Source organism: Bacillus sp. SRB_331, assembly GCF_003264175.1.
In the GTDB taxonomy this organism is placed as follows: domain Bacteria; phylum Bacillota; class Bacilli; order Bacillales; family Bacillaceae_G; genus Bacillus_A; species Bacillus_A mycoides.
Map to the genome: position 1 here is coordinate 1 of NZ_NADV01000040.1, position 57,671 is coordinate 57,671.

The window sequence follows — 57,671 nt, forward strand, 5'->3', positions numbered from 1 at the left end:
GTTTTTTTGTGTTTATTTTTATGTACTGAATGTTAAAATCCGTAAATTTAATAACCCTAAAGACGAAAAAATAATGAAATAGAGGCAGTTTAAAATAATGGTAATGATTTTTTGTGCTCCGGATTTTTCGAATGCTCTTAAAATAATCCCTAAGAATAGGAAAGATTATTTCTATCATAATAATGAGAGTAGAAAAAATGGGATGATATAAATAACCATTCAATAATTACAGCAATTACTGCGATAGAGAAAAATAAATAGGATAATAGCACAGTTATTTTTTTTCACGGTTATTCCTCCTTAGAAATTAAATCGTTATAATATAAGTTCTATTGATGTATAGAATACAAGAGAGTATATATATTGATTAAAACATACTGAAGTATTATATAAATAGTTATACGTAAAATAGATCTCTAGAAATATATATTCTAATTCCCTTTCCTTCTTGCATATAGTTGCAATTCTTCTTTTGAATATAACTAAAACACGAACGTTATCGATGACTAATAAAAAAACATTCGATTATTTATTGACATTGTTTATGAAATATTGTTAATATAGCCATAGAAACAATAATATATAAGACCTCATATAATCGCGGGGATATGGCCTGCAAGTCTCTACCTAACGACCGTTATTCGTTAGACTATGAGGGAAAGTCACTCGGTATTTTTCTATTCACAAGGGATACGTATGCCTGAGTAGAGCACTTTCTCTCATAGTAAAAGAGAAACTGTTCTATTTCAGGCTTTTTTTATTTGAATCGGGGGGATTCTAATATGAAATCACTAGTTGGAGTCATAATGGGAAGCACGTCAGACTGGGAAACAATGAAATATGCTTGTGACATTTTAGATGAATTAAATATACCGTATGAGAAAAAAGTTGTATCCGCTCATCGGACTCCGGATTATATGTTTGAATATGCAGAAACAGCTCGTGAACGTGGAGTAAAAGTTATTATTGCTGGAGCTGGTGGAGCAGCGCATTTACCAGGAATGGTTGCAGCGAAGACAAATCTTCCTGTAATTGGTGTTCCAGTTCAATCAAAGGCGTTAAACGGCCTAGATTCGTTATTATCCATCGTCCAAATGCCAGGAGGGGTTCCAGTTGCAACTGTTGCAATTGGTAAGGCTGGTTCAACGAATGCTGGATTACTTGCTGCACAAATACTTGGATCATTTCATGATGATATACATGATGCATTAGAGTTGAGACGAGAAGCTATTGAGAAAACTGTGCGTGAAGGTAGTGAGCTAGTATGACGAGAATCATTTTACCTGGAAAAACAATCGGCATTATTGGAGGCGGCCAGCTTGGAAGAATGATGGCGTTGGCAGCTAAGGAAATGGGTTATAAAATTGCTGTTTTAGATCCTACAAAGCATTCACCATGTGCACAAGTTGCTGATGTTGAAGTCGTTGCACCATATGACGATTTAAAAGCAATTCAGCATTTAGCAGAGATAAGCGACGTTGTCACATATGAATTTGAGAATATTGATTATAGATGTTTACAATGGCTTGAAAAACATGCTTACTTACCACAAGGTAGTCAGTTGTTAAATAAAACGCAAAATCGTTTTACAGAAAAGAATGCAATTGAAAAAGCTGGGTTACCAGTAGCATCGTATAGATTGGTTCAAAATCAAGATCAACTTACAGAAGCAATTAAAGAGTTATCTTTCCCTTCTGTCTTAAAAACAACGACAGGTGGATACGATGGTAAAGGGCAAGTGGTTTTAAAGAGTGAAGCTGATGTTGTGAGAGCAAAAGAACTTACTAATAAAGCAGAGTGCATTCTAGAAAAATGGGTGCCTTTTGAAAAAGAAGTATCAGTTATTGTAATTCGTAGTGTAAGTGGTGAAACGAAAGTATTTCCGGTAGCGGAAAATATTCATGTAAATAACATTTTGCATGAATCTATCGTTCCAGCCCGCATTACAGAAGAACTTTCTCAAAAAGCAATTGCTTACGCAAAGGTACTTGCGGATGAACTAGAACTTGTGGGAACACTAGCGGTAGAGATGTTTGCTACAGCTGACGGTGAGATTTACATTAATGAATTAGCACCAAGACCTCACAATTCAGGACACTATACACAGGATGCATGTGAAACGAGTCAATTTGGTCAACATATTCGAGCAATCTGTAATTTACCTCTTGGAGAAACAAATTTGTTAAAACCAGTTGTCATGGTTAACATTTTAGGCGAACATATAGAAGGGGTCCTAGGACAAGTGAATAGACTAACCGGGTGCTATTTACACTTGTATGGAAAAGAAGAAGCAAAAGCACAGCGAAAAATGGGGCATGTTAATATTTTAAATGATAATATTGAAGTCGCTCTAGAAAAAGCGAAGAGTTTGCATATTTGGGACCATCAAGAACAACTGTTGGAGGGAAAAAGATGATTAATCGTTATACACGCCCTGAAATGGGTGCGATTTGGACGGAAGAGAACAAATTTAAAGCGTGGTTAGAAGTTGAGATTTTAGCGTGTGAAGCATGGGCTGAGCTTGGCGATATTCCAAAAGAAGATGTGAAAAAAATTCGTGAACATGCATCATTTGATATTGATCGTATTTATGAAATTGAAAAAGAAACACGTCATGACGTAGTTGCTTTCACTCGTGCTGTATCAGAAACACCAACATTAGGCGAGGAACGTAAATGGGTTCATTACGGTTTAACATCTACAGACGTAGTAGATACAGCGTTATCTTATATCTTAAAACAAGCAAATGAAATCTTGTTAAAAGACTTAGAAAACTTTGTTAGTATTTTAGCTAATAAAGCGAAAGAGCATAAATACACGATCATGATGGGAAGGACACACGGTGTACATGCAGAGCCAACAACATTTGGTTTAAAACTTGGTCTTTGGTATGAAGAAATGAAACGTAACGTAGAGCGTTTCAAACAAGCTGCTGATACAGTTCGCGTTGGTAAATTATCTGGTGCGGTTGGTACATATGCAAATATTGATCCATTCGTAGAAAAGTATGTTTGTGAAAACTTAGGATTAGAAGCAGCACCAATTTCAACACAAACATTGCAACGTGATCGTCATGCACATTACATGTCAACACTTGCACTAATCGCAACATCTGTTGAAAAGATGGCAGTTGAGATTCGTGGTTTACAAAAGAGTGAAACACGTGAAGTTGAAGAGGCTTTCGCAAAAGGTCAAAAAGGTTCTTCTGCAATGCCGCATAAACGTAATCCAATTGGATCTGAAAATATGACTGGTTTAGCTCGTGTTATCCGCGGTTATATGATGACAGCTTACGAGAATGTTCCGTTATGGCATGAGCGTGATATCTCTCACTCTTCTGCAGAACGCGTAATTTTACCAGATGCTACAATCGCGTTAAATTACATGTTAAATCGCTTTGGTAATATCGTTAAAAACTTAACTGTATTCCCAGAGAATATGAAACGCAATATGACAAGAACATACGGCTTAATTTACTCTCAGCGCGTAATGCTTACACTAATTGACAAAGGTCTGGTACGTGAAGAAGCTTATGATATCGTACAGCCTAAAGCAATGGAAGCTTGGGAAACACAAGTACAATTTAAAGAGCTTGTAGAATCTGACGAGCGTATTACAAGTAAGTTAACGCAAGAAGAAATTAACGAATGTTTCAATTATGAACATCATATGCAACACGTTGATACAATCTTTGAACGCCTTGGATTAAACGAAGCGTAAAATTTCATATGGCACAGAATAGAGTCATTCTGTGCCATTCTTTATAAAAATATTATTCACATTTTTCAAACTACAGGGGGCTTGCGAAATGCAAAAGCTAGAATTGCTGTATGAAGGTAAGGCAAAAAGAATTTATCGTACAGAAGCAGCAGATATGGTTTGGGTAGAGTACAAAGATAGTGCGACTGCTTTCAATGGGGAGAAAAAAGCGACAATTACAGGAAAAGGTCGTTTGAACAATGAGATTACAACTTTATTGTTCAGAAAGTTACAAGAAGTTGGAATTAAAACACACTTTGTGGAGAAGTTATCTGATACAGAACAACTTGTCAAAAAGGTGAGTATTATTCCATTAGAAGTTGTCACAAGAAACGTAATTGCAGGTAGTCTTTCAAAAAGACTAGGAATGGAAGAAGGAACTGCTCTTACAACACCAATCGTAGAATTTTACTACAAAGATGATGATTTAGGAGATCCACTTGTAACGGAAGATCATATTCGTTTGTTAAATGTTGCAACACCAGAGCAAGTAAGCGTATTACGAGATGCAGCTCTACAAATCAATCAAGTGATGATTGAGCATTTCGCAAGCTGTCGTGTAAGATTAGTAGATTTTAAATTAGAGTTTGGCGTAACAGAAGAAGGGGAAATCATATTAGCAGATGAAATTTCACCAGATACTTGCCGTTTATGGGATGAAACGAGCAATGAAAAATTTGATAAAGATGTATTCCGTCGTGATCTTGGGAATTTAACAGAAGCATATGAAGAAATTTTAAAACGTTTAGGGGGAGCTTCACATGTATAAAGTTAAGGTATATGTAACGTTAAGAGAAAGTGTATTAGATCCACAAGGAACTGCGGTAAAGGGAGCGCTTCATAGTCTTTCATTTACAGAAGTACAAGACGTTCGAATCGGAAAATATATGGAATTAACAATTGATAAATCAGTATCTGATCTGGATAGCAAGGTAAAAGAAATGTGTGAAAAATTATTAGCAAACGTTGTAATGGAAGACTTCCGTTATGAAGTTGAGGAGGTTGTCGCACAGTGAAATTTGCAGTCATAGTATTCCCAGGTTCGAACTGTGATGTCGATATGTTCCATGCAATTAAAGATGAGCTTGGTGAAGAAGTAGATTACGTTTGGCACGATAGAGAGAATTTAGATGAATATGATGCAATTTTACTACCAGGTGGATTCTCTTACGGTGACTATTTACGTTGTGGTGCTATTTCTCGCTTTGCTAACGCAATGAAAGCAGTGCAAAAAGCTGCTGAGCAAGGAAAGCCAATTTTAGGAGTGTGTAATGGATTCCAGATTCTTGTTGAATCAGGATTACTACCAGGAGCATTAATGAGAAACGAAAACTTAAAGTTTATGTGCCGTACGGTTCAGTTACGTGTTGAAAATAATGAAACTATGTTTACATCACAATATGAAAAAAATGAAGTAATCAATATTCCAATTGCACATGGTGAGGGGAATTACTATTGTGATGAAGCAACTCTTAAACAATTAGAAGAGAATAATCAAATCGCATTCCGTTACGTAGAAAATCCGAATGGAAGCGTTTCAGATATTGCAGGTATTGTAAATGAAAAAGGAAATGTTCTTGGTATGATGCCACACCCAGAGCGTGCTGTAGATGAATTACTTGGCGGTGCTGAAGGGTTAAAAGTCTTTCAATCTATCTTAAAACAGTGGAGGGAAACATATGTCGTTAATGCTTGAGCCAAATCCAACACAAATTAAAGAAGAGCGTATATATGCGGAAATGGGGCTAACAGACGAAGAGTTTGCCATGGTTGAAAAGATTTTAGGCCGTTTGCCGAATTATACAGAAACGGGACTATTTTCTGTTATGTGGTCTGAACATTGTAGTTATAAAAATTCAAAGCCAGTTCTTCGTAAGTTTCCAACGACAGGTGAGCGTGTCTTACAAGGACCTGGAGAAGGCGCTGGAATTGTAGATATCGGTGATAATCAAGCGGTTGTATTTAAAATGGAAAGTCATAACCATCCTTCTGCAATTGAGCCATATCAAGGGGCAGCGACAGGTGTCGGTGGTATTATTCGCGATGTATTCTCTATGGGAGCACGTCCGGTAGCTCTATTAAACTCACTTCGCTTCGGTGAATTACAATCACCACGCGTGAAATATTTATTTGAAGAAGTAGTAGCAGGAATCGCAGGATACGGTAACTGCATTGGTATTCCTACTGTTGGCGGCGAAGTACAGTTTGATCCATGTTATGAAGGAAATCCACTTGTAAATGCAATGTGTGTAGGCCTAATTAATCATGAAGATATTAAAAAAGGGCAAGCACATGGTGCTGGTAATACAGTAATGTACGTAGGAGCATCAACTGGTCGTGATGGTATTCACGGTGCAACATTCGCATCTGAAGAGTTATCTGAAAGCTCAGAAGCGAAGCGTCCGGCAGTTCAAGTAGGGGATCCATTTATGGAGAAACTTCTTATTGAAGCATGTTTAGAACTTATTCAGTCTGATGCACTTGTTGGAATTCAAGATATGGGAGCTGCTGGTTTAACATCATCTTCTGCAGAAATGGCAAGTAAAGCAGGTATGGGTATTGAAATGTACTTAGATGATGTACCACAGCGTGAAACTGGAATGACTCCATATGAAATGATGTTATCTGAATCACAAGAGCGTATGTTAATCGTTGTGAAAAAAGGTAGAGAGCAAGAAATAGTAGATTTATTTGAAAAGTATGGTCTTGCAGCAGTTACGATGGGGAAAGTAACTGAAGATAAAATGCTTCGCCTATTCCATAAAGACGAAATGGTAGCTGAAGTACCGGCGGATGCTCTTGCAGAAGAAGCACCAATTTATCATAAACCGTCAAAAGAAGCAGCATACTTTGCTGAGTTCCAGCAGATGAAAATGGAAACACCAAAAGTAGAAGATTATAAAGAAACGTTATTATCTTTATTACAACAACCAACGATTGCAAGTAAAGAGTGGGTATATGATCAATATGATTATCAAGTGCGCACTAGCACAATCGTTACACCAGGTTCAGATGCAGCGGTTATACGCGTACGCGGCACAGAAAAAGGATTAGCAATGACGACAGATTGTAACTCTCGCTACATTTATTTAGATCCAGAAGTGGGCGGTAAAATTGCAGTAGCAGAGGCAGCACGTAATATCGTATGTTCTGGCGGGGAGCCACTTGCAATTACAGATTGCTTAAACTTCGGTAACCCAGAAAAACCAGAGATCTTCTGGCAAATTGAGAAATCAGTAGACGGTATGAGTGAAACTTGCCGCAAGTTACAAACGCCAGTTATCGGCGGGAATGTATCAATGTATAACGAGCGTAGTGGTGAAGCTGTATATCCAACACCAACTGTTGGGATGGTTGGACTTGTACACGATTTAAAACACGTAACAACACAAGAATTTAAACAAGCTGGCGATTTAGTTTATGTAATTGGAGAGACGAAAGCTGAGTTTGGTGGAAGTGAATTACAGAAAATGATCTACGGAAAAATTTTCGGTCAATCACCAAGCATCGATCTAGATGTAGAATTAAAACGCCAAAAGCAAGTACTAGCAGCAATTCAAGCTGGCCTTGTTCAATCTGCACATGATGTTGCAGAAGGTGGTTTAGCAGTTGCAATTACTGAAAGTGCAATTGGTGCTAACGGTTTAGGTGCTACTGTGAAATTAGACGGAGAAGCAACAGCAGTATTATTTGCAGAATCACAATCTCGCTTCGTTATAACTGTAAAACGCGAAAATAAAGAAGCATTTGAGAAAGCAGTTGAAGCAATTCAAGTTGGAGAAGTGACAAATACAAATGAAGTAACAATTCATAATGAAGAAAATGAAGTATTACTTACAGCAAATGTAGATGAAATGAGAAAGGCTTGGAAAGGGGCAATCCCATGCTTGCTGAAATAAAGGGGTTAAATGAAGAATGTGGCGTTTTTGGAATTTGGGGGCATGAAAATGCAGCACAAGTTTCGTACTACGGATTGCACAGTTTGCAGCACCGTGGGCAAGAGGGCGCAGGCATTGTTGTAAATAATGGGGAAAAAATCATCGGTCACAAGGGGTTAGGTTTAATATCAGAAGTGTTTTCAAGAGGTGAGCTAGAGGGATTAAACGGGAAATCAGCAATTGGACACGTACGATATGCAACAGCTGGTGGAAGTGAAGTTGCTAACGTTCAACCATTATTATTCCGTTTTTCCGATCATAGCATGGCGTTAGCTCATAACGGAAATTTAATTAATGCAAAAATGCTTCGTCGTGAATTAGAGGCAGAGGGAAGTATTTTTCAAACAAGTTCAGATACAGAAGTACTTTTACACCTCATTAAGCGTAGTACAAAAGATTCTTTAATTGATAGTGTAAAAGAGGCTCTAAATAAAGTGAAAGGTGCGTTTGCATATCTTTTACTAACTGGAAATGAAATGATCGTTGCGCTAGATCCAAATGGATTCCGTCCTCTTTCAATTGGAAAGATGGGGGATGCTTACGTTGTAGCATCGGAAACATGTGCTTTCGATGTAGTTGGTGCAACTTACATTCGTGATGTAGAACCTGGTGAATTGCTTATTATCAATGATGAAGGAATTCACGTAGATCGTTTTACAAATGAAGTAGACCATGCGATTTGCAGTATGGAATACATTTACTTTGCACGTCCAGATTCTAATATCGCTGGTATTAATGTTCATGCAGCACGTAAAAACATGGGGAAACGTTTAGCGGCGGAAGCTCCTATTGAAGCTGATGTTGTTACTGGTGTACCAGACTCTAGTATTTCAGCAGCAATTGGTTATGCGGAGGCGACAGGAATTCCGTATGAGTTAGGGTTAATTAAAAATCGTTACGTTGGACGTACGTTTATTCAACCTTCTCAAGAACTGCGTGAGCAAGGGGTTAAGATGAAGCTTTCAGCAGTAAGAGGCGTAGTTGAAGGAAAACGAGTTGTTATGATTGACGATTCTATCGTAAGAGGAACGACAAGTAAACGAATTGTTCGTATGCTTCGCGAGGCTGGAGCGACAGAAGTCCATGTAAGAATTGCTTCACCACCTCTTAAGTATCCATGCTTCTATGGCATTGATATTCAAACGAGAAAAGAATTAATCGCAGCAAATAATTCAATAGAAGAAATCCGTCAAATCATCGGAGCAGATTCACTAACATTTTTAAGTGAAGATGGATTAGTAGATGCAATTGGACGCCCATATGAAGGGAAATACGGTGGTCTATGTATGGCTTACTTCAATGGAGACTATCCAACAGCTCTTTATGATTATGAGCAAGAGCTTTTAGAAAGTATGAAATAAGAAGAAAAAAGCTTCTACTTCTTTTGATGTAGAAGCTAGCTTCTTTCTTAAAACGGCCGCCCTGGATGGGGAGAAATTAAAAGACGAGGTGTAAATAACGATGGCGAATGCATATAAGCAAGCAGGAGTAGATATTGAAGCTGGATATGAAGCGGTATCTCGCATGAAAAAACACGTACAAACAACAATGAGAAAAGAAGTGCTAGGCGGTTTAGGCGGTTTTGGAGGTATGTTTGATCTATCAAAATTTGCATTAGAAGAACCTGTATTAGTATCTGGAACAGATGGCGTGGGAACGAAATTGATGCTCGCTTTTATGGCAGATAAACATGACACAATTGGTATTGATGCAGTAGCAATGTGTGTAAATGATATTGTTGTCCAAGGAGCAGAGCCGCTTTTCTTCCTTGATTATATTGCTTGTGGTAAAGCTGAACCTAGTAAAATTGAAAACATCGTCAAAGGTATATCAGAGGGCTGTCGCCAAGCTGGTTGTGCATTAATTGGTGGAGAAACAGCTGAAATGCCAGGAATGTATTCTACGGAAGAATACGATCTAGCTGGTTTTACAGTTGGAATTGTTGATAAAAAGAAAATTGTAACAGGTGAAAAAATTGAAGCTGGTCACGTATTAATTGGCTTAGCATCTAGCGGTATTCATAGTAACGGTTATTCTTTAGTAAGAAAAGTGCTACTAGAAGATGGAGAACTATCTTTAAATCGTATTTACGGACGCTTAGAACTACCTCTTGGTGAAGAATTATTAAAACCAACGAAAATTTATGTCAAACCTATTTTAGAACTATTGAAGAAACATGAAGTATACGGTATGGCACATATTACAGGTGGTGGATTCATTGAAAATATTCCACGTATGTTGCCAGAAGGAATCGGTGCGGAAATTGAATTAGGATCTTGGCAAGTTCAACCGATTTTTAGTTTACTTCAAGAAGTTGGAAAACTAGAAGAGAAAGAAATGTTCAATATTTTTAACATGGGTATTGGTATGGTAGTAGCAGTAAAGGAAGAAGAGGCAAAAGATATTGTTCGTCTTCTTGAGGAACAAGGCGAGAAAGCTCATATTATTGGACACACTGTACAAGGGTCTGGTGTTACCTTTATTGAGGGAACAGAAGTATGAGTAGATTAGCAGTTTTTGCTTCTGGGAGCGGCTCTAACTTTCAATCTCTCATTAATGCGGTAGAAGACAAAATATTGGATGCAGATATTAGTTTATTAGTATGTGATAAACCAGAGGCACGCGCTATTGGACGGGCACATTATCACCATATTCCGTGTTTTTCCTTTTCAGCGAAAGCATATGAGTCAAAAGAAGCGTTTGAAAAAGAGATATTAAAAAAGCTAGAAGAGTATGAAATTGATTATGTTATTTTAGCTGGATATATGCGTTTAATTGGAACGACTTTACTAGAAGCGTACGGCGGGAAAATTATTAATATTCATCCATCACTACTACCGAGTTTTCCAGGGAAAGATGCTGTTGGTCAAGCGTTAGAAGCGGGTGTGAAAGTAACCGGAGTAACGATTCACTATGTAGATGCAGGTATGGATACAGGTCCAATTATTGCGCAAGAAGCAGTAGTTGTTTCTGAAGGGGATACGAGAGAAAGCTTACAAAAGAAAATTCAACAAGTTGAACATAAATTATACGTAAATACAGTGAATCAAATTGTTCAGTCTGTGAAAAAACCAACTGTTAACTAACATACAACCAGGGGTGAAGGATAAATGAAAAAGCGTGCATTAGTAAGTGTTTCAGATAAAACAGGAGTAGTAGAATTTGTTAAAGGTTTACTTGAACAAGGGATTGAAGTTATTTCAACAGGTGGTACGAAAAAATTATTAGAAGAAAACGGCTTGCAAGTAATTGGTATTTCTGAAGTAACTGGTTTCCCAGAAATTATGGACGGTCGTGTAAAAACATTACATCCAAATATTCATGGTGGTCTATTAGCAGTTCGTGATAATGAAATGCATGTAGCGCAAATGAATGAATTAGGTATTCAACCAATTGACTTTGTTGTTGTTAACTTATACCCATTTAAAGAAACAATCGCTAAGCCTGATGTAACATTTGCTGATGCAATTGAAAATATTGATATCGGTGGCCCAACAATGATTCGCTCTGCTGCGAAAAATCATAAATTTGTATCGGTAATTGTAGATCCAGTAGATTATGATGTTGTATTAGCAGAACTGAAAGAGAACGGTGAAGTAACAGAGGAAACGAAACGTAAATTAGCAGCGAAAGTATTCCGTCATACAGCGGCATATGATGCGTTAATTTCTAACTACTTAACAAAGCAAATGGGCGAAGAAAGCCCAGAAACGTTAACGGTGACATTTGAGAAAAAACAAGATTTACGCTATGGCGAAAATCCACATCAAAAAGCAACGTTCTATAAAGCGCCATTCGCAGCAACTTCTTCTGTTGCATATGCAGAACAATTACACGGTAAAGAATTATCTTACAACAATATCAATGATACGGATGCAGCGCTTAGCATCGTGAAAGAATTTACAGAACCGGCAGTAGTAGCGGTAAAACATATGAATCCATGTGGCGTTGGCGTAGGAACTGATATTCATGAAGCATACACACGTGCTTATGAAGCGGATCCAGTATCAATCTTCGGCGGTATTATTGCAGCAAATCGTGAAATTGATAAAGCTACAGCTGAAAAGTTACATGAAATTTTCTTAGAAATTGTTATCGCTCCTTCGTTCTCACAAGAAGCTTTAGAAGTGTTGCAAAGTAAGAAAAACTTGCGCATACTAACTGTAAATATTGAAAAAGCGACAAGTGCAAGTAAAAAGCTAACTTCTGTACAAGGTGGACTTCTTGTTCAAGAAGAAGATACGTTATCATTAGATGAGGACACAATTTCAATTCCAACGAAACGTGAACCATCAGAGCAAGAATGGAAAGATTTAAAACTAGCTTGGAAAGTTGTAAAACATGTGAAATCAAATGCAATTGTTTTAGCGAATGATAACATGACAGTTGGTGTAGGCGCGGGACAGATGAACCGTGTAGGTTCTGCAAAAATCGCAATCACACAAGCTGGCGAAAAAGCACAAGGTAGCGCACTTGCATCTGATGCTTTCTTCCCAATGCCAGATACAGTAGAAGAAGCAGCAAAAGCTGGAATTACAGCAATCATCCAACCAGGCGGATCGATTCGTGATGAAGATTCTATTAAAATGGCAGATGCGTATGGGATTACTATGGTGTTCACTGGCGTACGTCATTTCAAACACTAATAGAGGATGTTAAAAAAGTCCGGTCAAGATAACTGTCGCATGTCGTCGTTGCAATGCCAGTGCGGTACTCATGTAGGAAAGCTACACTCCGTGTCCTCCTGGCAAATGCGCCTCGACCTGCTCGGTTCTCTTGATCCTCCTTTTTAACCTTTTATTGATATGAAAACAAACTAGGAGCATAGCTTCTAGTTTGTACTTATTTAATTATTGGGGGATGAAATATGAATGTTTTAGTAATTGGCCGTGGTGGACGTGAGCATGCTTTAGCTTGGAAATTTGCACAATCTGAAAAGGTAGAAAAAGTATATGTAGCGCCAGGTAATGAAGGTATGCGAGATGTTGCAACACCAGTTGATATTGATGAGAATGATTTCGATGCATTAGTCTTATTTGCAAAAGAGAAGAATGTTGAATTAACTTTCGTTGGACCAGAGATTCCACTTATGAACGGAATCGTGGATCGTTTTAAGGAAGAGGGCCTTCGTGTATTTGGTCCTAATAAAGCGGCTGCTGTTATTGAAGGTAGTAAAGCTTTTACAAAAGAGCTTATGGAAAAGTATGATATTCCAACTGCGGCATATGAAACTTTTACAGACTATGAAGAAGCAGTAAAGTATATTCAAAAAGTTGGTGCACCGATTGTAATTAAGGCAGATGGTTTAGCTGCTGGTAAAGGTGTAACAGTAGCAATGACGCTTGAAGATGCATTACAAGCTGTGAAAGAAATGCTGAAAGATGTGAAATTCGGTGAAGCAAGCAAGAAGGTCGTTATTGAGGAGTTTCTAGATGGACAAGAATTTTCATTAATGGCATTCGTAAATGGAACAACCGTACATCCGATGGTAATTGCTCAAGATCATAAACGCGCTTTTGATGGGGATAAAGGTCCAAATACAGGTGGAATGGGTGCATATTCTCCAGTACCACAAATTCCAGAATCAGCAGTTCAAGAAGCGATTCAAACAGTATTACACCCAACTGCCAAGGCGATGATTGCAGAAAACCGTTCGTTTACAGGTATTTTATACGCAGGTCTTATTTTAACGAATGATGGTCCAAAGGTAATTGAATTTAATGCACGCTTTGGTGATCCTGAAACAGAAGTTGTATTACCTCGCTTAGAAAATGATTTAGTTGATGTATGCAACTCTGTGTTAGATGAAAGTGAACTAACTTTACAATGGTCAGAAGATGCTGTTATCGGTGTTGTACTTGCTTCTAAAGGATATCCAGAAGCGTATAAAAAAGGTGAAATTATTAACGGATTAGATGCACTGCAAGATGTGATTGTTTTCCATGCGGGGACAGTAATGAAACACGGTGATTTTGTAACAAACGGTGGCCGTGTATTATTTGTTGCTTGCAAGGCGAATAGTTTACAAGAAGCGAAAGATAAAGTATATAAAGAAATCGGTAAAATTGAGAGTGATGGTCTATTTTACCGAAGTGATATAGGATATCGTGCAATTGGGCATGAGATGATGAAAAGCTAATGTATAAAAAATCCCGCTGATTTCTCAGCGGGATTTTTATGCATCTTTATCTTTTTTTAATTTCCCTTTTTGCTTTGCCATTTCTCGAAGTAAATACTCGATGTGTGCATTGACGCTACGAAACTCATCATTCGCCCATTTTTCGATGACTGCGTGTAATTCAGGATCAATACGTAATGGAAAGCTTTTCTTTTTGGCCATAATCACTTACAACCTTTAGTATAGGCTTCCTGTATTAATAACTGGTTGCGCACCTTTATCTGAAACGATGGCAACTAATAAATTGTTCACCATATTTGCTTTACGCTCGTCATCGAGTTCCAGTACGCCTTCTTCATCTAACATATGGATTGAATCTTTCGCCATCTTCACAGCACCTTCAACAATCTCTTTTCTAGCAGCTAATACTGCTTTTGCTTGTTGACGCTGGAGCATTGCATGGGCAATTTCTGTTGCGTAAGCTAAATGTGTTAAACGAGTTTCTAATACTTCTACGCCAGCGATTTCAAGTCGTGCTTCTAACTCACGCTTTAATTCTTCAGAGATCTCTTCAGTATTTCCTCGTAACGTGATGCAAGTTTCATCTTGGAAATTATCATAAGGATATTTTGTAGCAACGTGGCGGATTGCTGTTTCACTTTGAATTTCTACGAATCGATCGTAATGCTCAACACCAAACATTGCTTTTGCGGAATCAACAACTTTATATACGATAACGGCTGCAATTTCAATTGGATTGCCCTCAACATCGTTTACTTTTAATTTCTTACTGTTAAAGTTTTCAACACGTAAAGATACAGTTTGACGAAAAGCGAATGGAATTGTTAAAAATAAACCATTTTGACGAATTGTTCCTAAATAACTACCGAAGAACGTAATAACTTTCGCTTGATTCGGTTGAACGATACCGATACCTGTAGCTAAAACAGATGCTAATATGAGAGCTAAAATAGCTATTACAAACATTTCTTGTACAAGGCAAAATACACCGATAGCGGCTAAAACTAAAATTCCAATAACGCCGAGAAATCCATTAACATAAAATACTTGTTTTTCTTTCATATGATCGCCTCCTTGATATAAAAATGATATCACTTTTATATCATTACATGCAAGAGGGTTACACCTAATTTTCTGAATTTTATTGTTTGATATCTTTTATGTACGTTTTAAGGGTAAAAACAAGAATGTACGTTCTGTTTCGTGGTAAAATAAAGAAGACTTAGCTGCCCACTGCAGCAGCTAAGTCCCTTTGAGAGCATCTTGCATCGTGACAAATGATTCAAAGCGGTTTTGCCAGGATTAATTCTTCAATCGCTGACTCAATCTCTTTGTCAGAAGTGTCATAACTTCCATCTGACTTTGGTTTGTCATCGTTGGAAGTTTGATTCACTTCTTCTTTAGCATGTCCTTTTTCAGTAAAATTCATGCTAGGCATTTTAAATGCGCCCATATTCATGTATTTTCCAAATTTGCATACTTCAGCAATAGGGCAGAAACGAACAATCCCCTCTGCAATTTTCATTGCACCAATCCATAGTAAAACTTTAGACCAAGTGCACCACGGTTTGCGTACGAGTTTAGCTGTACTACAACCGAAGAGGATAAGTCCAAGTGTAATTCGAATTAGAGCATTTATTGTACCGATGTTTTGCTTCATTTGAAAAACACTCCTTTTGGATGAACTTCGAAATAGCAAATACTATTTCTCTTATTAGTATCCCGTATGATTTTGTTGATATGTAATCCAACATTTGACGTTAAAAAAGATGTTGGATTGGGCGTGTGTGTAAGTAGCTTTTTTTGTTATAATGAAAGAATGCATAAAAGGAAGTTTCAAACTAAATCCTCTTGTCTGGAAAATATGTGGAAGAGGAATTTTAAAAAATCCTGATAAAAATTAACTGCTCTTTTGAGTAGGAATATAGATATGATTAGAAAAAGAAAGGGTGTTTTCATGTACGATATTTCCAAATGGAAACATGTATTTAAGCTTGATCCAAATAAGGAGTTAAGCGATGAACATTTAGAGATGATTTGTGAATCAGGAACAGACGCGGTAATTGTCGGCGGAAGTGATGGAGTTACAATTGATAACGTATTACACATGCTAGTTAGCATTCGTAGATATGCAGTTCCTTGTGTGTTAGAGGTTTCTGATGTGGAAGCAATTACACCAGGATTTGATTTTTATTACATCCCAAGCGTTTTAAATAGCCGAAAAGTAGAATGGGTAACTGGTGTTCATCACGAGGCATTGAAAGAATTTGGGGATATTATGGACTGGGACGAAATTTTCATGGAAGGGTATTGTGTTTTAAATCCTGAAGCGAAAGTAGCCCAGCTTACAGATGCAAAATGTGATTTAACAGAAGATGACGTTATTGCATATGCGCGTTTAGCAGACAAGCTATTACATTTACCGATATTCTATTTAGAATATAGCGGGACGTATGGAGACATTGAGCTTGTTAAAAATGTAAAAGCAGAATTGAAACAAGCTAAGCTATATTATGGCGGTGGTATTTCTAATGCAGAACAAGCGAAAGAAATGGCGCAGTATGCTGATACAGTAGTTGTTGGAAATATTATTTATGATGATATAAAATCGGCATTAAAAACAGTTAAAGCAGTAAAAGGAGAGTAGGTGCAGGCACATATGAGTACGACAGATAAGTTATTAAATGGTTTAAATCCGCAGCAACAAAAAGCAGTACAAACAACAAATGGACCACTTCTATTAATGGCAGGCGCAGGTAGTGGGAAAACACGTGTGTTAACACACCGTATTGCGTATTTACTTGGTGAAAAAGGTGTGGCGCCATGGAATGTACTAGCAATTACCTTTACAAATAAAGCTGCTCGTGAAATGCGTGAGCGTATTGATAAACTTGTTGGACCAGAAGCAGAAGATATTTGGATTTCTACGTTCCACTCTATGTGCGTACGTATTTTACGACGTGATATTGACCGCATTGGGATTAATCGTAACTTTACGATTTTAGATGCAGGTGATCAGTTAACTGTAGTAAAAAAAATTATGAAGGAGCGCAATATTGACCCGAAGAAGTTTGAGCCGCGCTCTATTTTAGCGGGTATTAGCAATGCGAAAAATGAACTGTTATCTGCAGATAAATATGCAAAAAAAATTACAACCGCTGATCCATATGAAAAATTAACGAGCGATGTATATACAGAATATCAAAAACGTCTTTTGAAAAATAACTCATTAGACTTTGATGATTTAATTATGACGACGATTCAGCTATTTGAACGTATTCCAGAAGTACTAGAGTTTTATCAGCGTAAATTCCAATATATTCACGTTGATGAGTATCAAGATACGAACAAAGCTCAGTATCTTCTTGTTAAACATTTGGCATCACGTTTTAAAAACCTTTGTGTTGTTGGTGATTCGGATCAGTCTATTTACCGCTGGCGCGGGGCTGACATTTCTAACATTTTGTCATTCGAAAAAGACTATGAGAATGCGCAAGTTATCTTGTTAGAACAAAATTATCGTTCATCACAAAATATTTTAAATGCAGCTAATGCTGTAATTGAAAAGAATTCAAACCGTAAACCGAAGAAATTATGGACAGACAATCAAATTGGAAGCAAAATCTCGTATTATCGTGCTGCAACCGAAAAGGACGAAGCGTATTTTGTTGCGAAAAAAATTCGTGATGATATTCAAATGGGGAACCGAAAATATACTGATTTTGCAGTGTTATATCGTACAAATGCCCAGTCTCGTATGATTGAGGAGATTTTCCTAAAATCTAATATCCCTTACAAAATTGTCGGAGGTACTAAGTTCTACGACCGTAAAGAGATTAAAGACATTTTGGCGTACTTACGTTTAATTGGGAATCCAGATGATGAGATTAGTTTTGGACGTATTATAAACATGCCAAAGCGCGGGATTGGTGCGACTTCTATCGATAAAATTATTAATTATGGTGTGCAAAACGGAATCTCATTAACTGCTGTATTTGATGAGATTGAGCATGTTGGTGTAAGTGCAAAAATAACAAAAGCAGTAAAAGAATTCGCAAGTTTATTACACAACTGGGTAAATATGCAAGAGTATTTATCTGTTACAGAATTAGTAGAAGAAGTTATTGAGAAGACAGGCTATCGCGATATGTTGAAAAATGAGCGTTCTTTAGAAGCAGAAGGTCGTTTAGAAAACTTAGACGAGTTTTTATCTGTTACACAAACATTTGAATCCCAAAGCGAAGATAAGAGCCTTGTTGCATTCTTAACAGACTTAGCTCTTGTTGCGGATATTGATCGTGTAGATGAAGATCCAACTGCTGGTGAAGAAGTTATTTTAATGACGATGCACTCAGCAAAAGGATTAGAGTTCCCAGTTGTCTTTATTGTTGGCTTAGAGGAAGGGATATTCCCGCATACTCGTTCTCTTATGGAAGAGGATGAAATGCAAGAAGAGCGTCGTCTTGCCTATGTAGGTATTACTCGTGCAGAAGAAGAGCTATACTTATCCAATGCTCAAATGCGTACTTTATTTGGTAGAACAAGTATGAATGCAGCATCTCGATTTATTACAGAAATTCCGGCAGAATTAGTAGAACCATTAAACGAAACAGCACCGAAGCGTGAAACTTCGTTTGGTGCAAAAGGAAGAACGACAAGCGCAACTACAACACGTTCTCGTTCAGCTTTCGCGCGTCCGGCTGTTAAGACGACAGGTGGCGAGCAAATTGGCTGGGGAATAGGCGATAAAGCTGCTCACCAGAAGTGGGGAGTCGGTACAGTTGTAAGTGTAAAGGGTGAAGGAGATTCAAAAGAATTAGATATTGCGTTCCCAAGCCCAATTGGTATTAAACGTTTATTAGCAAAATTTGCACCTGTGACGAAACAATAGGAAAGGACTGAGGATATGTCAAAAGAGATAGCCAAAAAACGTATAGAAGAACTGCGTGATTTGTTAAATACATTTAACTATCAATATCACGTATTAGACAATCCTTCTGTTTCTGATGCGGAATATGACCGTGATATGCAGGAGCTTATAAAATTAGAAGCAGAGAACCCAGAGTTTATGAGTGAAGACTCTCCCTCCATTCGCGTTGGGGGGACTGTTCTTGATATATTTGAAAAGGTAACGCATAAATCACCAATGTTAAGTTTAGGAAACGCGTTTAATGAAGGAGATTTGCGTGATTTTGATCGAAGAGTACATCAGGGAATTGATGATGCGAATGTAAGATATATATGCGAATTAAAAATTGACGGACTTGCTGTTTCACTTCATTATGAAAAAGGACGCTTCATTCAAGGAGCAACACGTGGTGATGGTATAACGGGTGAAGATATTACCCAAAACTTAAAAACGATTAAAGCTATCCCGCTGCGTTTAAATGAAGAAGTAACGTTAGAAGCACGAGGCGAGGCTTATATGCCGAAGCGTTCATTCGTTAAATTAAATGAGGAAAAAGAGCAAAATGGTGAAGATGTATTTGCGAATCCACGTAATGCGGCAGCAGGATCGATACGCCAACTTGATCCGAAAATTGCAGCGAAGCGTAACTTATCTATGTTTGTGTATGGTCTTGCTAATGTAGAAGAAAAAACAATTCCATCCCACAGTGAATCACTGGATTTCTTAGGTGAGCTTGGATTTAAGACGAATCCAAATCGTCGTACATGTGAAACAATTGAAGACGTAATAGCCTATGTAGAAGAGTGGCAAGAAAAACGCCCGCATCTTGATTATGAGATTGACGGAATCGTTATAAAAGTAGACGATGTTGCTATCCAAGAAAGCTTAGGAACTACAGCAAAGAGTCCAAGATGGGCAATAGCTTATAAATTCCCAGCTGAAGAAGTTGTGACGAGATTAACAGGGATTGAATTAAGTGTCGGCCGTACAGGAGTTGTAACACCAACTGCAGAGCTGGAGCCAGTACGAGTAGCCGGAACTATTGTCCGTCGTGCTTCTTTACATAACGAAGATTTAATTCGTGAAAAGGATATTCGAATTGGTGACTACGTTGTTGTGAAAAAGGCTGGAGATATTATTCCTGAAGTTGTGAACGTTATTTTTGATAAGCGTACTGGTGAGGAAGAAGAATATCATATGCCAACGCATTGTCCAGCATGTGAGAGTGAACTTGTTCGTTTAGAAGAAGAAGTAGCACTTCGATGTATAAATCCGACTTGTCCCGCTCAAATTCGTGAAGGATTAATCCATTTCGTTTCAAGAAATGCAATGAATATTGACGGACTTGGAGAACGTGTAATTACACAACTCTTTGATGCGGATTATATTCGTACGTTTGCTGATTTATATTCATTGACGAAAGAGCAATTATTACAACTAGAACGTTTCGGTGAAAAATCAGCAACAAATCTAGTACAAGCAATTGAGAATTCTAAGGAAAACTCATTAGAGCGATTATTATTCGGTCTTGGTATTCGCCACGTCGGTGCGAAAGCCGCACGTACATTTGCTGAGTATTTCGAAACGATGGATGAGCTTGTGAAAGCAACGGAAGAAGAACTAAAAACAATTAACGAGATTGGTGAAAAAATGGCTCAATCCGTTGTAACGTATTTCGATAATGAAGACGTATTAGAGCTATTACAACAATTTAAAGAGTATGGCGTGAACATGGCATACAAAGGTATAAAAGTTGCTGATCTACAAAATGTTGAATCGTACTTTGCAGGAAAAACTGTCGTCTTAACAGGGAAATTAGAAGTTATGGGACGCAGTGAAGCAAAGAAGAAGATTGAGGCATTAGGTGGAAAAGTAACAGGAAGTGTTAGTAAAAGTACGGATTTAGTTGTTGCTGGTGAAGCTGCTGGTTCGAAATTAGCGCAAGCAGAGAAGCACAATGTTGAAGTTTGGAATGAAGAGAGGTTCTTACAAGAGCTGAATAAGTAAGAGGTGCAAACTTACGATGAAAAAAATAGCGTTAGCAGTATTAAGTCTTAGCCTACTTGTAAGTGGGTGTAGCATTGGTTCTAACAAAGATGAAAAAACAGTTGAGAAATCAGGGAAAGCGAAAGAGCAAGCTGTTATCCCGAAATACTCGATTTCGGATGAATATTATAAGACAACGGTTCCATTTAATGCAGGATCTGCACGTGGTTTAGTTGTGCAAGGTTTAAATAGTCGCCTTGATATAGATGAATTTGAAACAGGATTAATGAGTATTGCCAAAGAATCATTTAGCACGAAAGATTATTTCTTTAAAGGCGGAGACGTTTTAGATACTCAAAGTGTTCAAATGCTTGTAAAAAGAAAGCGTACAGACGCTGAACAAAAAGAGCTAGAGGACAAGTTGAAAAAAGATGCAGTTAAATTTCCGAATGTAGGGTTGAATCCAGCCTTAAGTGAAGGATCAGAATCGCTAGAAGTAAAGAATAAAAAAAGTCCAATGTATATCTCAAATATTTTAGAGCATGATTATTATGTAAGAAAAGGTGAGAACGATGTTGAACGTGGTGGCATTGTAGTTGGATTAGCGATGAATTCTGTTCAATATTATGAGGAAGAGCATGGTTATCCGCGTGAGGCTGCAATTCCAGATGTAAAAATGTTAGCTGAAGGGAAAAGGATGGCCCAAGAAATCTTGAAAGTAATGCAGCAAAAAAAGCCTGAAATAAAAAATATTCCGGTTACATTTGCGATTTATCGTCAAGGTCCAAAGTCTTCGCTTGTACCAGGGAATTTTGTTTCTTATGCTAAGGTAGAAAAAGGTAGTGAAACGGTTGAGGATTGGAAACCAATCAATGAGAAATATTATTTGTTCCCGTCTGAACAAGCAAAAGCGGATAATAAACGTGAAGACCTTGCAAGGGTGTCAAACTTTAAAGCGAAGTTAAGTGAGTATTTCCAAGGCGATTATACAGCTGTTATCGGTACTGGAATGTATAGAGATGATGAATTAAAAGAAATGAAGCTCGATATTCCTGTCCAATTCAATGGGAAAGCTGAAGTAATTGGTTTTACACAATATGTAGCTGGACTTGTTATGGAATACTTCCCGAATTATATGAAAGTACAAGTAACAATTAAATCTGTAGAACGTCCAGAAGCAATTATTATACGTGAAGCGAAGCAAGATGAACCGTTTGTGAAAATTTTAGATTAAAGATGAGAGCTGTTCCATAAAGGAACAGCTTTTTTTCTTGAAAAATTTTGTTATAATTTTAAATGTTACAAATAAAGGGGTAAGGGGCAAAGTCATGGAAGAACTAAGCTTTCAAGTCATTATTTTATTAATTGCATTCGGGTTTTTAGCTGCTTTTATTGATTCGGTTGTTGGAGGAGGAGGGTTAATTTCGCTTCCTGCACTTATGTTTGTTGGTTTATCACCAGCTTCGGCAATCGCAACGAATAAATTAGCTGCAACGATGGGGACGCTTACGAGTACAATTTATTTTATTCGATCAGGCAAGGTGGATTTTCGGATTGTAGGAAAGTTAATCCCGTTAACTATTATTGGAGCAGTCGCAGGGGCTTTAGTAGTAAAGTTTATTCCGCCTGATATTTTGCGTCCACTAGTGCTCGTAATGTTGGTTTTTATTGCCATTTATATTATTGCGAAAAAAGATTGGGGAAGTGCATCTACCTATAAAAAGATGACAAAAGGAAAAACATTAATGTTTTTCTTTGTTATTTTAATGATAGGATTTTATGATGGATTTTTTGGACCAGGGACAGGATCCTTTTTAATTTTTGCATTTTTATTAATTGGTCTGGATTTTATTCAAGCGGCAGCATCTGGAAAACTTTTGAACTTCGTTAGTAATATCGTATCTTTAATTACTTTTTTATTTTTAGATGTGATTCATTTTGAATACGGTATAATTATGGGATTATCAATGATTTTAGGTGCTTATTTTGGATCGAAGTTTGCAGTTCAAAAAGGTATTGGATATGTAAGGACTTTATTTTTATTAGTTACTATTTTATTAATCGGGAAAAATGTTTTGGAATATACTCATATTTTGTAGATTCATACGTATGTATGAATCTCTTTTTTTTATTATATTTTAAAAATTTATTAATTTTTAAAATATAAGTCTAGGAATATTTGAATAAATCTAAATTATCGTGTAGAATAATGTTGTAAAATGTAAACGTTTTTCTAAGGGGAGGCTAAAAAGATGGTAGTAGCATACAAACATGAGCCATTTACAGATTTTTCAGTAGAGGCTAACAAATTAGCGTTTGAAGAGGGTTTAAAGAAAGTAGAATCTTATCTTGGACAAGACTATCCATTAATTATCGGGGGAGAAAAAATCACTACAGAAGACAAAATTGTTTCTGTAAACCCTGCAAATAAAGAGGAACTTGTTGGTCGCGTTTCAAAAGCAAGCCGTGAATTAGCTGAAAAAGCAATGCAAGTAGCGGATGCAACATTCCAAACTTGGAGAAAGTCAAAACCAGAAATGCGTGCAGATATTTTATTCCGTGCTGCAGCAATCGTTCGTCGTAGAAAACATGAGTTCTCTGCTATTCTTGTAAAAGAAGCAGGTAAACCATGGAATGAGGCAGATGCTGATACAGCAGAAGCAATCGACTTTATGGAATATTATGCTCGTCAAATGTTGAAATTAAAAGACGGTATTCCAGTAGAAAGCCGTCCAATTGAATATAATCGTTTCTCTTACATTCCATTAGGAGTAGGTGTTATCATTTCTCCTTGGAATTTCCCATTCGCAATTATGGCAGGTATGACAACAGCTGCTGTAGTTTCTGGTAACACAGTATTACTAAAACCAGCTAGTACAACTCCTGTAGTAGCAGCGAAATTTATGGAAGTATTAGAAGAAGCTGGTTTACCAGCTGGCGTAGTAAACTTCGTTCCAGGTAATGGCTCTGAAGTTGGTGACTACTTAGTAGATCACCCTCGTACACGTTTCGTTAGCTTTACTGGATCTCGCGATGTAGGTATTCGTATTTACGAACGTGCAGCAAAAGTAAACCCGGGACAAATTTGGTTAAAACGTGTTATCGCTGAAATGGGCGGTAAAGATACAATCGTTGTTGATAAAGAGGCAGATCTTGAATTAGCAGCTAAATCTATTGTTGCATCAGCATTCGGATTCTCAGGACAAAAATGTTCTGCATGTTCTCGTGCAGTAATCCATGAAGATGTATACGATCATGTATTAAATCGTGCTGTTGAATTAACAAAAGAATTAACAGTAGGTAACCCAGATGCAAAAGATATTAACATGGGACCTGTTAATGACCAAGCTGCATTCGATAAAGTAATGAGCTATGTTGCAATTGGTAAAGAAGAAGGTAAAATCGTATCAGGTGGCGAAGGAGACGATTCTAAAGGCTGGTTCATCCAACCAACAATCGTTGCTGACGTTGCAGAAGATGCTCGCTTAATGAAAGAAGAAATCTTCGGACCAGTAGTAGCATTCTGTAAAGCAAAAGACTTTGATCATGCACTTGCAATTGCAAACAATACAGAATACGGTTTAACAGGAGCAGTTGTTACTAACAACCGTGACCATATTGAAAAAGCACGTGAAGACTTCCACGTTGGTAACTTATACTTCAACCGTGGATGTACTGGTGCAATCGTAGGTTACCAACCATTCGGTGGCTTTAACATGTCTGGTACAGACTCTAAAGCTGGTGGTCCTGACTACTTAGCACTTCACATGCAAGCAAAAACTACTTCTGAAACTTTATAAGAAATAGTAGAAAAGATCTTCACAGACTGTGAAGATCTTTTCTTTTTGAGAAACTCTCTAATAGAAGCTAGTTAATTTCAATCAAGAAAAAGTTTCCAAATATTACTATTTGTTCTTTTGAATTAGTTAAACCCTATTAATATCGGGATAAACATGAAAATAGAAACAAAACAGCGAGAAAAATTGACTTATTAGTCATATTTTTTAGTATTCATTTTGAAGATTTCCTGTATAATACAATTTGAAAGAAAATCTATGGTTAGACAAGAGAACACTCCTTTCGGCTTTGCTAACTGAAAGGAGTGTTTTTTTTAGGTCGCTAAAAACTCTTCTGTACACATTATATTTGCGTATACTCCATTTAAACTCGCCAAAATTGTATTATGAATATAAACAGCTGGTATAGTAGCATTCTTAAATGAAAGATCTTTTGTAGCACAAGCATCGTGTATTACGGTACAGTGAAGGCCAAAATCAAAAGCAGCTCTTACTGTAGCATCAATACACATATGGGTCATCATCCCGCATATTACGACGTGCTCAATTCCTGAACGTTGTAATTGTTCTAGAAGATCAGTTTCTCGGAAGCTATTTGGATAATGTTTAAGGATAACGGTTTCCTCTCTAAGTGGACGGACATTTTCGTGAATATGGACACCTTCTGTATTGGGTAGGAAAAAAGTAGCGCTATCTTTTATAGCTACATGTTGGATATGAAAAATAGGTTCGTTTCTTATTCTAAAATGTTGTAGTAGCTGACTAGCATATTCACTTGCTTCTACTGGATTACGTAATTCCATCATTCCGCTTGGAAAATAATCATTTTGAATGTCGACGAGCAAAAGAGCTGTTTTCATATATCTATCTTCCTCCGATTTCATATTCAAATAATGTTATTCAATGAGTAGAGAAGATTCTCCTTTTTAAAAGTATGAGTGAGAAGGATTTTACATAACTTTAAAAATCACTATTGTATTGTTACTTCTTATTTTAAAATCCAAATAGAGAAATAATTAATATTTTTCCGAAAAATGTATTGACTCTCATTATTCTGAGTTCTATAATAAGACTTAATTAAACGACAATTAAATCGATACACTCTTATCCAGAGAGGTGGAGGGACTGGCCCTACGATACCTCAGCAACGGGTTTTTTAATACCGTGCTAACTCCAGCAAGCCTATAAAGGCTTGGAAGATGAGAAGATGTGAATGAGTACATATAAAAGTGCTCTCCTTCTTATCTTTTATTACTGATAAGAAGGAGAGCACTTTTTATTTTACCTCGAAAGCTCTACTTCAAGTTTTTACAGCATATAGGAGGGAAGAAAATGATTTCTTTTAACAATGTAAGTAAAGTATATGAATCAGGTGGGCAATCTGTTCATGCGGTTGAGGATGTAACGCTGTCAGTTGAAAAGGGCGAAATTTTTGGCATTATCGGATTTAGTGGTGCTGGAAAGAGTACGTTATTACGTTTAGTAAATATGTTAGAAAGACCAACTGCAGGAACAATTTCAATAGATGATAAAGATATTACATCATTATCGGCGAAAGAATTACGGAAACTAAGACAAAGAATTGGGATGATTTTCCAAAATTTCAATCTATTTAATTCAAGAACGGTGTTTGGGAACATTGCTTATCCATTAAGGTTAGCGAAATTGCCGAAGAATGAGATAAAAGAAAGAGTGAATGAACTACTAAAATTTGTTGGTTTAGAAGATAAAGCGAACTATTATCCAGAACAGTTATCAGGTGGGCAAAAGCAGCGTGTTGGGATTGCAAGAGCACTTGCGACATCACCCGATATTCTCATATGTGATGAGGCAACATCAGCTTTAGATCCGGAAACAACAACAGAAATCTTAAATTTATTAAAGAAAGTAAATAGAGAGTACAATTTAACGATTCTACTTATTACACATGAAATGCACGTTGTGAAAGAAATTTGTCACCGTGTAGCCGTTATGGAAAAAGGAAAAGTAATTGAAGAAGGAAAACTGTTTGACGTTTTCACACAACCAAAAACAAAGACAACTCAAAATTTTGTACGCTCTGTTATTAATGATCACTTACCAGAAAGTGTTCTAGCGAAAATTCAAAACGGAGGTCAGATTTATCGCCTGACTTTTACTGGGGAAGAGACAGGGCAGCCTGTACTATCATATATTGCGAAAAACTATAACGTCGATGTAAATGTTCTTTATGGAAATATTATTGAACTCCAAAATGTGCTATTTGGAAATCTTCTTGTAGAACTACAAGGTGAACAGAAAGAAATTCAAAAAGCATTACAACATCTAAGACTGCAAGTGCAGCTGAAGGAGGTAGAAGCTCATGCGAGTTGATTGGAGTATATTTTGGCCTCGCATATTAGATGCGACGGGGGATACCCTCTTAATGGTAATTGTAACCCTTATATTCGCTACAATTCTCGGTATACCTCTAGGTTTACTGTTGTATGTAACGAGAAAAGGAAATTTTTTAGAAAATAAATGGGTCTTTTCTATTCTTAATATCATAATTAATACAATTCGTCCGGTTCCATTCATTATCTTTTTAGTAGCTTTAAGCCCACTAACAAGAAGTGTTATTGGAACGACGATTGGAACGGCTGCAGCAATCTTCCCAATGACGTTAGTTGCATCAATTGGTATTGCTAGAATGGTTGAAACAAATCTTGTTTCTGTTCCGAAAGGAGTAATTGAAGCAGCACAAGCAATGGGCGCTTCACCACTTAGAATTGTTTTTGAAATCCTCGTACCAGAAGCTTTAGCACCATTGATCCTAGGTGTCACGTTTATGACGGTCGGTTTAATTGAATTTTCTGCAGTCGCAGGACTTGTCGGTGGTGGCGGTCTTGGTGACTTAGCAATGACATATGGTTATCAACGCTTTGATACGTCAGTTATGTTTGTAACGGTCGTTTTACTTATTATTCTTGTACAGGTGGCTCAAAATTTAGGGAACTACTTTGCGAAAGTCTTTTTACGCAGATCATAAAAAGGAAGAGGGGAAAAGAAAATGAAGAAAATTTTAGCATTTGCATTATCAGCGATCGTAGGAATTACAGCATTAAGCGGCTGCTCAGGTGGAGACACAGGTGCAGGAGCGAAAGAGAAAGTAGTTCGCGTCGGTGTAACTGGAACAGATGGAGACGTTTGGGAAATTTTAAAGAAAAAAGCTGAAAAAGAAGGGATTAAAATTAAACTGGTTGAGTTCTCTGATTACACAACACCCAACAAAGCGTTAGCTGATGGAGATATTGAACTAAACTCATTCCAGCACATTGCTTTCTTAGAGCAATTTAAAAAGGAGCATAAGTTAGATATTACAGCTGTTGGTACAACGCAAATTGCACCGATGGGCTTATACTCTGAAAAATATAAGAAAGCAAATGAAATCCCAGATGGTTCGGAAATTGCTATTCCGAATGATCCAACGAACCAAGCACGTGCATTAAAACTTCTTGATGCAGCTGGATTATTAAAGCTTAAGAAAGATTTTGGTCTATTTGGAGATCCAAGCGGTATCGCTGAAAATCCAAAGAAGCTAAAAGTTACACCGGTTATCGCACAGCAAACACCTCGTGTGTTAAAAGATGTAGCGGCTTCAGTTATTAATAACGGTGTTGCTGGTCAAGCTGGATTAGACCCAGCGAAGGATCCAATTTTCTTAGAAGATCCAAATAATGAAAATGCAAAGGCCTATATTAATATTTTCGCAGCTCGTACGAAAGATAAAAATGATCTAACACTGAAAAAAATAATTGAGTTATACCATTCAAAAGAAGTAACAGATGCAATTAAGAAAGAAACAAATGATGGTTCAATTTCAGTAGATCTTTCACTTGATGAGCTTGAAAAAATCGTAAAATAATTATTGAGTTTAACGACTAACAGTAGGAACCCCTCCGCTGTTAGCTCGTTCAACATATAATCTACTTAACAAACAAAACCCTAATTCTGTACCTTCTAATTTTGTATAACATAGAATCCAATGTTTGTTAAGTAGAGTGATGGACCAGGAGTTTTCCTGGTCTTTTTTTAATTAAAGCAGCTGGCTAATAATAAGGAAATCCAAATTATGATTGGGTAAGAGATTAAACTAAAAATGAGTGTACTTGCTAATTTCTTTTTAGGGATTAATAGTTTCTTTGATGAAAATAAGAAAAGAGAAAATAGGATAATGATAGATGCTGAGATTACTCCTGGATTATAAGAACGATAAATGAAATACAAGATAATATGCTGAACGGCGTTAAAGAAGATACAGCCCTGTATAAAAATGATCAAATAAATAGAAGATATGATGCTTAATTGATATAGAATGACTATGAGTAAGACGAAGGTTGTTAATATGGAAATTGCAATGAAAAATTGTTTGTTAGTTATAAAATGGATCGAAAATCGATTAGCGATATATTGTGGCATTTGGAAAGCTTCTTCAAGGTTATGAAAAAAGAATAGAAGGGGGATTAGCCAGATTGTATTAGTGGTGAAATGTCTTGTTGAAGATGTTTTTATCAACTTATATCAGCTCCAATAAAGGGATAGAAAGCCTATAAGAAAAGGCTTTCTACAAGGGTATAGTTATTCAATTATGATGCTTTTTAAATTACTCTCAGGTTGCGGTTGTTCTTCAGCATAAGAGGAGAGCTCCTCTTGCAAAATATTTAGTGCGTGCTTAGCTGATTGCTGAATCGGATTCGGTAGCTCTTCTAATATACGCATACCGATTTTTATTTTTGTACGAATTACCTTTCTTAGTAATTCATCATGCATGTACTACACCTCCAAACCGAATGTTTAGTACATCATCTTCAAACTTAGCTCCTTGAATAGAAAGGTGTGTTAATGTTTTTGGTAAGGTGATATTTCGCTTCATAGAGCCTGCTCGAATAATAAGTTCATCACCTTTTTGATTTAATGAAAGTTCACTTTTGTTTGAGAAGGGAATGGACAGAACGAAAATATACTCATCGCCATCTTTTTTTACATATTGTGTGCGGCCATTAAATTTCACTTCAGTAGGAGAAGGGTCTGATTTAAATAAAGCATTTCCTACACGCTCTAACATAGCTAAACCAACAACTTCTTGTTCAAACATGGGAGCTTCGTAAATAGGAAGTGGCTGAAAACTATCTTTAATTAACGCCTTATATTTCTTTTGTGTATCTTTCCATGCCTGAAAGTAAGGGTCGGTAACAGTGTTAGGGATAACGCGGTTAATCATAATGGCATCTACGTTATAATCGTATAAGTTTAAATACGTAAAGCTGCGCTGAGCTTCTTTAATGACCATTTTTTCGGGATTTACAACAACGCGAATACTCGTTACTTCTCGGTTTGATAAAATATCTCTCATTTCTCCAAGTTGTTCAAGCGTATTCGTTAATTCGTCCATAATATCATCAGTTGGAAGGGGGACACCAAGAAGTGGTTGAGCTACAGGACGAACAACTTTTAAAATCTTCCTTTTAATAGGAAAGAGTTTTTCCATCCACCAGCCGAGCATGTCTGGAAAGCTAAGCATTGCTAAAGTTTCTCCAGTCGGTGCGCAATCAATAATGATGACGTCGTAAGTGTTGTGTTTGTAGTAATCGAGTACTCGAAGTAAGCTAATTAAATCTTCCATACCAGGGAACATCGTTAATTCTTCTGTTGTAATATCATCAGCTGCTTTGGAAGTGAAGAGTAGTGTAATATATTTCTGCAATTTCCCCCAGCCTTTTTCCATTTCATAAATAGTGTTAATTTCTTGTGCCCACAAGTTTTCGCGAATTTCTAGTGGCTCAGAAGATAGTTTTATGCCAAATGAATCCCCTAAACTATGAGCAGGATCTGTACTCATTACTAATGTTTTTAATCCTTGTTTTGCACTTTGGATTGCTGTTGCTGCTGAAATGCTAGTTTTTCCAACGCCGCCTTTACCTGTATACAGAATAATTCTCATCATTAATATCCCCTTTGTTTCGAATATCGAATATTACGAGTGTCGAAATATTTAATTGAATAAAAACCCAACTAGGGTCTTATTCAATCGGAATGTTTTTCATTTTAGGTGTAGAAACCTTTTCTTCTGTTTTTTGCTGTGACGTAGCAATGTGATTCATGATCTTTTGGAATATTTGTAGTAAGAATGCTTTTTCTTCTTCTGACAATGCATCTGTCACTAGGCTAAAGTAATGGGCCGCATTTTGTTTTACTTCTTGAACGAGCATTACGCCGTTTTCTGTTAAACGAATTAATACAATGCGTCGATCGCTTTCATTCCGGTAGCGTTCAATATATCCCTTTTTTACAAGGCGATTTACAACGCCCGTTGTTGTACTCATCGGTATATCAAGAAGATCAGCAATTTTTGTCATTGTAATATCCGTATTTCGCTCCATCCAAAGTAAACAAAATACTTCTGTCTTGGAAAGTGTTAAATCAAGACTTACCCATTCTTCAGGATAGAAAAGTTTCTTGGCGTTATCTAGCAGTAAGTCTAAAAAATGTTCATATTGTAACAATTATTTCCACTCCCGTATATTTCGAGGTTCGTAATATTTGTTTTTATTTTATGTGGAATTGAAATAAATGTCAATGTTTTTAACTGTTTTTTTAGATTAGAAAGAAAATTATCTTCTAAATAGAAATTTTTTGTGATAGATTAATAAATAGAAAAATGATTTTACATAAAAAACCATTGTGATAAATATATTTATCTATAATAGGTGTACAGCTAACGAGGGGGAGAACGATGAGAAGACGAAATACGCAAGCGTTCACGTTTTTAGCATGGACTTCATTTGTTTGTGCGCTTTCAGGAATGCTAATTGGGATTTACACGTTAGATGAAACGCTTAGTGTAAAAGGGTACTATTTAATCGGAACATTATTTTTAACGATGTCTTGTTTTGTATTACAAAAAACAATTCGTGATAATGAGGAAGATAATGAAAGATTTCCGAAAAATAAATCGTTAGATAAAGAGTAAATTGTAAAGAAAGGCACTTGCCTTTCTTTTTTTATGTAAAAATGCCGTAAGTGCCGTGTGTTGACTTGCTTGAAGTACTGAAAATTTGGTATCATCAATAGTATTGTAGATTGAACGATATATTATGGAGGTGGCCTAGCCGTGTCAAGAATTTCCGTTGAGAATGTAAAGCACGTAGCACATTTAGCACGTCTTGCAATTACTGATCAAGAAGCAGAAAAATTTCAAAAACAACTAGATGCAATTGTTACATTTGCAGAACAGTTAAATGAATTAGATACAACTGATGTAAAACCAACAACTCATGTATTAACTATGAAAAATGTTATGCGTGAAGATGTGCCAGAAAAAGGTTTACCAGTAGAAGAAGTATTAAAAAATGCACCGGATCACAAAGATAATCAAATCCGTGTTCCAGCAGTATTAGAATAGAGGAGGGAATTTCGATGTCATTATTTGATCATTCTGTATCAGAGTTACATAAGAAGTTAAACAACAAAGAAATTTCCGTTACGGATTTAGTAGAAGAATCTTACAAACGTATTTCGGATGTTGAAGATAACGTAAAAGCTTTTCTTACATTAGATGAAGAAAATGCACGCGCGAAAGCGAAAGAATTAGATGCAAAGATTGGTGCTGAGGATAATGGTTTATTATTCGGTATGCCAATTGGTGTAAAAGATAACATTGTAACTAACGGTCTTCGTACAACTTGTGCGAGCAAAATATTAGCAAACTTCGATCCAATTTACGATGCGACAGTTGTACAAAAGCTAAAAGCTGCTGACACAGTTACAATCGGTAAATTAAATATGGACGAGTTCGCAATGGGTTCTTCAAATGAAAACTCAGGCTTCTACGCTACAAAAAATCCATGGAACTTAGATTACGTTCCAGGCGGATCTAGTGGTGGTTCTGCAGCAGCAGTAGCAGCAGGAGAAGTATTATTCTCTCTAGGTTCTGATACGGGTGGTTCTATCCGTCAGCCAGCTGCATATTGTGGCGTTGTAGGTTTAAAACCAACTTACGGACGCGTATCTCGTTACGGATTAGTAGCATTCGCATCTTCACTTGACCAAATCGGACCGATTACACGTACAGTAGAAGACAATGCATACTTATTACAAGCTATTTCAGGTATTGACCGTATGGATGCAACTTCTGCAAACGTTGAAGTAGGAAACTACTTAGCTGGTTTAACAGGTGATGTTAAAGGTTTACGTATTGCTGTACCGAAAGAATACTTAGGCGAAGGTGTTGGCGAAGAAGCTCGTGAGTCAGTACTAGCTGCTTTAAAAGTATTAGAAGGTATGGGCGCAACTTGGGAGGAAGTATCTCTTCCGCATTCTAAATACGCTCTAGCAACGTATTACTTATTATCTTCTTCTGAAGCATCTGCGAACCTTTCACGCTTTGATGGCGTACGTTACGGTGTTCGTTCTGATAATGTAAATAACTTATTAGATCTTTACAAAAACACACGTAGCGAAGGTTTCGGTGATGAAGTAAAACGTCGTATTATGCTTGGTACATTTGCTCTTAGCTCTGGTTACTATGATGCATATTACAAAAAAGCACAACAAGTACGTACATTAATTAAAAATGACTTTGAAAATGTATTTGCTAACTACGATGTTATTATTGGACCAACAACGCCAACTCCAGCATTTAAAGTGGGCGAAAAAGTGGACGATCCAATGACAATGTATGCAAATGACATTTTAACAATTCCAGTAAACTTAGCGGGTGTTCCAGCGATTTCTGTTCCATGTGGATTCGGTGCTAACAACATGCCACTTGGTCTACAAATCATTGGTAAACACTTCGATGAAACGACGATTTACCGCGTTGCACATGCGTTTGAGCAAGCAACAGACTATCATACAAAAAAAGCAAGTCTGTAAGGAGGCGAGCATAGATGAATTTAGAAACAATTATTGGTTTAGAGGTTCACGTTGAGTTAAAAACAAATTCGAAAATTTTCTCTGCGAGTCCAACAGAATTCGGAGCGGAGCCAAATACACAAACAAGTGTAATTGACTTAGGATACCCAGGGGTACTTCCTACTTTAAATAAGGAAGCAGTTAACTTTGCAATGAAAGCCGCAATGGCATTAAACTGTGAAATCGCAACGGAAACGAAGTTCGACCGTAAAAACTATTTCTACCCAGATAATCCGAAAGCTTACCAAATCTCTCAATTTGATAAGCCAATTGGTGAAAATGGTTGGATTGAAATCGAAGTAGACGGTAAAAAGAAACGTATCGGTATTACACGTCTTCATTTAGAAGAAGATGCTGGTAAATCAACGCATGCAGCTGACGGTTCATTAGTAGACTACAACCGTCAAGGTATGCCTTTAATCGAGATCGTATCTGAGCCAGATATGCGTACTCCAGAAGAAGCATATGCGTACTTAGAGAAGTTAAAATCAATCATTCAATATACAGGTGTATCTGATTGTAAGATGGAAGAAGGTTCTCTTCGTTGTGATGCGAATATTTCACTTCGTCCAGTTGGACAAGAGAAGTTCGGTACAAAAGCAGAACTGAAAAACTTAAACTCTTTCACTTACGTGCAAAAAGGTCTTGAGCATGAGCAAGTGCGCCAAGAAAAAGAATTATTATCTGGTGGTATCATCCAACAAGAAACACGTCGTTATGATGAAGCAACGAAGAAAACAATCTTAATGCGTATAAAAGAAGGATCTGACGATTACCGTTACTTCCCAGAGCCAGACTTAGTTGAACTTTACATCGACGATGAGTGGAAAGAAGAAATTCGTGCTTCTATTCCAGAACTTCCAGATGCACGTAAAGCTCGCTATGTTGAAGAAGTTGGCTTACCAGCTTATGATGCGCATGTATTGACATTAACGAAAGAGATGTCTGATTTCTTTGAAGCAACAGTTGCAGACGGTGCTGATGCGAAATTAACATCAAATTGGTTAATGGGTGAAGTACTTGCATACTTAAACAAACAACAAAAAGAATTAAAAGACGTTGCATTAACGCCAGCTGGCTTAGCTAAAATGGTTCAATTAATTGAAAAAGGTACAATTTCTTCTAAAATCGCGAAGAAAGTATTTAATGAATTAATTGAAAAAGGTGGAGACCCAGAAGAAATCGTTAAAGCGAAAGGTCTGGTTCAAATTTCTGACGAAGGAACACTTCGTAAGGTTGTAACAGAAATTCTTGATAATAATGAGCAATCTATTGAAGACTTTAAAAACGGTAAAGACCGTGCAATTGGCTTCTTAGTTGGTCAAATTATGAAAGCTACAAAAGGACAAGCAAATCCACCGCTTGTTAATAAAATCTTACTTGAAGAGATTAATAAGCGCTAAAAAAAGAGAAGAATTCTTATTTTTGAACGCTAAAATAGTATAGATTCTTAAAGATTAAACAGAAAAAACACCCGTATTTGGGTGTTTTTTCTGAGTTAATCAAACGTTTGTTTAAATGGTGAAAAATAATTTAAACAAACGTTTGATTAGCTGTCAAAAGTGAAAAAATGTTTGTATAGCAACTATGGTATGATAGTTGCAAAAAGGTGGGAATAATGATAAATCTAGACAGAGAGAGTTTTTTCATCTCATGAAATAATAGATAATTATTATTCATTATATGTAAATTGATGTGAGAGTTTTACTGCCCGCAAATAGCGGGATAAATTTCTTGGTTAAATAAAGCAAAACTATCAGGAGTGAATAGTTACTTTTGATGGGCTACACGAATCGGGTTCTTACTGCCTGGTTGAGCGGAATTAAAGAAGGATAGGAAGATGAGAGGAGGTAAGCATAGGGATACTGAATAAGGGTTCGGTGTATTCGTTTTTCAATGAATAAGGAATTTCCTGTGCTAATAAATGATGAAGCGAGCAAGAATTATTTATAATCCTACTTCTGGGCGCGAGCTATTTAAGAAGAGCTTACCAGAAGTATTACAAAAATTAGAACAAGCTGGATATGAAGCGTCTTGTCATGCGACAACTGGTCCTGGAGATGCGACTGTGGCAGCGAGGCAAGCTGCGGATCGTAAGTTTGATGTTGTTATCGCAGCTGGTGGTGATGGTACGTTAAATGAAGTAGTGAACGGTTTAGTAGGACATGAGCATCGTCCAAAGTTTGGAATTATTCCAGTTGGAACGACAAATGATTTTGCGCGTGCGATCGGTGTACCTCGTGTTATTGAAGAGGCTGCGGATATTATTTGTGAAGGAACAACGGTACCTTTAGATCTTGGTAGAGCAAATGATACATATTTCATTAATATCGCTGGTGGCGGCCGTATTACAGAATTAACATATGAAGTACCAAGCAAGCTAAAAACGGTATTAGGCCAACTTGCTTACTATTTAAAAGGAATCGAAATGTTACCATCATTACATCCAACATATGTTGAAATTGAGTATGATGGGAAGTTGCTACAAGAAGAAATTACGATGTTTTTAATTACGAATACTCGTTCAGTTGGTGGATTCGAAAAAGTAGCACCATATGCATCTATTAACGATGGATTATTTGATTTATTAGTACTGAAAAAAGGTTCTATCGCTGATTTAATTAAAGCAGCAACACAAGCGCAGCGTGGGGAACATATTAACAATCCGAAAGTACTATATACACAAGCGAATCGTATTAAAGTGCATTCACCTGATAAATTAATGATCAACTTAGATGGTGAATATGGCGGAGATGCACCAATGGAATTTGAAAATATATATCATTGTCTGGAACTATTTGTTCCTGAACATCAAGAGGATGCCCTGTAAAGGCATCCTTTTTATTATATAGAGGAATTGTAAATTGGAAGTTAGTTTGATTTTTATGGTATTTTTACAATTCGTTTATGTTATATCCATACTTTATTGATACACTGGAGGAGATAAGAAACGAGAGGTAGGGTAACTAACTGTTACGATTTATTTAACCAATTATAACTAAAGTTAATTAAATATATCAGTAAGCCCTGCTAGTCAAGTGATTGGCTAGTAGTGAGGGTTAACTGCGGGCAATCCCTAAAGCTGATTGAACTACAACGTGGCTAGAAATGGTGAGCGTGAATGTTGCGAAAGCAGAAAAAATCAATCAGATCGTGCAAGGTTAAAACCTAAACACTAGAACAATGGGTCTTCCGCCTCGAATCATCTAAGTCAAAATTGATAAGATGAACGTTCAACGACTATCTCGTATAACTGACGAGAGTACACCACAAGCCTATGGTGGTGGAAAAATCCTCTATCTCTAAGTAGATAAACATATAGTCTGCGCTCATGTGAAAACATGAGAAGTTCATAAGAGAACTGGCTAAGGAATTGCGCCCTTAGTTGAACGAGATAAATTTAATTAAATCTATCAAGTCTCATTGAATCTACCGAATCTATGCATTATGGTAAATGCAATGAGGTGAGAATAATAATGAAATTTTTACGAGTTAGTCAAGTATCGGAATTAACAGGTTTGTATCCTAGTAGTCTTAGGAGAATGCTGATGGAACACGCTACTATTCAGAAGAATCAATCTTTCATTATCTAAAAGGTGAGTGCCCAAATAATCGCACAGTAAAGGAGTTAAATTCTGATGATATTGGCGAAGAAAGTCAGACTGATTCCAACGCCTGAACAAGGAAAAGTGCTTAGAAACCATGCTGGTGCTTCAAGATTTGCTTATAACTATTGTAAAAGAATGAGTGATAGATACTATAAGCTATTTGGAAAATCTGTTTCACAGTTAGCTTTACAGAAACGATTTACAAAGATCAAGAAGCGAAAGCGATATGAGTGGTTAAATGACATCAACGCACAAGTTCCCAAACAGGCTTCAAAAGATTTTGATACGGCGAGGAAACATTCGTTCAAAAAGTACAAAAATGGTTATCACACTTCTTATAAATCTAAAAAAGATTTAATCCAAGGATTTTATGCCAATTATGAAAGACTGATTATAGGAAAGAAAGTAGTTGATATTCAGTCTATTGGAGAAGTAAAAACAAGCCAACAACTACCAAGAAACAAAAAACCATCCAATCCAAGAGTTACATTTGATGGTCGTCACTGGTGGATTAGTGTAGGGTTCCAAGAAGACTTTGAATCACAAGAACTAACAAATGAGTCGATTGGTGTGGATGTTGGTTTAAAAGAGCTGTTTGTAGCTTCTAATGGTATGAAAGAACGAAATATAAACAAAGATGCCAAGGTGAAAAAACTTTTGAAAAGGAAAAAGTCAGCGCAAAGAGATATGTCTAGGAGATTTAAAAAAGGTGTAAAAATTCAATCCGCAGGATATGAAAAAGCAAAAACCGAACACCTTCGGTTATCTAGGAAAATTATGAATATCCGAAATAACCATATCCATCAAGCAACAGCTAAATTGGTGAAAACCAAACCAATGAGGATTGTTGTGGAAGACTTACTTATCTCAAACCTGTTAAAAAACAAACAACTATCGAAAGCATTTTCATTTCAAAAATTAAACTTCTTCTTTCAATGTTTATCATACAAGTGCGAGAAGTATGGCATTGAGTATGTAAAAGCTGATAAATGGTTCGCCTCAAGCAAGATTTGCTCATGTTGCGGAGTAAAATACGACCATTCAGTTCAACCAGAAGGACAGTGGAGTTTAAAGATTCGTGAATGGGACTGTGTTGGGTGCAATAGCCATCACGATAGGGATGTAAATGCTTCGATAAATTTATCAAGATGGGTAAAATAAAAGCTTGATAATAGGAGGTAACGATACTGCCTCGTGTGGAGTGTTATACCCCTCGTCCCTTCGGGGTTGCGAGAACACGATGAAGCACTAACTTGTGTAAATTTGATTGAATTGTATAGATTTAGTTAAGTTTATCGTATCGGTGCTATGGAGAAGGTAAAAGCAATACTATTTGATAAAGATGGGACATTAATGGATTTTCATTCAATTTGGATAAAAGTAGCTGAAGAGCTTGTTGCAGAATGTATAAATTTATATCAATTACCAGAATCAATGCAGCAGGCTTTATTAAAAGAGATTGGCGTAGATGGAGCATTTGTTCATCCGCGTAGTGCGCTCGCTGCTGGAACGAGTCTTGATGTGGCCAAGGGGCTTTGTAAGTATATTGCATCATCTAGAGAAGAAGAGATGCATCAATGGGTGAGTGAAAAGTTGTTTGCTCTTATGTACGAGCATCGTTCACATATGAGAATGACGGCAGATTTACCGAAAGTTTTACAAGCGTTAAAGGATAGAGGGTTTATTCTAGGTGTCGTTACAGCTGATGATTTCGCGCCGACAGAATTATTTTTAAAGCAATATCAATTGGAAGATTTTTTTGATTGTGTTATAGCTTCAGATACATTTCCAGCACAGAAGCCAGATAAAAAAATTGTAGAATCGTTTTGTGAGAGATTTAATTTAGAGACATGTGAAGTAGCAGTCGTCGGGGATACACCGACGGATTTATATTTAGCGAAAAATGGTGGCGACTGTTATGCGATTGGCGTACTATCTGGTACGGGTGATCGTCAAACGCTAGAACCACTTGCAGATTTAGTATTACAATCTGTTGAAGATTTAATTTCTCGTTCAGGTGAGTTTATTTGGGAACAAGGAAAGTCTAATGTATAAATGAATAAGTCTATAAGGACTCTATATGAGTCTTTATAGACTTATTTTTTTATGCCGAGATAGTAAGAGAATGGGATGAATACTAGAAAGAGGGAGTTGGCATACATCTTGCAATATAAAGAGAAAACATTGTATAGAAAAGGATGGGGTACACAATGAACACAAAAAAATTTGCTAAAGTAAATGAACAAATTCCAGGACCGAAAGCAGCGTCTTTATTAGAACGCCGCCAAAATATAGTACCAAAAGGAGTAAGTAATGGTATTCCAACATTTGTACAGTCTGCAAATGGTGCACTCGTAACAGATGTGGATGGAAATCAGTACATTGATTTCGCAGGAGCAATTGGGACAATTAATGTAGGACACTGTCATCCAGCTGTTAAAGAAGCGCTTCATAAACAAGTAGATCAATATATTCATACTGGATTTAATGTGATGATGTATGAGCCATATATTGAATTGGCAGAAAAGCTGGCCGCATTAGCGCCAGGTAATTTCGATAAACAAGTGCTGTTTTTAAATAGTGGGGCAGAAGCGGTTGAAAATGCAGTGAAGATTGCTCGTAAATATACGAAGAGACCTGGAATTATCGCATTTTCTAAAGGATTTCATGGGCGTACATTAATGACAATGACGATGACAAGTAAAGTAAAACCATATAAATTTGGATTTGGCCCATTTGCTCCAGAAGTATATAAAGCGCCATTCCCATATGAATACCGTCGCCCAGAAGGTTTAACAGAAGAGCAGTATGATGACTTTATCATTGAAGAGTTCAAGAACTTCTTCATATCAGAAGTAGCACCAGAAACAATTGCAGCAGTTGTAATGGAACCTGTTCAAGGGGAAGGCGGATTTATCGTTCCAAGTAAGAAATTCGTTCAAGAAGTACGCAGCATTTGTTCAGAGCACGGTATTTTATTTGTAGCTGATGAAATTCAAACAGGCTTTAGTCGTACCGGAAAATACTTTGCAATTGATCATTATGATGTCGTTCCAGACTTAATTACGGTATCTAAATCATTAGGTGCTGGTGTACCGATAAGTGGTGTCATTGGACGTAAAGAAATTATGAATGAGTCTGCACCGGGAGAACTGGGCGGAACATATGCAGGAAGCCCACTAGGATGTGCGGCTGCATTAGCTGTGCTTGATGTAATAGAAAAAGAGAAATTAAATGATAGAGCGATAGAAGTAGGGAAAGTCGTAATGAACCGATTCCAAGAGATGAAAAACAAATATAATTGCATCGGTGATGTGCGCGGCTTAGGGGCAATGTGTGCATTCGAGCTCGTTCAAGATCGCAAGACGAAAGCGCCTGATAAAACATTAGCGTCTAATTTATGTGCAGAGGCAAATAAGCATGGATTACTTCTACTATCAGCAGGAACATATGGAAATGTTATTCGTGTTTTAATGCCATTAGTGATTACAGATGAGCAACTTGAGGAAGGTTTAACAATAATTGAAGAATCATTGCAAGCTTGTTATGAGCAAGCAAATATCGCTCGTGTTTAAAGAATTGGGATAACTTAAAAAAGGGCATAAAGCTTTTCTTTTTAGGCGGAAGAGAGCATCTGGTCATACATAGAATCGATCAGCCCCTTTTCCTGCCCCATGCCAAGCTAAAACAAAGTGAGGGTGTGGTTGCGATGGTATTCTGTATTTTTCAAGGCAGCGAATTATGTGTTGAAAAATATAAATAGATTTGTATAAATAACAAATTGAAAACATTCTAGCTTACTCTATATAAAATGCAGAAAATTCACTTTATAATAAAGGTAGTGAAGTGAATCGATGGATTTAAAGTAAGGGGTGGCTAGGATGGTTGCAGAAAAGGAACGAGTGTTGATGGATTTACAAGATGTATTTGAATATGCATTTGACGAAATTTTTGTTACGGATGATAAGGGAATCGTTGTACGTGTAAATAGCATGTGTGAAAGACATTACCAGCTCTCTGCTAAGGAATTAGTAGGAAAGCATGTAAAAGAACTACAAAAAGAAGGGATTTTTTATCCGTCTGCAACGTTAGAAGTAATTGAAAAGAAAAGGCCAGTTGAACTTGTTCAAACAACGAAATCAGGAGAGTATTTGCATGTTCGTACAAGGCCTGTTTTTGATGATGAGGGAAATTTAAGAAGGGTGATTAGTTATTCTCGTGATCTTACAGAACTCTATCAATTACGTCAAAAGGTAGAGGAAATGGATAATCAGTTAAAAACATATAAAAAAGAATTAAGAGAAACATATGAACACGAAGGGCTTATTTTTAAAAGTATCGCTATGCAAAAAATAATCGAAACAATAAAAAAAGTATCTGTAGTAGATAGTACTGTTCTCGTATTAGGTGAGACTGGAGTGGGGAAAAGCCGATTAGTACGCCATTTGCATGAAGTGAGTCACCGGAAGAATGAAAGTTTCTATGAAATTAATTGTGCGGCATTGCCGACGAATTTAATCGAATCTGAGCTTTTTGGATATTCAGGTGGGTCTTTTACAGGTGCAAATCGTGAAGGGAAAAAGGGGCTATTAGAATCAGCGCATAAAGGAACTCTTTTCTTAGATGAAATTGGTGAAATGCCGCTTGAAATTCAAGCGAAGCTTTTGCAAGTATTGCAAGAAAAAACGTTTCGTCCTATAGGCGGAAGAGAATTAAAAAAGGTGGACGTTAGAATTGTAGCGGCAACAAATAGAGATTTAAGTACGATGGTGAAACAAGGAACATTCCGGAAAGATTTATACTATCGTCTGAATGTCATTCCAATTTCAATTCCGCCACTTCGGGAGAGAACAGAAGACATTTTGCCGCTCATCTATCATTATTTACAGCATTTTAATAAAAAGTACGGACGTGATGTGAAGTTAGCACCTAGTACGTTACAAATGTTTGTAGGGTACCCTTGGGAAGGAAATAATAGAGAGATTGAAAATGTAATTGAACGAATTGTTATCACTGCAGATGATTTTGTAATGGTAGAAGATTTGCCACTATCTATGCAAGAGGCCACAGTTGAACAATCCGGAAAAAGTCTTTATAGAATGCTGGAAGAGGTAGAGAGAAATATTATTCTTAAAGCATATAAAACGTATGGATCAAGTTATAAAGTGGCTGAGTTTTTACAAATAAGTCAATCTGCTGCTACTAGGAAGATTAAGAAGTTTATAGAGGAGGAAGAAAACATTGGATAAAAAAGCGACGTTCGTAAACTTAGAGAAAAAAGCGATGTATATAAATGGTGAGTGGATTACACTGCAAGAACAAATCGAAGTGAATAATCCAGCGACAAAGGAAGTATTTGCAACTGTACCAAAGGGCGGGATTACAGAGGCAAAGCAAGCAGTTGATGCTGCACATGAGGCTTTTAAATTATGGTCAAAATTAACGGCAGCGGATCGCGCAGTAAAGTTAAAAAAATGGTTCACGCTCATTGATGAAAATAAAGAAGAAATTGCAGCAATCATGACGAGAGAGCAAGGGAAGCCGTTTGCAGAAGCACTTGGTGAAGTGAATTATGCAAATAGTTTTGTTGAATGGTACGCAGAAGAAGGAAAGAGAATATACGGTGAAATGATTCCTGCTTCTCATCCGAATAAGCGTATTTTAGTTATGAAGCAACCAGTTGGGGTTATGGCAGCTATTACGCCTTGGAATTTCCCGGCTGCTATGATTACGAGAAAGGTAGCTCCAGCACTTGCAGCAGGCTGTACGGCAGTTGTGAAACCAGCGAGTCAAACGCCATTAACTGCATTGAAGTTAGTTGAATTAGCACATGAAGCAGATATTCCAAAAGGTGTAATAAATATTGTAACAGGTAGTGCAAAAGCAATTGCTGATACGTGGATGGAAGATGAGCGCGTTCGAAAAGTTTCCTTTACAGGATCAACTGAAATTGGAAAAGAATTAATGGCTAGCGCTGCGCAAACGATGAAAAAGGTTTCGCTTGAATTAGGTGGTCACGCTCCATTTATTGTTATGAATGATGCTGATTTAGATAAGGCGGTAGAAGCGGTAATTGGTTCGAAATTCCGTAACGCAGGACAAACGTGTATATGTACAAACCGCATCTTTGTTCAAGAAGAAGTGTATGAAGAATTTGCAGGGAAGTTCACAACAGCTGTAGAGCAGCTGAAAGTCGGAGATGGATTCGGCGAAGGAACAACTGTAGGTCCACTTATTGATGCGAATGCAGTTTCGAAAGTACAAGAACATATTGAAGATGCAATTCAAAAGGGCGGAGAAGTTTTATACGGTGGCCATAAATTTGCAGAGTTAGATGGTTATTTCATTCAGCCAACAGTAATTGGATTGGCAAATGACACGATGCTTTGTATGAATGAAGAAACATTTGGACCGGTTGCACCAGTTGCTAAATTTAAAACAGTTGAAGAAGTAATCGAACGAGCAAATAATACACCATATGGCTTGGCTGCTTATATTTTCACAAAAGATATTAGTCAAGCATTCCAAATTAGTGAAGCGTTAGAGTACGGAATTATCGGCTTAAACGATGGCCTTCCATCAGTTGCACAAGCACCATTTGGAGGCTTTAAAGAAAGTGGTATCGGCCGTGAAGGAGGCCATTTCGGTATCGAGGAATATTTAGAAATTAAATATATTTCGTTAGGACTATAAGTAGTATACTAGAATCTCTATAAGGTAACAGAGAAGGAGATTCTAGTATGGTATATTGGCTATTATTACTCGTAACAATTATTTTTGAAGTAGCTGGAACGATTGCGATGAAGTTATCGAACGGTTTAACAAAGCTTGTTCCAAGTGTACTTATTTTCGTATTCTATGGAATTTGTTTCAGCGTGTTTGCTATCGTTGTTAAAAAGATTCATTTAAGCATTGCTTATGCAATTTGGTCTGGTGTGGGAACGCTACTTATTACAATCATTAGTGTGTACTTTTTTAAAGAGCATATTAATTTATTCCAAGCATTTTGTATTCTCTTTATTGTTTTAGGAGTAATTGGACTGAAAGTGTCATCAGCATCATAAAAGGCTATCTTCCAGCGTGGAAGATAGCCTTTTATTTTTATTAAAACGCCCAGTTACCTTTACGGAAGATCGGCTCATGTCTTCCATCAGCTGTAATGCCGTCGATATCAAGCTCAGCTGATCCAATCATGAAGTCTTCGTGTGTAATACTAGCGTTTGCGCCATTTTCAGCAAGTTCTTCTTTAGACATTGTTTTTCCGCCAACTAAGTTAAATGCATAAGCATTTCCGATTGCAAGGTGGCAAGATGCATTTTCATCAAATAGCGTATTGTAGAATAAAATATTTGTGTTTGAAATTGGTGAATCATGAGGTACTAAAGCTACTTCGCCTAAGAAGTGAGAACCTTCATCTGTTTCTACTAAATGTTTTAAAGCCTCTTCACCAGATTCAGCTTTATAGTCTACGATACGTCCGTTTTCGAATGTTAATGTAAAGTTATCGATAATATTACCTGCAAATGCTAACGGTTTTGTGCTAGATACTTGGCCGTTCACACCTGTTTTAAGAGGCATTGTAAATACCTCTTCAGTTGGAATGTTAGCCATAAATGCTACGTTCTTTTCATTTAAGCTACCAGCACCAGCCCATACATGTTTCTCTGGAAGTTCGATTGTTAAGTCTGTTCCAGGGCCTGTATAGTGAAGAGCTTTATAATGTTTTTCGTTTAAGTAATCTACTTTTTTATGTAGTGTTTCATCATGTTCTTTCCATGCTTCCACAGGATTTTCTAAATCAGCACGAGTAGCTTTGAAGATAGCATCCCATAGTTTTGTTTCTTGTTCTTCTGGCGCTACGTCAGGGAATACTTTTGCAGCCCATTCTTTCGTAGGAACAGAAATTACGCACCAGCTTACTTTATCTGCTTGTACATAATCACGGTATACTTTCATCGCTTCTCCAGCTACTTTATGAGCTGTTGCAATTTTCTTTGGTTCTACACCTTTTAATAGATCAGGATTCTCTGCATAGATGGACATAAATGCAGCGCCTTCTTTTGCTAATTCTTCACGAGCATTTGCTTTCCAAGAAGGGAATTCAGAGAAAGCTTCTTCAGGAGCTAGATCGAACTTTAAGCGTGTTAACGTCTCATCATTCCAATCAACATATACGTGTTTTGCACCAGATTTATATGCTTTTTCTGTAACTAGGCGTACAAACTGTACAGCCTCAAGAGGTGCACTGATTGATAAAGTTTGTCCGGGTTGAATATTAACACCAACATTGACTGCAAGGGCAGCATATTTCTCTAACGTTTGTTCAAATGACATATGTATAATCTCCTTTAGTTTGAAAGATTTCTTACTATATATAATACAAGAAAATTCTAAAAATATATATAAATATAACGTAAAAAGAGAGCTCAAAATGTATTGAGCTCTAATAGTTATTTAATCGAAGAAGCAAATTGTTCTACAGTCGTTGTATGGTGTATGCGAACACGCTTCATTTTTAACAACTCATCAGGTTCACCCTTCGTAATGAATTGTCCTGGCTTCGTTGTTGTTGCAAATTGATAGTGTTTCTTTGTTTCTGCGACAACTTTATCATCTACATGACCGAAAGGATAAGCAATTGCGATAACGGGCTTACCTGTTATTTTCTCTAGCTTTTCTTTTGATCCTTTTAACTCTTCATCATAGTTTGTAATTTTCGGCAAGTCTGCGTGTGTTGCTGTGTGAGATTGTACAGAAAAAATACCTGAATCAACCATTTCTTTTATTTCAGATGTAGAAAGAGCTCCTTCTACATCAACGTTATCAACAATCATATATTCTGTTGCCGCTGGTTTAAATGTATCGTCTTTTAGTTTTTGTAAAACATGAAATGCATTCATATTATTTTTCATACCGTCATCAAATGTAACGAAAATCGGCTTGTTTACTTTATTTATATCGCCCCAGCGTTCAAACGTTAACAAAGTATAACCATTTTCTTTTAAATACTTCATTTGTGCTTCAAAGTTAGCAGGCGATACGAATAAATCTTTAATACCTTGTCCATGATAATCATCAATTGCGTGGTACATAAGAACAGGAACTTTTTGCTCGAAAGTAATAGTAGATTTCGTAAGTGGAATAGTTTTTCCGCCCTCTGTTGTTCCTGTAGCTTCAATTTGATATTCACCGCGTTTTCCTTCAAATTCTTTTATATCAAAGGGAAGTGTAAATTGTTGATTTTTCTCTTTAGAAGAAAAGGATTTAGCACTTTCCTTTCCATCAGCAGTGCGCCAAATTTTATATTGTACTTCGGTTAAAGAATCTTTTATGTCTGTAATATGAATATTTGCGTTTGTAGATTCGTGCGTAATTGGATTATAAGAAATTTTACCTTGTTCCGGCACCGTCTCTTCTTGTTTCTTAACCTCTTGAACCTTTTTTTCTTTTTTAGGCTCTACATTGCTAGTATTACATCCTGCTAGAATGGCAGATGTACATAAAGCAATCGCTGCGTATTTTCTCATAAAATCACCTTCTATTGTGTATTATGTTGCATGCTTACATTAAAATCCCCACCGCTATAAGAGAGGTGGGGATATACCCTTGTTCATCATATCATTTTTAGGTGAATGGTAGGTTAGTGACTTTGAATAGAGGTATTCTTGCGTTTCTTATTTGATTTGATAATGATATAACCTACTACAAAAATAAGAGGGATAATGAATACATAGATTGGCATTCCCCATACATAATAGCTTTTCATGCTTAAAACTAGTAAGTGTAAGAAGTCGAAAAGGGCGTGAGCTTTCATAATATCCTCCAATATATTTTTTACAAAGTATAACATTGTTCATTTGTAATTTGTATATTTTGGTAAATGATTTAAGTTAATTTTAAAGTAAGAGAAAGGTTTATTAATATGCAATTTTGCATATGTAGAGTAGTTTCTATTAAAATATCAGGATCTTGGACTATAATAAGAACCGCTATAAATGTAAGTAAGAATGATGTACGGAGTGGAGAACAGAAATGAAATATAAAAAACTAGTATATATCCTTTTCATATCGCTATTCATAGTCGGTTGTCAAAGTGAAGTGAGTAAAGCGAATAGTGTGGAGGAGTATATTCCATCACGCCTTATGAATGCGGAAGTTACGGCGGATATTATGACGCTAGAATTTCCTTATGGGATAAAAGAGAAATTAGATAAAATTGGAAATAAGATGAGCGCTAGCATTACAAATAATTTAGATTGGTATTTGAAGTATGCAGAAGAAGAAATTATCCCGAAAAAAACTTTTCCTTATCATCAAAACTTGGGTATTACAAAAGAAGAATATGATTTTATGATAGATGAAATGAATAATGCAGAATATATAAATGCAAAAGACGGAAAACTCTTTTTTAAAAAGAAAGACCATGAAATTCAAATTCTCTCTGATGAGAATTTGAAACTAATTAAAAATATTCGAATTGATACAGAGAAGAATACAATTAAAACTCCTTTTGGAGAGTGTGAATATGAAGGTGAAATAAAGGCATCGGATGAACAAAAAGCTACTGGGCCATGGAGTGGGAAGATGTGGACCTTAAAAAGCGATGGATTACTTTATCATTTTTCATTAGGAAAGTTAAAAAACATAAACAAATCTATCATTTATATTTCAATAAAAGGTATATATAAAGATAGGATTATCAATACAGAAGAAGCGGTCGAATTTCACTCGGTTTCATAAAGAATCAAAAAATCACCTTACTTAAAAGAGTAAGGTGATTTTTTATTAAATAAACAATCCAGCGATTGTTGCAGATAAAATAGAAGCAAGTGTTGATGCAAATAGCATTTTCCAACCGAATTTTGATACGATGCTTCCTTGTTTTTCAGAAAGGGCACGGATTGTACCAACAATCGCACCAATTTGGCTAATACTTGCGAAGCTAATTAAGAATACTGTAACGATTCCAACTGTACGTGGAGCTAATGTTGCAGTAGCGCCTTTTAAATCAAGGATTGCTACAAACTCGTTTAATACAATCTTCGTACCCATAATACCACCAGCTGGGATAATATCTTGAGTTGGAATACCCATTAAGAATGCGAATGGAGAAAGTATATAACCGAAGATTTGTTGTAAAGTAACAGCATATCCCATTGCACCTGAAGCAGCGCTAATTACGTAGTTTACAACTTCCATAACACCAATGAAGGCAATCATTAACGCAGCAACGATACCAGCTACTTTTAAACCATCAAGCGCACCGTTAATCATAGCGCCGATAAGGCTATCTCCGAATAGGTTTCTATCAAATTTTTGAACCACTTCGTCTTCTTTTTTCGTATCAACTGGTGTTAATAATGAACAAACGATTAAGCTTGAGAATAAGTTTAGCGGAAGAGCCGCTAATACATATTTCGCATCTAACATCATAACGTATGATGCTGTTACAGAGGCAGAAACTGAGCTCATTGCAGAACAACAAATGATAAACATACGGTTTTTATTAAAATGTTGTAAATCATTTTTAATAACGATTAACGCTTCACTAGAACCAAAGAATACAGAATTTACTGCGTGGAATGATTCAACGCGTGGTAAACCAGTAATTTTTGAAAGTGCACCGCCGACAATACGAACGATGAATGGTAAAACACCTAAATAACTAAAGATAGAAAGTAGTGCTGAGAAAAATACGATAATTAGTAATACGTTTAAGAAAAAGACAAAATCTCTTTGAATTCCATTAAAGAGAAAATCGACACCTGTCGTACCAAGTTTAATTAGTTTGTTGAAAACTTTACTAATGAAGATGATAATTTGCTGTCCGATCTTTGTGCCAAACATAAACCAACCGATTAAAATTTGGAAACTAATCATAATAGCAATTGCACGGAAGTTGATTTTACTTCTATTGTTTGACAAAGCAAAGCATAAACCTAAAACGACAAGAATACCGATAATGCTCATTACATATTGCATGTAGTTGCCCCTTTCAGAAGTTCGTATAAAGTTTTTACATAAAACGCTCGTTATATTACTAAAAATAAAGTAATGGAAGTTTCATGTCATACGTAAGATGTCTGACCTTTTTGAAAAATAAAAAAAAGACCCTATGGATTCACTTTCATCTATGAGAGAAAGCTAATCAATAGGAGTCTTTTTTATACATAGGCTAATATTCATTAGTTTTCCCCATAGTCCAGCAATTTAAGGTTGCCGGGTAGAAACTCTCGATCCATATTATCGACTATATATGAGGTAACATCGTCCGTATTAAATTAGTAGTAGCGTAACATTACTAGAGAACTATCGTCAATAGCTTTTTTTCTTCCAATAGAAATAGACCATATAAGTATGATAAAATGTAACGCAGTGTTATGAAAAAGAGAGGTCGGAAAATGAGTATAAAAATGACGCCACCAGTTGAAAAAAACGAGTTTATAGATGTAGTGTTTGAAGATTTAACACATGATGGTGCCGGTGTTGCGAAAGTGAAGGGATATCCTATTTTCGTAAAAAACGGATTACCAGGTGAGGAAGCGCAAATTAAAATTATTAAAGTGAAGAAAAACTTCGCGTTTGGTCGTTTAATGAAACTTCATCAAGAAAGTCCATATCGTAAAGATGCAGAATGCCCCGTGTACAACGAGTGCGGAGGTTGTCAACTTCAGCACTTAACATATGAAGGACAATTAAAAGCGAAAGAAAAACAAGTACGTGACGTTATGCAGCGCATCGGTGGATTAAGTGATGTTCCTGTTCATCCTGTACTTGGCATGAAAAACCCGTGGGTATACCGCAATAAAGCACAAGTGCCAATTGGAGAACGTGAAGGTGGACTTGTAGCTGGTTTCTATCGTCAAGGAACGCATGACATCATTAATATGGAATCATGCTTAATTCAGGCGGAAGAAAACGATACATTAATTCAAGAAGTAAAACGTATTTGTGAAAAGCACGGTATTTCGGCTTACAATGAAGAGCGTAACAAAGGAACACTTCGCCACGTAATGGCTCGCTACGGACAAGTAACAGGGGAAATTATGCTTGTCTTTATTACACGTACAGCTGAATTGCCAAATAAAGAAGCAATCATTGAAGAAATCGCAGCGAAATTCCCAGAAGTAAAATCAATCGTTCAAAACGTAAACACGAAACGTACAAACGTTATTTTCGGAGACAAAACGACAGTACTGTACGGATCAGAATATATTTATGACTTTATCGGTGACATTAAATTTGCGATTTCAGCACGTTCATTCTATCAAGTAAACCCAGAACAAACGAAAGTGCTATACGATAAAACGTTAGAATACGCAAAATTAAATGGTAACGAAACAGTAATTGATGCCTATTGCGGAATTGGATCAATCTCCTTATTCCTAGCACAAAAAGCGAAAAAAGTGTACGGCGTTGAAATCGTCCCAGAAGCAATCGAAGACGCAAACCGAAACGCAGCACTAAACAACATGACAAACGCTGAATTTGGCGTAGGAGAAGCAGAAGTAGTCATTCCAAAATGGTACAAAGAAGGCGTAATCGCCGACACAATGGTCGTAGACCCACCGCGTAAAGGCTGTGACGAAGCACTACTAAACACAATCATCGACATGAAGCCAAAGCGCGTCGTATACGTATCATGTAACCCAGCAACATTAGCACGTGACTTAAAAGTACTAGAAGAAGGCGGATATAAAACACAGGAAGTACAGCCTGTTGATATGTTCCCGCATACGACTCATGTAGAGTGTGTGGCTTGGCTTAAGTTGGTATAATAAAAAAGCAGTTGATATAGAAAAATCTATACCATCTGCTTTTTGGTTTATAAAAATACCATTCAGCAACGATTTTAGTTAAAATGAATATTGCTGATTTTCACAAAATATAAATGTCCAAATGTACTTTTGCTATTTGGCTTTATATTTTTAAATTGAGAGTTTGAAATTGTATTCATATTGAGAGGATTTGAATTTGAAATGATAGATAATTTTTGGAATGATTTACCACGACCGTTTTTCGTACTTGCACCAATGGAAGATGTGACAGATGTTGTTTTTCGTCACGTAGTAAGTGAAGCTGGTTGCCCAGATGTATTTTTCACAGAGTTTACAAACTCGGATAGCTATTGTCATCCGGAAGGTATGAAAAGTGTACGTGGCCGTTTAATTTTTACAGAAGATGAACAGCCGATAGTCGCGCATATTTGGGGAGATACTCCTGAATATTTCCGCCAAATGAGTATTGGTATGGCAGAGCTAGGATTTAAAGGTATCGATATTAATATGGGCTGCCCTGTACCGAATGTAGCATCAAGAGGAAAAGGTAGTGGCCTTATTCTACGTCCAGACGTTGCGGCAGAACTTATTCAAGCAGCAAAAGCGGGCGGACTACCTGTCAGCGTAAAAACACGACTTGGCTTTAAAGAGTTAAGTGAGTGGGAGGATTGGTTAACGCACATTTTCAAACAAGATATTGCGAACCTTTCTATTCACTTACGTACAAGAGAAGAAATGAGCCAAGTAGATGCGCACTGGGAACTAATTCCGGAAATTAAAAAATTACGTGACCGTATCGCACCAAATACGCTAATAACAATCAATGGAGACATTCCTGACCGTCAAACTGGAATGGAACTTGCTGAAAAATACGGTATTGATGGCGTTATGATTGGACGAGGAATCTTTAAAAATCCGTTTGCCTTTGAAAAAGAACCGAGAGAGCATAGCAGTCAAGAACACCTTGACCTTTTAAGACTGCAGCTTGACCTTCAAGATCAATATGCAGAAGTACTACCACGTTCAATCACAGGGCTTCATCGCTTCTTCAAAATTTATGTAAAAGGATTCCCTGGAGCTGCTGAATTAAGAAATCAATTGATGAACACGAAATCAACTGATGAAGTGCGTGCGTTGCTTGATAAGTTTGAGGCGAGTGTTGATAAGGATGGAGATAGTGAAACAGTGTAACTTTTGAAAGTTAGAGGGGATAGGGTGTAGCGATTTTATGAGTGTTTGTTTCATTTTAATTAAGGTGAACCATATCATAAGTAAGTGAGATATTCTATGTAAAACAAGGGTAAGAAAAGAATACAGGAGAAAATTGAAAATGGCAGGTTGGTCTTGATTTTCACTGATATTATCATGTTTATTTTATTATGCCTATAACTTGGAGGCTATGTGAATGGTAAGTGATCAGACGAGATATTCTAGGCTCGCGAATATAACAAAAATAATAAATACAAAATTAGAACTACGTGAAGTATTACAGCGTGTAACAATGGCGATATCAGAGGAGATTGTTAGGTGCAACGCTGTTGGAATTTATTTACCCCAGGAAGATGGAACATTTAGAGGGTTTGCAGGGAAACCAGAGACCATAAATGGCGTAACGCTCGATACTCAGGTAGTTGATCCTGAAATAGACTTACTGGCAAAAGAAGTTATTGAAACCAAAAAAACCATCTATATCCCTGATACCTCAAAGGATCATCGGCCGGATCCGAGACCAGTTGATGCGTTCAAAATTAAGTCCTTATTAGCCCTGCCTATCTCATTTGGGCAAGAGTTATTTGGTCTGGTTTTTTTATTTGATTATGGAGCTCCAATGAACTTAACAGATTCAGAAATTCAAAGTGTTGAAGCTTATGTAAATATGGCTGCGGTCGCAATTCAAAACGCAAATAATTTAACACAAAAGGAAAACCTTATTGCCGAGAAGCAGCTGTTACTAGATGTTACCCGTGATTTATCAATGTGTTCCTCGATACAGGAGAGTTTTGATAAATGTTTTTTTTACTTAGGACAGATTTTAGAGAGTAAAAACATGGCTGCCCACCTTTTAGACCCGATAGACAAAACAACGATTAAAACAACGAAGTTAAGCAAGGACTGTGATTGGACAGAAGCGGATTGGATGGAGAAAAGCTATGAAGCCAAGATCCAGGAGGTTATTCAAGCAAAAAATATAGATAGTAAGGGTCTACTGATGATTCCATTGGTTTCAATGGGAGAAGTATTAGGGGTAATCGTCGTGGGCAAAGAGGGAAAAGCCCACAATTACGATAATTCCCAAATTCAACTGGCAAAATCTATCGTTGATGCCACAGCTCCTACGTTTTCAAACTTGTTATATATGGATCAACTTGAAAGCATGGTGGAAGAGCGAACGAGAGAACTAGCTGCTGCTAATGAAAAAGTTACAAGTGTGATTGAAATTATTACGGATGGATTCTTTACTTTGAATAATAAATGGGAATTCACGTACGTAAATAAGCATCAATATTTTCCACAAAGAAAAACAGCAAAAGATGTATTAGGTAAGAATATATGGGAGGTCTTCCCGAGTAGCGTCGACGCAGTTATGTATAAGGAATTTCATCGTGCAATGTCAGAGCGAATTACAGTTCATTTCGAATTTTTTTCTATCTCTGATGAATATTGGCACGAAGTTATTGCATATCCGTATGATGATGGTATTTGTTGTATTTTTAAAAACATAACGGAAAAAAAGCAATATGAGCAGGAATTGAAAAGGTTATCCAACATAGATTTAATAGGGCAAATGGCAGCAGGTATCAGCCATGAGATTAGAAATCCAATGACAACAGTAAGAGGATTTTTGCAGTTATTAAAAGAAGAGCGCACCTATGAGAAACATAATAAGTACTTTAATTTAATGATTGAAGAACTTGATCGTGCCAATTCTATTATTACTGAATTTCTCTCAATGGGTAATACAAAGAAATCGGATTTGCAGATGTTAGATTTAAATTCAATTATCCACGATATTATTCCTTTAATAAAGATTGATACGTATAATCAAAATAAATCTATTCAAGTCGATACAAATGACATTCCGGAATTATTTTTAAATCGTAATGAGATACGACAATTATTAATAAACCTATACCGTAATGGCTTAGAAGCGATGAGCACAGGGAAAGTTCTAACCATTAGCACCTACAAGGAATGTCAAAATTGTGTGGTGCTTGCAGTGCGGGATCAAGGAAAAGGTATCAGGCCTGAAGTATTAGAGAAACTGGGTACTCCATTTTACACGACCAAAGATAATGGAACTGGATTGGGATTAGGCATATGTTATGCCATTGCTGCCCGGCATAATGCGAAAATAGAAATTCAAACAGGCTCGGAAGGCACTACCTTTTTTGTTAAATTTAATTATGAAAATAATGAACAATAACCTCATTTAGATTAGTTACGGTGAACCGTACCACAAATAAAAAGGAAACCCTAAGTAAACACAATCAATATATTTCACCTGAATTTTGCGTAACATTCATGTTTGAGTTGCCCACTAAATTAGAGTTGCATAAAAAGAAATGGACTAACCTATATCAGGTTAGTCCATTTTTAAGTGTGTTAATTAATAGTAAATCCCCATCCGTAATTTTGCGCGATTATCCCATCCTTTTTTGCCGTTTTAAAATCATCCCCAAAAGCATTAATCCACCTAAGACTACAAAACCTACCTCTAAAATGTTAAAGTAGTAACTTAACGATATTAATTTATACATGCTAAAAGCATTACTATAATCAACATTTCAGGAGGAAATACAATGGCAATGAGCAACAACGATATATTAAAAAGAGTAAGGTACGCTTTAGATATAAGAGATATAGATATGGTAGAAATCTTTGAACTTGGCGGGATGGAAGTAACGAAAGAGGACGTACTTGATATGCTTACAAAAGTAAAGAGAAGTCCACAACATGAAGCGGAAGATGATGATGTAATCGAAGATGAGTACGTATTAACATGCGACATGATGATGCTAGAGGCATTTTTAAATGGATTTATTACTTTAAAAAGAGGGAAGCAAGATCCGAAACCAGGGCAACCGGCACCTGTACAGAGCAAGGAGAGTGCCAATAACCTTCTTTTAAAGAAAATGAAAATAGCACTATCTTTAACGAGTGAAGATGTGCTTGATATATTAGACAGCGTAGGCGTCATCGTAACAAAAGGAGAGTTAGGCGCTTTATTAAGAAAGAAAGGCCATAAGCATTACAAAGAGTGCGGCGATAGATACGCAAGGAATTTCATTAAGGGATTAGGTGTAAAGTACAGAGGATAATAAGTTCGGTGAAACAGTAAATGATATAATAGATAGAGTAGGGCGTTTGTGTCCTATTCTTTTTTATTTGTAAAATAATACACTAGGTGATGAAATGGTACATACATATTTAGGTGAGACAATTAATTTTCATATAACTTATAAGAAGAAAAAGTCGGTGCGTCTTTTTGTAGATTCGTACGGAAATGTGGAAGTGCAAGCTCCAAAAGGAACGCCTGTTGAATACTTAGTCCAATTGTTAGAGGAGAAATGGGATTGGATTCAGAAAACACGTAAGGAAATGCAGGAGCGAGCGCTTGGACCACAGGAAAAGGGTTATGATCAAGGCGAGGGCTTTCTGTATTTAGGGAATACGTATCCGATACAGATTTCTCAAGATGCAAGTATTACGCAAGATAATGCAGTTTTTGAAGGGGATAAGCTACACATTTATGTGAATGAGCTTAAGGATGAGAAAATACAACAAGCTTTGAAACGATTTTACTATAAGCAGTGCAAAGCATTAGTAGAGAAGAGTATTAAAGCGCATCAAAGTAATTTTAAAACAAAACCACGTTCTATTCGTATTACAGATAGTAGTCGTACGTGGGGAACTTGTGATTCAAATCTACAGTTAACGTTTAATTGGAAGCTAGCAATGGCACCTCAGAGGGTAATTGATTATGTAGTTGTTCATGAAATGTGTCATATGGTTCATTTAAATCATGATCGATCTTTTTGGCGTCTTGTCGGGAAGATAATGCCTGATTATAAGGAAATGGAAAACTGGTTAGCGTTATCTAGTTGGAAGATGACGGTTTAGTTATTACTTTAGATTGTGGAATGAAATAAAGTAGAACCCTAATGAATTAGGGTTCTCTTTGTACATAGATTATCGTCCAAACTTCACAGTGAAAGTATCGTCTATTCTCTCCATCGCATACCCACGATACCCCTCCGAAAGCAACGCCTGCTGTCCACCAGCATCACTCATCGGAACGCTCTTAACATCGGACCAACCTCTTTCCTTATCCCCACGCAACTCCTTCACAAAAACATACCGCATACTCCCGCCATACTTCTCCTTCAGCGCAGCAATTTCTATACCTTGCGCAAACTTATCTTTTAAACTAGGAATGTTGAAAGGTGCAACGGTGCAGCAAACATAGTCGTACTGGCTGTCTTCTTTTTGTAATTTATCCATGATGACTGTGGCTAATATTTTTTGCATGCCATTTCCTCGGCAGTTTGGATGAACGTTTGAGATTTCTTGATAGATGACGCGGTGTAGCTGACTTTCTGGTAGACCAATATCAAGCCCTAAATGTTCATCGTCGATAGGAGGGACTAGTAGGGCACGAAATGCGATGAGCTCGTTTTGTATAAACGCCCCGATCATCATGCCGTTTCCTTCTAGAATGTATTGAAATTCTTCTAGCGAGAGTGGTTGTAAACGACCTTTATCTTCTAGCGCTTCAACTATAACGTTTTGTAGTGATAAAATTTGTTCCATATGTTCTAAAGATAGTAATGTAACGTGAAATGAATCGTTGTTTTGTTTTAATGTTCCTTCGTAAAGAGTCGTCATGTGTTAGTCCTCCTTTAGCGTACAACGTCTTGAAAGACGGTTAATTCTTGTAATGTATTTTCGTTTATTTCAATGCCGAGTCCCGGCTTTTCGTTTAAGCGAATAAATGGTACGTCGTAATGTAAGTTTCCGATGTCTTTCGTGAATTTTAATGGTCCCGTTAGCTCGACACTAGTAATGATTTTTTTTGAGAAAGCGACATGGAATCCTGCGGAAGAGGCAACAGATGATTCGACCATGGATCCAACTTGGCATTCAATGCCTGCCATTTCAGCTTGATGAGCGAGTTTTACAGCTGGATATATGCCGCCGCATTTCATTAGTTTTATATTCACTTTATCAGCTGCGTCTAATTTAATAATTTGGCGCATTTCACGAGAGCCTTTTAGTCCTTCATCAATCATAAGCGTAAGATCTGTTTTCGAACGAATATGAGCCATTGCATCAATATCATCCGCTACAACAGGTTGTTCAATCCAGTCGATGTTTAAATGACCTAATGAACGAAGTGCTGTTAATGTGTTTGCGCTATTTTTCCAGCCTTGGTTTACATCAACGCGAATCGCGATATCATTTCCTACACGTTCACGTACAGCTTCAATTCGTTTTACATCTTCTTTTACATTTGTACCGACTTTCATTTTGAAAGATTGGTAACCTTTTAGAATCATAGAGGCAGCTTCTTCAGCCATGTCTTCTGGATCTGCAATACTTAAGACGTGAGTGACAGGAAACTCTTCATGATAGCGTCCGCCAATTAATTGATATACAGGTTGATTTAATTTTTTGCCCATTATATCAAAACAAGCGATATCAATCGCAGCTTTCGCTGTAGGAACACTGTAAATCGTATTGTCCATCATATCGTGTATTTTCTCGATATTCATTGGATTTTTCCCAATTAGAGCAGGAGCTAGTGTATGTTTTAAAACATGGAAAG

51 protein-coding genes, 1 pseudogene and 3 riboswitches (1 of these 55 running past the window's edge) are annotated in these 57,671 nt (G+C 36.8%); of the genes and pseudogenes, 38 read left to right on the forward strand and 14 right to left on the reverse strand.

Translation table 11 applies throughout. The features are described 5' to 3' along the window. Nucleotides 1–18 precede the first annotated feature (18 nt). Nucleotides 19–272 (reverse strand): annotated as a pseudogene (locus tag B5P42_RS32910) (hypothetical protein). Nucleotides 273–570: 298 nt separating this feature from the next. Next, nucleotides 571–672: riboswitch (purine riboswitch) on the forward strand. Nucleotides 673–782: 110 nt separating this feature from the next. Between B5P42_RS32910 and purE the strand changes: the two are divergent. From purE to purD, 12 genes are all read left to right on the forward strand, one after another. Next, complete coding sequence (gene purE, locus B5P42_RS23965; protein ID WP_002167058.1) at nucleotides 783–1,268, forward strand: 5-(carboxyamino)imidazole ribonucleotide mutase; 486 nt, start codon at nucleotides 783–785, stop codon at nucleotides 1,266–1,268. Next, nucleotides 1,265–2,416 (forward strand): 5-(carboxyamino)imidazole ribonucleotide synthase, encoded by a 1,152-nt coding sequence (gene purK / locus B5P42_RS23970; protein WP_002140188.1) that lies wholly within the window; start codon nucleotides 1,265–1,267, stop codon nucleotides 2,414–2,416. Before purE ends, purK begins: the two co-directional genes overlap by 4 nt. Beyond that, nucleotides 2,413–3,720 (forward strand): adenylosuccinate lyase, encoded by a 1,308-nt coding sequence (gene purB, locus B5P42_RS23975; RefSeq protein ID WP_002139387.1) that lies wholly within the window; start codon nucleotides 2,413–2,415, stop codon nucleotides 3,718–3,720. The genes purK and purB overlap by 4 nt, the downstream gene beginning before the upstream one ends. A gap of 88 nt (nucleotides 3,721–3,808) precedes the next feature. Beyond that, the gene (gene purC, locus B5P42_RS23980) at nucleotides 3,809–4,528 is read left to right on the forward strand and encodes a phosphoribosylaminoimidazolesuccinocarboxamide synthase (RefSeq protein WP_002029482.1); all 720 of its coding nucleotides are present in this window, start codon (nucleotides 3,809–3,811) and stop codon (nucleotides 4,526–4,528) included. Continuing rightward, nucleotides 4,521–4,775 (forward strand): phosphoribosylformylglycinamidine synthase subunit PurS, encoded by a 255-nt coding sequence (gene purS, locus B5P42_RS23985; RefSeq protein WP_000278823.1) that lies wholly within the window; start codon nucleotides 4,521–4,523, stop codon nucleotides 4,773–4,775. The genes purC and purS overlap by 8 nt, the downstream gene beginning before the upstream one ends. Beyond that, complete coding sequence (gene purQ / locus B5P42_RS23990; RefSeq protein WP_002140189.1) at nucleotides 4,772–5,455, forward strand: phosphoribosylformylglycinamidine synthase subunit PurQ; 684 nt, start codon at nucleotides 4,772–4,774, stop codon at nucleotides 5,453–5,455. Before purS ends, purQ begins: the two co-directional genes overlap by 4 nt. Next, nucleotides 5,439–7,658 carry a phosphoribosylformylglycinamidine synthase II gene (purL, locus tag B5P42_RS23995; RefSeq protein ID WP_113735430.1) on the forward strand — a complete coding sequence of 740 codons (2,220 nt, stop codon included), beginning with the start codon at nucleotides 5,439–5,441 and terminating at the stop codon, nucleotides 7,656–7,658. The genes purQ and purL overlap by 17 nt, the downstream gene beginning before the upstream one ends. Next, a complete protein-coding gene (gene purF / locus B5P42_RS24000) occupies nucleotides 7,643–9,058 on the forward strand; it encodes an amidophosphoribosyltransferase (protein ID WP_002124870.1) in 1,416 nt (471 codons plus the stop codon). Before purL ends, purF begins: the two co-directional genes overlap by 16 nt. A gap of 100 nt (nucleotides 9,059–9,158) precedes the next feature. Then, complete coding sequence (purM, locus tag B5P42_RS24005; RefSeq protein WP_002167056.1) at nucleotides 9,159–10,199, forward strand: phosphoribosylformylglycinamidine cyclo-ligase; 1,041 nt, start codon at nucleotides 9,159–9,161, stop codon at nucleotides 10,197–10,199. Further along, nucleotides 10,196–10,783 (forward strand): phosphoribosylglycinamide formyltransferase, encoded by a 588-nt coding sequence (gene purN / locus B5P42_RS24010; RefSeq protein WP_002124872.1) that lies wholly within the window; start codon nucleotides 10,196–10,198, stop codon nucleotides 10,781–10,783. Before purM ends, purN begins: the two co-directional genes overlap by 4 nt. Nucleotides 10,784–10,807: 24 nt before the next feature. After that, entirely contained in the window at nucleotides 10,808–12,343 is a 1,536-nt protein-coding gene (purH, locus tag B5P42_RS24015; RefSeq protein ID WP_113735431.1) for a bifunctional phosphoribosylaminoimidazolecarboxamide formyltransferase/IMP cyclohydrolase, read from the forward strand. Nucleotides 12,344–12,564: 221 nt separating this feature from the next. Continuing rightward, nucleotides 12,565–13,836 carry a phosphoribosylamine--glycine ligase gene (gene purD, locus B5P42_RS24020; RefSeq protein WP_044444269.1) on the forward strand — a complete coding sequence of 424 codons (1,272 nt, stop codon included), beginning with the start codon at nucleotides 12,565–12,567 and terminating at the stop codon, nucleotides 13,834–13,836. Nucleotides 13,837–13,872: 36 nt separating this feature from the next. Here purD and B5P42_RS24025 read toward each other — a convergent pair whose 3' ends face one another. The 3 genes from B5P42_RS24025 to B5P42_RS24035 form a co-directional block, all read right to left on the reverse strand. Continuing rightward, nucleotides 13,873–14,037 (reverse strand): type II toxin-antitoxin system antitoxin, encoded by a 165-nt coding sequence (locus tag B5P42_RS24025; protein WP_001085171.1) that lies wholly within the window; start codon nucleotides 14,035–14,037, stop codon nucleotides 13,873–13,875. 15 nt (nucleotides 14,038–14,052) lie between these two features. After that, nucleotides 14,053–14,898: an SPFH domain-containing protein gene (locus tag B5P42_RS24030; RefSeq protein ID WP_002063557.1), complete on the reverse strand. Its 846-nt coding sequence runs from the start codon at nucleotides 14,896–14,898 to the stop codon at nucleotides 14,053–14,055. A 220-nt stretch (nucleotides 14,899–15,118) separates the two neighbouring features. Beyond that, on the reverse strand, nucleotides 15,119–15,496 hold the full coding sequence (locus B5P42_RS24035) for a YgaP family membrane protein (RefSeq protein WP_113735432.1): 378 nt from the start codon (nucleotides 15,494–15,496) through the stop codon (nucleotides 15,119–15,121). Nucleotides 15,497–15,793: 297 nt separating this feature from the next. On the opposite strand from B5P42_RS24035, the gene pcrB reads away from it, so the two are divergent. The 6 genes from pcrB to pruA all read left to right on the forward strand — a co-directional run bounded on the left by pcrB (nucleotide 15,794) and on the right by pruA (nucleotide 24,531). Next, entirely contained in the window at nucleotides 15,794–16,483 is a 690-nt protein-coding gene (gene pcrB / locus B5P42_RS24040) for a heptaprenylglyceryl phosphate synthase (RefSeq protein WP_113735433.1), read from the forward strand. Between the two features lie 12 nt (nucleotides 16,484–16,495). Then, nucleotides 16,496–18,727: a DNA helicase PcrA gene (gene pcrA, locus B5P42_RS24045; protein ID WP_113735461.1), complete on the forward strand. Its 2,232-nt coding sequence runs from the start codon at nucleotides 16,496–16,498 to the stop codon at nucleotides 18,725–18,727. Between the two features lie 15 nt (nucleotides 18,728–18,742). After that, nucleotides 18,743–20,752, forward strand: a complete 2,010-nt coding sequence (gene ligA, locus B5P42_RS24050) for an NAD-dependent DNA ligase LigA (protein ID WP_113735434.1) — start codon at nucleotides 18,743–18,745, stop codon at nucleotides 20,750–20,752. Nucleotides 20,753–20,768: 16 nt separating this feature from the next. Beyond that, complete coding sequence (locus B5P42_RS24055) at nucleotides 20,769–21,965, forward strand: CamS family sex pheromone protein (protein ID WP_113735435.1); 1,197 nt, start codon at nucleotides 20,769–20,771, stop codon at nucleotides 21,963–21,965. A 94-nt stretch (nucleotides 21,966–22,059) separates the two neighbouring features. Then, nucleotides 22,060–22,830, forward strand: a complete 771-nt coding sequence (locus tag B5P42_RS24060) for a TSUP family transporter (RefSeq protein WP_002091347.1) — start codon at nucleotides 22,060–22,062, stop codon at nucleotides 22,828–22,830. 153 nt (nucleotides 22,831–22,983) lie between these two features. Next, nucleotides 22,984–24,531, forward strand: coding sequence for an L-glutamate gamma-semialdehyde dehydrogenase (gene pruA, locus B5P42_RS24065; RefSeq protein WP_002124887.1), 1,548 nt, complete (start codon nucleotides 22,984–22,986; stop codon nucleotides 24,529–24,531). Nucleotides 24,532–24,842: 311 nt separating this feature from the next. Here the strand turns inward: pruA and B5P42_RS24070 are convergent, their stop codons facing one another. Continuing rightward, the gene (locus tag B5P42_RS24070; protein WP_113735436.1) at nucleotides 24,843–25,388 is read right to left on the reverse strand and encodes a cysteine hydrolase family protein; all 546 of its coding nucleotides are present in this window, start codon (nucleotides 25,386–25,388) and stop codon (nucleotides 24,843–24,845) included. A 241-nt stretch (nucleotides 25,389–25,629) separates the two neighbouring features. After that, nucleotides 25,630–25,734, forward strand: a riboswitch (SAM riboswitch). 126 nt (nucleotides 25,735–25,860) lie between these two features. Here B5P42_RS24070 and B5P42_RS24075 point away from each other — a divergent pair. From B5P42_RS24075 to B5P42_RS24085, 3 genes are read left to right on the forward strand one after another with little or no spacing between them, the layout of a single operon-like run. Further along, nucleotides 25,861–26,880, forward strand: coding sequence for a methionine ABC transporter ATP-binding protein (locus B5P42_RS24075; protein ID WP_113735437.1), 1,020 nt, complete (start codon nucleotides 25,861–25,863; stop codon nucleotides 26,878–26,880). Beyond that, nucleotides 26,870–27,535, forward strand: coding sequence for a methionine ABC transporter permease (locus B5P42_RS24080; RefSeq protein WP_002091343.1), 666 nt, complete (start codon nucleotides 26,870–26,872; stop codon nucleotides 27,533–27,535). Before B5P42_RS24075 ends, B5P42_RS24080 begins: the two co-directional genes overlap by 11 nt. A 21-nt stretch (nucleotides 27,536–27,556) precedes the next feature. Then, nucleotides 27,557–28,411: a MetQ/NlpA family ABC transporter substrate-binding protein gene (locus B5P42_RS24085; protein WP_113735438.1), complete on the forward strand. Its 855-nt coding sequence runs from the start codon at nucleotides 27,557–27,559 to the stop codon at nucleotides 28,409–28,411. Nucleotides 28,412–28,578: 167 nt separating this feature from the next. Here the strand turns inward: B5P42_RS24085 and B5P42_RS24090 are convergent, their stop codons facing one another. The 4 genes from B5P42_RS24090 to B5P42_RS24105 all read right to left on the reverse strand — a co-directional run bounded on the left by B5P42_RS24090 (nucleotide 28,579) and on the right by B5P42_RS24105 (nucleotide 31,049). Continuing rightward, nucleotides 28,579–29,061 carry an HXXEE domain-containing protein gene (locus tag B5P42_RS24090; protein ID WP_002091337.1) on the reverse strand — a complete coding sequence of 161 codons (483 nt, stop codon included), beginning with the start codon at nucleotides 29,059–29,061 and terminating at the stop codon, nucleotides 28,579–28,581. A gap of 63 nt (nucleotides 29,062–29,124) precedes the next feature. Next, nucleotides 29,125–29,316 (reverse strand): DUF3926 domain-containing protein, encoded by a 192-nt coding sequence (locus B5P42_RS24095; protein ID WP_002091335.1) that lies wholly within the window; start codon nucleotides 29,314–29,316, stop codon nucleotides 29,125–29,127. Next, the gene (locus B5P42_RS24100; protein WP_087955989.1) at nucleotides 29,309–30,490 is read right to left on the reverse strand and encodes an ArsA family ATPase; all 1,182 of its coding nucleotides are present in this window, start codon (nucleotides 30,488–30,490) and stop codon (nucleotides 29,309–29,311) included. Before B5P42_RS24100 ends, B5P42_RS24095 begins: the two co-directional genes overlap by 8 nt. Nucleotides 30,491–30,566: 76 nt before the next feature. Then, nucleotides 30,567–31,049 (reverse strand): MarR family winged helix-turn-helix transcriptional regulator, encoded by a 483-nt coding sequence (locus tag B5P42_RS24105; RefSeq protein ID WP_000942491.1) that lies wholly within the window; start codon nucleotides 31,047–31,049, stop codon nucleotides 30,567–30,569. Nucleotides 31,050–31,279: 230 nt separating this feature from the next. Between B5P42_RS24105 and B5P42_RS24110 the strand changes: the two genes are divergently transcribed. The 11 genes from B5P42_RS24110 to B5P42_RS24160 all read left to right on the forward strand — a co-directional run bounded on the left by B5P42_RS24110 (nucleotide 31,280) and on the right by B5P42_RS24160 (nucleotide 44,131). Beyond that, nucleotides 31,280–31,516, forward strand: coding sequence for a YiaA/YiaB family inner membrane protein (locus B5P42_RS24110; RefSeq protein ID WP_002029490.1), 237 nt, complete (start codon nucleotides 31,280–31,282; stop codon nucleotides 31,514–31,516). 141 nt (nucleotides 31,517–31,657) lie between these two features. Then, nucleotides 31,658–31,948, forward strand: coding sequence for an Asp-tRNA(Asn)/Glu-tRNA(Gln) amidotransferase subunit GatC (gatC, locus tag B5P42_RS24115; protein ID WP_000086999.1), 291 nt, complete (start codon nucleotides 31,658–31,660; stop codon nucleotides 31,946–31,948). Nucleotides 31,949–31,962: 14 nt separating this feature from the next. Beyond that, nucleotides 31,963–33,420, forward strand: coding sequence for an Asp-tRNA(Asn)/Glu-tRNA(Gln) amidotransferase subunit GatA (gatA, locus tag B5P42_RS24120; protein ID WP_002010048.1), 1,458 nt, complete (start codon nucleotides 31,963–31,965; stop codon nucleotides 33,418–33,420). 14 nt (nucleotides 33,421–33,434) lie between these two features. After that, entirely contained in the window at nucleotides 33,435–34,862 is a 1,428-nt protein-coding gene (gatB, locus tag B5P42_RS24125) for an Asp-tRNA(Asn)/Glu-tRNA(Gln) amidotransferase subunit GatB (protein ID WP_002010050.1), read from the forward strand. 521 nt (nucleotides 34,863–35,383) lie between these two features. Next, nucleotides 35,384–36,289 carry a diacylglycerol kinase gene (locus B5P42_RS24130; protein ID WP_002010051.1) on the forward strand — a complete coding sequence of 302 codons (906 nt, stop codon included), beginning with the start codon at nucleotides 35,384–35,386 and terminating at the stop codon, nucleotides 36,287–36,289. Between the two features lie 808 nt (nucleotides 36,290–37,097). Further along, on the forward strand, nucleotides 37,098–38,228 hold the full coding sequence (locus B5P42_RS24135; RefSeq protein ID WP_113735439.1) for an RNA-guided endonuclease InsQ/TnpB family protein: 1,131 nt from the start codon (nucleotides 37,098–37,100) through the stop codon (nucleotides 38,226–38,228). A gap of 147 nt (nucleotides 38,229–38,375) precedes the next feature. After that, nucleotides 38,376–39,122, forward strand: a complete 747-nt coding sequence (locus B5P42_RS24140) for an HAD family hydrolase (protein WP_113735440.1) — start codon at nucleotides 38,376–38,378, stop codon at nucleotides 39,120–39,122. Nucleotides 39,123–39,277: 155 nt separating this feature from the next. Continuing rightward, a complete protein-coding gene (gene gabT / locus B5P42_RS24145) occupies nucleotides 39,278–40,642 on the forward strand; it encodes a 4-aminobutyrate--2-oxoglutarate transaminase (RefSeq protein ID WP_002124901.1) in 1,365 nt (454 codons plus the stop codon). A 306-nt stretch (nucleotides 40,643–40,948) separates the two neighbouring features. Continuing rightward, the gene (locus B5P42_RS24150) at nucleotides 40,949–42,316 is read left to right on the forward strand and encodes a sigma-54 interaction domain-containing protein (RefSeq protein WP_113735441.1); all 1,368 of its coding nucleotides are present in this window, start codon (nucleotides 40,949–40,951) and stop codon (nucleotides 42,314–42,316) included. After that, complete coding sequence (gabD, locus tag B5P42_RS24155; RefSeq protein WP_002091321.1) at nucleotides 42,309–43,760, forward strand: NADP-dependent succinate-semialdehyde dehydrogenase; 1,452 nt, start codon at nucleotides 42,309–42,311, stop codon at nucleotides 43,758–43,760. The genes B5P42_RS24150 and gabD overlap by 8 nt, the downstream gene beginning before the upstream one ends. A gap of 47 nt (nucleotides 43,761–43,807) precedes the next feature. Beyond that, the gene (locus tag B5P42_RS24160) at nucleotides 43,808–44,131 is read left to right on the forward strand and encodes a DMT family transporter (protein ID WP_000263259.1); all 324 of its coding nucleotides are present in this window, start codon (nucleotides 43,808–43,810) and stop codon (nucleotides 44,129–44,131) included. A gap of 40 nt (nucleotides 44,132–44,171) precedes the next feature. On the opposite strand, the gene B5P42_RS24165 is transcribed toward B5P42_RS24160, so the two are convergent. Both B5P42_RS24165 and B5P42_RS24170 read right to left on the reverse strand, forming a co-directional pair. Next, the gene (locus tag B5P42_RS24165; RefSeq protein WP_113735442.1) at nucleotides 44,172–45,401 is read right to left on the reverse strand and encodes an aminopeptidase; all 1,230 of its coding nucleotides are present in this window, start codon (nucleotides 45,399–45,401) and stop codon (nucleotides 44,172–44,174) included. A gap of 116 nt (nucleotides 45,402–45,517) precedes the next feature. After that, complete coding sequence (locus B5P42_RS24170) at nucleotides 45,518–46,594, reverse strand: polysaccharide deacetylase family protein (RefSeq protein WP_113735443.1); 1,077 nt, start codon at nucleotides 46,592–46,594, stop codon at nucleotides 45,518–45,520. A gap of 505 nt (nucleotides 46,595–47,099) precedes the next feature. Here B5P42_RS24170 and B5P42_RS24175 point away from each other — a divergent pair. Further along, on the forward strand, nucleotides 47,100–47,807 hold the full coding sequence (locus B5P42_RS24175) for a hypothetical protein (RefSeq protein WP_113735444.1): 708 nt from the start codon (nucleotides 47,100–47,102) through the stop codon (nucleotides 47,805–47,807). 45 nt (nucleotides 47,808–47,852) lie between these two features. Here B5P42_RS24175 and B5P42_RS24180 read toward each other — a convergent pair whose 3' ends face one another. Next, on the reverse strand, nucleotides 47,853–49,049 hold the full coding sequence (locus B5P42_RS24180; protein ID WP_002010061.1) for a NupC/NupG family nucleoside CNT transporter: 1,197 nt from the start codon (nucleotides 49,047–49,049) through the stop codon (nucleotides 47,853–47,855). A 196-nt stretch (nucleotides 49,050–49,245) separates the two neighbouring features. Beyond that, nucleotides 49,246–49,347: riboswitch (purine riboswitch) on the reverse strand. Nucleotides 49,348–49,468: 121 nt separating this feature from the next. Here B5P42_RS24180 and rlmD point away from each other — a divergent pair. The 5 genes from rlmD to B5P42_RS24205 all read left to right on the forward strand — a co-directional run bounded on the left by rlmD (nucleotide 49,469) and on the right by B5P42_RS24205 (nucleotide 55,966). Beyond that, a complete protein-coding gene (gene rlmD / locus B5P42_RS24185; protein WP_002140209.1) occupies nucleotides 49,469–50,845 on the forward strand; it encodes a 23S rRNA (uracil(1939)-C(5))-methyltransferase RlmD in 1,377 nt (458 codons plus the stop codon). 201 nt (nucleotides 50,846–51,046) lie between these two features. Further along, nucleotides 51,047–52,036, forward strand: a complete 990-nt coding sequence (locus B5P42_RS24190) for a tRNA dihydrouridine synthase (protein WP_002124914.1) — start codon at nucleotides 51,047–51,049, stop codon at nucleotides 52,034–52,036. 214 nt (nucleotides 52,037–52,250) lie between these two features. Next, nucleotides 52,251–54,269 (forward strand): GAF domain-containing sensor histidine kinase, encoded by a 2,019-nt coding sequence (locus B5P42_RS24195; protein WP_113735445.1) that lies wholly within the window; start codon nucleotides 52,251–52,253, stop codon nucleotides 54,267–54,269. Nucleotides 54,270–54,645: 376 nt separating this feature from the next. After that, on the forward strand, nucleotides 54,646–55,164 hold the full coding sequence (locus tag B5P42_RS24200; protein WP_044444285.1) for a YehS family protein: 519 nt from the start codon (nucleotides 54,646–54,648) through the stop codon (nucleotides 55,162–55,164). A gap of 94 nt (nucleotides 55,165–55,258) precedes the next feature. Continuing rightward, nucleotides 55,259–55,966 carry a M48 family metallopeptidase gene (locus B5P42_RS24205; RefSeq protein ID WP_113735446.1) on the forward strand — a complete coding sequence of 236 codons (708 nt, stop codon included), beginning with the start codon at nucleotides 55,259–55,261 and terminating at the stop codon, nucleotides 55,964–55,966. A gap of 69 nt (nucleotides 55,967–56,035) precedes the next feature. Here the strand turns inward: B5P42_RS24205 and B5P42_RS24210 are convergent, their stop codons facing one another. Together B5P42_RS24210 and B5P42_RS24215 are read right to left on the reverse strand one after the other, a co-directional pair. Next, a complete protein-coding gene (locus tag B5P42_RS24210) occupies nucleotides 56,036–56,731 on the reverse strand; it encodes a GNAT family N-acetyltransferase (protein ID WP_113735447.1) in 696 nt (231 codons plus the stop codon). Nucleotides 56,732–56,745: 14 nt separating this feature from the next. Further along, a protein-coding gene (locus B5P42_RS24215) for a mandelate racemase/muconate lactonizing enzyme family protein (RefSeq protein ID WP_088031350.1) crosses the window boundary here: on the reverse strand, nucleotides 56,746–57,671 show its 3' portion. It continues 184 nt past the right edge of the window; 926 of the gene's 1,110 nt are visible here — the last part of the coding sequence; its start codon lies beyond the right edge, outside the window — the gene reads right to left on this strand; the stop codon is at nucleotides 56,746–56,748.

Coding starts and splice junctions, on each gene's coding strand:
- purE (WP_002167058.1), top strand. CDS start 783: ATGAAATCACTAGTTGGAGTCATAATGGGAAGCACGTCAGACTGGGAA.
- purK (WP_002140188.1), top strand. CDS start 1,265: ATGACGAGAATCATTTTACCTGGAAAAACAATCGGCATTATTGGAGGC.
- purB (WP_002139387.1), top strand. CDS start 2,413: ATGATTAATCGTTATACACGCCCTGAAATGGGTGCGATTTGGACGGAA.
- purC (WP_002029482.1), top strand. CDS start 3,809: ATGCAAAAGCTAGAATTGCTGTATGAAGGTAAGGCAAAAAGAATTTAT.
- purS (WP_000278823.1), top strand. CDS start 4,521: ATGTATAAAGTTAAGGTATATGTAACGTTAAGAGAAAGTGTATTAGAT.
- purL (WP_113735430.1), top strand. CDS start 5,439: ATGTCGTTAATGCTTGAGCCAAATCCAACACAAATTAAAGAAGAGCGT.
- purF (WP_002124870.1), top strand. CDS start 7,643: ATGCTTGCTGAAATAAAGGGGTTAAATGAAGAATGTGGCGTTTTTGGA.
- purM (WP_002167056.1), top strand. CDS start 9,159: ATGGCGAATGCATATAAGCAAGCAGGAGTAGATATTGAAGCTGGATAT.
- purN (WP_002124872.1), top strand. CDS start 10,196: ATGAGTAGATTAGCAGTTTTTGCTTCTGGGAGCGGCTCTAACTTTCAA.
- purH (WP_113735431.1), top strand. CDS start 10,808: ATGAAAAAGCGTGCATTAGTAAGTGTTTCAGATAAAACAGGAGTAGTA.
- purD (WP_044444269.1), top strand. CDS start 12,565: ATGAATGTTTTAGTAATTGGCCGTGGTGGACGTGAGCATGCTTTAGCT.
- B5P42_RS24025 (WP_001085171.1), bottom strand. CDS start 14,037: ATGGCCAAAAAGAAAAGCTTTCCATTACGTATTGATCCTGAATTACAC.
- B5P42_RS24030 (WP_002063557.1), bottom strand. CDS start 14,898: ATGAAAGAAAAACAAGTATTTTATGTTAATGGATTTCTCGGCGTTATT.
- B5P42_RS24035 (WP_113735432.1), bottom strand. CDS start 15,496: ATGAAGCAAAACATCGGTACAATAAATGCTCTAATTCGAATTACACTT.
- pcrB (WP_113735433.1), top strand. CDS start 15,794: ATGTACGATATTTCCAAATGGAAACATGTATTTAAGCTTGATCCAAAT.
- pcrA (WP_113735461.1), top strand. CDS start 16,496: ATGAGTACGACAGATAAGTTATTAAATGGTTTAAATCCGCAGCAACAA.
- ligA (WP_113735434.1), top strand. CDS start 18,743: ATGTCAAAAGAGATAGCCAAAAAACGTATAGAAGAACTGCGTGATTTG.
- B5P42_RS24055 (WP_113735435.1), top strand. CDS start 20,769: ATGAAAAAAATAGCGTTAGCAGTATTAAGTCTTAGCCTACTTGTAAGT.
- B5P42_RS24060 (WP_002091347.1), top strand. CDS start 22,060: ATGGAAGAACTAAGCTTTCAAGTCATTATTTTATTAATTGCATTCGGG.
- pruA (WP_002124887.1), top strand. CDS start 22,984: ATGGTAGTAGCATACAAACATGAGCCATTTACAGATTTTTCAGTAGAG.
- B5P42_RS24070 (WP_113735436.1), bottom strand. CDS start 25,388: ATGAAAACAGCTCTTTTGCTCGTCGACATTCAAAATGATTATTTTCCA.
- B5P42_RS24075 (WP_113735437.1), top strand. CDS start 25,861: ATGATTTCTTTTAACAATGTAAGTAAAGTATATGAATCAGGTGGGCAA.
- B5P42_RS24080 (WP_002091343.1), top strand. CDS start 26,870: ATGCGAGTTGATTGGAGTATATTTTGGCCTCGCATATTAGATGCGACG.
- B5P42_RS24085 (WP_113735438.1), top strand. CDS start 27,557: ATGAAGAAAATTTTAGCATTTGCATTATCAGCGATCGTAGGAATTACA.
- B5P42_RS24095 (WP_002091335.1), bottom strand. CDS start 29,316: ATGCATGATGAATTACTAAGAAAGGTAATTCGTACAAAAATAAAAATC.
- B5P42_RS24100 (WP_087955989.1), bottom strand. CDS start 30,490: ATGATGAGAATTATTCTGTATACAGGTAAAGGCGGCGTTGGAAAAACT.
- B5P42_RS24110 (WP_002029490.1), top strand. CDS start 31,280: ATGAGAAGACGAAATACGCAAGCGTTCACGTTTTTAGCATGGACTTCA.
- gatA (WP_002010048.1), top strand. CDS start 31,963: ATGTCATTATTTGATCATTCTGTATCAGAGTTACATAAGAAGTTAAAC.
- gatB (WP_002010050.1), top strand. CDS start 33,435: ATGAATTTAGAAACAATTATTGGTTTAGAGGTTCACGTTGAGTTAAAA.
- B5P42_RS24130 (WP_002010051.1), top strand. CDS start 35,384: ATGATGAAGCGAGCAAGAATTATTTATAATCCTACTTCTGGGCGCGAG.
- B5P42_RS24135 (WP_113735439.1), top strand. CDS start 37,098: ATGATATTGGCGAAGAAAGTCAGACTGATTCCAACGCCTGAACAAGGA.
- B5P42_RS24140 (WP_113735440.1), top strand. CDS start 38,376: ATGGAGAAGGTAAAAGCAATACTATTTGATAAAGATGGGACATTAATG.
- gabT (WP_002124901.1), top strand. CDS start 39,278: ATGAACACAAAAAAATTTGCTAAAGTAAATGAACAAATTCCAGGACCG.
- B5P42_RS24150 (WP_113735441.1), top strand. CDS start 40,949: ATGGTTGCAGAAAAGGAACGAGTGTTGATGGATTTACAAGATGTATTT.
- B5P42_RS24160 (WP_000263259.1), top strand. CDS start 43,808: ATGGTATATTGGCTATTATTACTCGTAACAATTATTTTTGAAGTAGCT.
- B5P42_RS24165 (WP_113735442.1), bottom strand. CDS start 45,401: ATGTCATTTGAACAAACGTTAGAGAAATATGCTGCCCTTGCAGTCAAT.
- B5P42_RS24170 (WP_113735443.1), bottom strand. CDS start 46,594: ATGAGAAAATACGCAGCGATTGCTTTATGTACATCTGCCATTCTAGCA.
- B5P42_RS24175 (WP_113735444.1), top strand. CDS start 47,100: ATGAAATATAAAAAACTAGTATATATCCTTTTCATATCGCTATTCATA.
- B5P42_RS24180 (WP_002010061.1), bottom strand. CDS start 49,049: ATGCAATATGTAATGAGCATTATCGGTATTCTTGTCGTTTTAGGTTTA.
- rlmD (WP_002140209.1), top strand. CDS start 49,469: ATGAGTATAAAAATGACGCCACCAGTTGAAAAAAACGAGTTTATAGAT.
- B5P42_RS24190 (WP_002124914.1), top strand. CDS start 51,047: ATGATAGATAATTTTTGGAATGATTTACCACGACCGTTTTTCGTACTT.
- B5P42_RS24195 (WP_113735445.1), top strand. CDS start 52,251: ATGGTAAGTGATCAGACGAGATATTCTAGGCTCGCGAATATAACAAAA.
- B5P42_RS24200 (WP_044444285.1), top strand. CDS start 54,646: ATGGCAATGAGCAACAACGATATATTAAAAAGAGTAAGGTACGCTTTA.
- B5P42_RS24205 (WP_113735446.1), top strand. CDS start 55,259: ATGGTACATACATATTTAGGTGAGACAATTAATTTTCATATAACTTAT.
- B5P42_RS24210 (WP_113735447.1), bottom strand. CDS start 56,731: ATGACGACTCTTTACGAAGGAACATTAAAACAAAACAACGATTCATTT.